The 57,087-nt window shown below is 46.3% G+C and carries 62 protein-coding genes (2 of these 62 running past the window's edge); 56 read left to right on the top strand and 6 right to left on the bottom strand.

Translation table 11 applies throughout. From position 1 onward, the window contains the following. From ACFQZR_RS17835 to ACFQZR_RS17720, 24 genes are all read left to right on the top strand, one after another. On the top strand, window positions 1-644 hold the 3' portion of the coding sequence (locus ACFQZR_RS17835; protein ID WP_379348206.1) for a CheR family methyltransferase. Its footprint begins 148 nt before the window's first position; 644 of the gene's 792 nt are visible here — the last part of the coding sequence; its start codon lies off the left edge, out of view; the stop codon is at window positions 642-644. A gap of 74 nt (window positions 645-718) precedes the next feature. After that, the gene (locus tag ACFQZR_RS17830) at window positions 719-883 is read left to right on the top strand and encodes a hypothetical protein (protein ID WP_018755320.1); all 165 of its coding nucleotides are present in this window, start codon (window positions 719-721) and stop codon (window positions 881-883) included. Window positions 884-1,060: 177 nt separating this feature from the next. Then, complete coding sequence (aroC, locus tag ACFQZR_RS17825; RefSeq protein WP_379348203.1) at window positions 1,061-2,230, top strand: chorismate synthase; 1,170 nt, start codon at window positions 1,061-1,063, stop codon at window positions 2,228-2,230. Between the two features lies 1 nt (window position 2,231). After that, entirely contained in the window at window positions 2,232-3,326 is a 1,095-nt protein-coding gene (gene aroB / locus ACFQZR_RS17820) for a 3-dehydroquinate synthase (protein WP_379348201.1), read from the top strand. Beyond that, window positions 3,327-3,698, top strand: coding sequence for a chorismate mutase (gene aroH / locus ACFQZR_RS17815; RefSeq protein ID WP_379348199.1), 372 nt, complete (start codon window positions 3,327-3,329; stop codon window positions 3,696-3,698). 394 nt (window positions 3,699-4,092) lie between these two features. Next, window positions 4,093-5,643, top strand: a complete 1,551-nt coding sequence (gene trpE / locus ACFQZR_RS17810; protein ID WP_379348197.1) for an anthranilate synthase component I — start codon at window positions 4,093-4,095, stop codon at window positions 5,641-5,643. Between the two features lie 34 nt (window positions 5,644-5,677). Further along, on the top strand, window positions 5,678-6,721 hold the full coding sequence (gene trpD / locus ACFQZR_RS17805; protein ID WP_379348195.1) for an anthranilate phosphoribosyltransferase: 1,044 nt from the start codon (window positions 5,678-5,680) through the stop codon (window positions 6,719-6,721). Beyond that, window positions 6,711-7,502 (top strand): indole-3-glycerol phosphate synthase TrpC, encoded by a 792-nt coding sequence (gene trpC, locus ACFQZR_RS17800; RefSeq protein WP_379348193.1) that lies wholly within the window; start codon window positions 6,711-6,713, stop codon window positions 7,500-7,502. The genes trpD and trpC overlap by 11 nt, the downstream gene beginning before the upstream one ends. Window positions 7,503-7,516: 14 nt before the next feature. Further along, the gene (locus ACFQZR_RS17795) at window positions 7,517-8,203 is read left to right on the top strand and encodes a phosphoribosylanthranilate isomerase (protein WP_379348191.1); all 687 of its coding nucleotides are present in this window, start codon (window positions 7,517-7,519) and stop codon (window positions 8,201-8,203) included. Then, a complete protein-coding gene (trpB, locus tag ACFQZR_RS17790) occupies window positions 8,200-9,411 on the top strand; it encodes a tryptophan synthase subunit beta (protein WP_379348189.1) in 1,212 nt (403 codons plus the stop codon). The genes ACFQZR_RS17795 and trpB overlap by 4 nt, the downstream gene beginning before the upstream one ends. Next, window positions 9,392-10,204: a tryptophan synthase subunit alpha gene (trpA, locus tag ACFQZR_RS17785; protein WP_379348187.1), complete on the top strand. Its 813-nt coding sequence runs from the start codon at window positions 9,392-9,394 to the stop codon at window positions 10,202-10,204. The genes trpB and trpA overlap by 20 nt, the downstream gene beginning before the upstream one ends. 19 nt (window positions 10,205-10,223) lie before the next feature. Then, window positions 10,224-11,321, top strand: a complete 1,098-nt coding sequence (gene hisC / locus ACFQZR_RS17780; protein WP_379348185.1) for a histidinol-phosphate transaminase — start codon at window positions 10,224-10,226, stop codon at window positions 11,319-11,321. Window positions 11,322-11,372: 51 nt separating this feature from the next. Beyond that, entirely contained in the window at window positions 11,373-12,473 is a 1,101-nt protein-coding gene (locus tag ACFQZR_RS17775) for a prephenate dehydrogenase (RefSeq protein WP_379348183.1), read from the top strand. Between the two features lie 618 nt (window positions 12,474-13,091). Next, window positions 13,092-13,685, top strand: a complete 594-nt coding sequence (locus ACFQZR_RS17770; RefSeq protein ID WP_018755332.1) for an RNA polymerase sigma factor — start codon at window positions 13,092-13,094, stop codon at window positions 13,683-13,685. Next, the gene (locus ACFQZR_RS17765; RefSeq protein ID WP_379348181.1) at window positions 13,682-14,272 is read left to right on the top strand and encodes an anti-sigma factor family protein; all 591 of its coding nucleotides are present in this window, start codon (window positions 13,682-13,684) and stop codon (window positions 14,270-14,272) included. The genes ACFQZR_RS17770 and ACFQZR_RS17765 overlap by 4 nt, the downstream gene beginning before the upstream one ends. Window positions 14,273-14,380: 108 nt before the next feature. Then, the gene (locus tag ACFQZR_RS17760) at window positions 14,381-14,968 is read left to right on the top strand and encodes a histidine phosphatase family protein (RefSeq protein WP_379348179.1); all 588 of its coding nucleotides are present in this window, start codon (window positions 14,381-14,383) and stop codon (window positions 14,966-14,968) included. A 130-nt stretch (window positions 14,969-15,098) separates the two neighbouring features. Continuing rightward, a complete protein-coding gene (locus ACFQZR_RS17755; RefSeq protein ID WP_379348177.1) occupies window positions 15,099-16,223 on the top strand; it encodes a hypothetical protein in 1,125 nt (374 codons plus the stop codon). 271 nt (window positions 16,224-16,494) lie between these two features. Beyond that, entirely contained in the window at window positions 16,495-16,674 is a 180-nt protein-coding gene (locus ACFQZR_RS17750; protein ID WP_018755336.1) for an IDEAL domain-containing protein, read from the top strand. A gap of 125 nt (window positions 16,675-16,799) precedes the next feature. Further along, on the top strand, window positions 16,800-17,225 hold the full coding sequence (locus tag ACFQZR_RS17745; RefSeq protein WP_379348174.1) for a DUF2487 family protein: 426 nt from the start codon (window positions 16,800-16,802) through the stop codon (window positions 17,223-17,225). Between the two features lie 180 nt (window positions 17,226-17,405). Continuing rightward, on the top strand, window positions 17,406-17,939 hold the full coding sequence (locus ACFQZR_RS17740) for a Rieske (2Fe-2S) protein (protein ID WP_379348172.1): 534 nt from the start codon (window positions 17,406-17,408) through the stop codon (window positions 17,937-17,939). Between the two features lie 16 nt (window positions 17,940-17,955). Then, window positions 17,956-18,627, top strand: coding sequence for a menaquinol-cytochrome c reductase cytochrome b subunit (gene qcrB / locus ACFQZR_RS17735; RefSeq protein WP_379348170.1), 672 nt, complete (start codon window positions 17,956-17,958; stop codon window positions 18,625-18,627). Between the two features lie 17 nt (window positions 18,628-18,644). Beyond that, window positions 18,645-19,526 carry a c-type cytochrome gene (locus ACFQZR_RS17730; RefSeq protein WP_379348168.1) on the top strand — a complete coding sequence of 294 codons (882 nt, stop codon included), beginning with the start codon at window positions 18,645-18,647 and terminating at the stop codon, window positions 19,524-19,526. Window positions 19,527-19,594: 68 nt separating this feature from the next. Then, window positions 19,595-20,245: a DUF1405 domain-containing protein gene (locus ACFQZR_RS17725; protein ID WP_379348166.1), complete on the top strand. Its 651-nt coding sequence runs from the start codon at window positions 19,595-19,597 to the stop codon at window positions 20,243-20,245. Window positions 20,246-20,315: 70 nt separating this feature from the next. Then, window positions 20,316-21,209: a sporulation protein YpjB gene (locus tag ACFQZR_RS17720; protein ID WP_379348164.1), complete on the top strand. Its 894-nt coding sequence runs from the start codon at window positions 20,316-20,318 to the stop codon at window positions 21,207-21,209. 87 nt (window positions 21,210-21,296) lie between these two features. Here ACFQZR_RS17720 and ACFQZR_RS17715 read toward each other — a convergent pair whose 3' ends face one another. Then, window positions 21,297-22,166, bottom strand: coding sequence for a YitT family protein (locus tag ACFQZR_RS17715; RefSeq protein ID WP_018755343.1), 870 nt, complete (start codon window positions 22,164-22,166; stop codon window positions 21,297-21,299). A 175-nt stretch (window positions 22,167-22,341) separates the two neighbouring features. On the opposite strand from ACFQZR_RS17715, the gene ACFQZR_RS17710 reads away from it, so the two are divergent. The 32 genes from ACFQZR_RS17710 (at window position 22,342) to ACFQZR_RS17555 (ending at window position 52,599) form a co-directional block, all read left to right on the top strand. Next, window positions 22,342-22,683: a nucleotide pyrophosphohydrolase gene (locus ACFQZR_RS17710; protein ID WP_379348162.1), complete on the top strand. Its 342-nt coding sequence runs from the start codon at window positions 22,342-22,344 to the stop codon at window positions 22,681-22,683. A gap of 70 nt (window positions 22,684-22,753) precedes the next feature. Next, window positions 22,754-23,302, top strand: a complete 549-nt coding sequence (locus ACFQZR_RS17705; RefSeq protein WP_379348160.1) for a tetratricopeptide repeat protein — start codon at window positions 22,754-22,756, stop codon at window positions 23,300-23,302. After that, window positions 23,286-24,089 carry a 4-hydroxy-tetrahydrodipicolinate reductase gene (gene dapB, locus ACFQZR_RS17700; protein WP_379348157.1) on the top strand — a complete coding sequence of 268 codons (804 nt, stop codon included), beginning with the start codon at window positions 23,286-23,288 and terminating at the stop codon, window positions 24,087-24,089. Before ACFQZR_RS17705 ends, dapB begins: the two co-directional genes overlap by 17 nt. 45 nt (window positions 24,090-24,134) lie before the next feature. Next, the gene (gene mgsA / locus ACFQZR_RS17695) at window positions 24,135-24,557 is read left to right on the top strand and encodes a methylglyoxal synthase (protein ID WP_379348155.1); all 423 of its coding nucleotides are present in this window, start codon (window positions 24,135-24,137) and stop codon (window positions 24,555-24,557) included. Next, on the top strand, window positions 24,554-25,252 hold the full coding sequence (gene bshB1 / locus ACFQZR_RS17690; protein ID WP_379348153.1) for a bacillithiol biosynthesis deacetylase BshB1: 699 nt from the start codon (window positions 24,554-24,556) through the stop codon (window positions 25,250-25,252). The genes mgsA and bshB1 overlap by 4 nt, the downstream gene beginning before the upstream one ends. A gap of 59 nt (window positions 25,253-25,311) precedes the next feature. Then, a complete protein-coding gene (gene bshA, locus ACFQZR_RS17685; protein WP_379348151.1) occupies window positions 25,312-26,481 on the top strand; it encodes an N-acetyl-alpha-D-glucosaminyl L-malate synthase BshA in 1,170 nt (389 codons plus the stop codon). Next, entirely contained in the window at window positions 26,482-27,822 is a 1,341-nt protein-coding gene (locus ACFQZR_RS17680; RefSeq protein ID WP_379348149.1) for a CCA tRNA nucleotidyltransferase, read from the top strand. Then, window positions 27,809-28,789 (top strand): biotin--[acetyl-CoA-carboxylase] ligase, encoded by a 981-nt coding sequence (locus tag ACFQZR_RS17675; RefSeq protein WP_379348147.1) that lies wholly within the window; start codon window positions 27,809-27,811, stop codon window positions 28,787-28,789. The genes ACFQZR_RS17680 and ACFQZR_RS17675 overlap by 14 nt, the downstream gene beginning before the upstream one ends. Before the next feature lie 265 nt (window positions 28,790-29,054). Further along, a complete protein-coding gene (gene panB, locus ACFQZR_RS17670; RefSeq protein WP_379348145.1) occupies window positions 29,055-29,936 on the top strand; it encodes a 3-methyl-2-oxobutanoate hydroxymethyltransferase in 882 nt (293 codons plus the stop codon). Next, on the top strand, window positions 29,933-30,811 hold the full coding sequence (panC, locus tag ACFQZR_RS17665; RefSeq protein ID WP_379348143.1) for a pantoate--beta-alanine ligase: 879 nt from the start codon (window positions 29,933-29,935) through the stop codon (window positions 30,809-30,811). Before panB ends, panC begins: the two co-directional genes overlap by 4 nt. Before the next feature lie 14 nt (window positions 30,812-30,825). Then, window positions 30,826-31,209 carry an aspartate 1-decarboxylase gene (gene panD, locus ACFQZR_RS17660; RefSeq protein WP_379348141.1) on the top strand — a complete coding sequence of 128 codons (384 nt, stop codon included), beginning with the start codon at window positions 30,826-30,828 and terminating at the stop codon, window positions 31,207-31,209. Between the two features lie 108 nt (window positions 31,210-31,317). Beyond that, window positions 31,318-31,947: a tetratricopeptide repeat protein gene (locus ACFQZR_RS17655; protein ID WP_379348139.1), complete on the top strand. Its 630-nt coding sequence runs from the start codon at window positions 31,318-31,320 to the stop codon at window positions 31,945-31,947. Window positions 31,948-32,196: 249 nt separating this feature from the next. Continuing rightward, window positions 32,197-35,088 (top strand): ATP-dependent DNA helicase DinG, encoded by a 2,892-nt coding sequence (gene dinG, locus ACFQZR_RS17650; protein ID WP_379348137.1) that lies wholly within the window; start codon window positions 32,197-32,199, stop codon window positions 35,086-35,088. Then, window positions 35,066-35,731: a redox-sensing transcriptional repressor Rex gene (locus ACFQZR_RS17645; protein ID WP_379348134.1), complete on the top strand. Its 666-nt coding sequence runs from the start codon at window positions 35,066-35,068 to the stop codon at window positions 35,729-35,731. Before dinG ends, ACFQZR_RS17645 begins: the two co-directional genes overlap by 23 nt. Then, window positions 35,706-37,019, top strand: a complete 1,314-nt coding sequence (locus ACFQZR_RS17640; protein WP_379348132.1) for an amidohydrolase — start codon at window positions 35,706-35,708, stop codon at window positions 37,017-37,019. The genes ACFQZR_RS17645 and ACFQZR_RS17640 overlap by 26 nt, the downstream gene beginning before the upstream one ends. Before the next feature lie 11 nt (window positions 37,020-37,030). Continuing rightward, window positions 37,031-37,525 carry a cell wall elongation regulator TseB-like domain-containing protein gene (locus ACFQZR_RS17635; protein WP_379348130.1) on the top strand — a complete coding sequence of 165 codons (495 nt, stop codon included), beginning with the start codon at window positions 37,031-37,033 and terminating at the stop codon, window positions 37,523-37,525. Between the two features lie 100 nt (window positions 37,526-37,625). Beyond that, window positions 37,626-38,027, top strand: a complete 402-nt coding sequence (locus tag ACFQZR_RS17630; RefSeq protein ID WP_379348128.1) for a cytochrome-c oxidase — start codon at window positions 37,626-37,628, stop codon at window positions 38,025-38,027. A gap of 148 nt (window positions 38,028-38,175) precedes the next feature. Further along, on the top strand, window positions 38,176-38,715 hold the full coding sequence (locus ACFQZR_RS17625; RefSeq protein WP_379348126.1) for a hypothetical protein: 540 nt from the start codon (window positions 38,176-38,178) through the stop codon (window positions 38,713-38,715). Next, window positions 38,708-40,213, top strand: a complete 1,506-nt coding sequence (locus tag ACFQZR_RS17620; protein WP_018755362.1) for an AAA family ATPase — start codon at window positions 38,708-38,710, stop codon at window positions 40,211-40,213. Before ACFQZR_RS17625 ends, ACFQZR_RS17620 begins: the two co-directional genes overlap by 8 nt. Window positions 40,214-40,318: 105 nt before the next feature. Next, window positions 40,319-41,191 (top strand): 3-hydroxyacyl-CoA dehydrogenase family protein, encoded by an 873-nt coding sequence (locus ACFQZR_RS17615; RefSeq protein ID WP_379348124.1) that lies wholly within the window; start codon window positions 40,319-40,321, stop codon window positions 41,189-41,191. After that, window positions 41,188-42,393, top strand: coding sequence for an acetate/propionate family kinase (locus ACFQZR_RS17610; RefSeq protein ID WP_379348122.1), 1,206 nt, complete (start codon window positions 41,188-41,190; stop codon window positions 42,391-42,393). Before ACFQZR_RS17615 ends, ACFQZR_RS17610 begins: the two co-directional genes overlap by 4 nt. Before the next feature lie 34 nt (window positions 42,394-42,427). Next, window positions 42,428-43,723, top strand: coding sequence for an asparagine--tRNA ligase (asnS, locus tag ACFQZR_RS17605; RefSeq protein ID WP_018755365.1), 1,296 nt, complete (start codon window positions 42,428-42,430; stop codon window positions 43,721-43,723). A gap of 42 nt (window positions 43,724-43,765) precedes the next feature. Continuing rightward, window positions 43,766-44,476: a DnaD domain protein gene (locus tag ACFQZR_RS17600; RefSeq protein ID WP_379348119.1), complete on the top strand. Its 711-nt coding sequence runs from the start codon at window positions 43,766-43,768 to the stop codon at window positions 44,474-44,476. Window positions 44,477-44,577: 101 nt separating this feature from the next. After that, window positions 44,578-45,552: a 2-hydroxyacid dehydrogenase gene (locus ACFQZR_RS17595; RefSeq protein WP_379348117.1), complete on the top strand. Its 975-nt coding sequence runs from the start codon at window positions 44,578-44,580 to the stop codon at window positions 45,550-45,552. A gap of 251 nt (window positions 45,553-45,803) precedes the next feature. After that, window positions 45,804-46,724, top strand: a complete 921-nt coding sequence (locus ACFQZR_RS17590) for a COX15/CtaA family protein (RefSeq protein WP_379348115.1) — start codon at window positions 45,804-45,806, stop codon at window positions 46,722-46,724. 187 nt (window positions 46,725-46,911) lie between these two features. Next, window positions 46,912-47,820, top strand: coding sequence for a ubiquinol oxidase subunit II (gene cyoA, locus ACFQZR_RS17585; RefSeq protein ID WP_379348113.1), 909 nt, complete (start codon window positions 46,912-46,914; stop codon window positions 47,818-47,820). Between the two features lie 39 nt (window positions 47,821-47,859). Continuing rightward, a complete protein-coding gene (locus ACFQZR_RS17580; RefSeq protein ID WP_379348111.1) occupies window positions 47,860-49,833 on the top strand; it encodes a cbb3-type cytochrome c oxidase subunit I in 1,974 nt (657 codons plus the stop codon). Next, window positions 49,833-50,459, top strand: coding sequence for a cytochrome o ubiquinol oxidase subunit III (gene cyoC / locus ACFQZR_RS17575; protein WP_379348109.1), 627 nt, complete (start codon window positions 49,833-49,835; stop codon window positions 50,457-50,459). The genes ACFQZR_RS17580 and cyoC overlap by 1 nt, the downstream gene beginning before the upstream one ends. Next, window positions 50,460-50,786 carry a cytochrome o ubiquinol oxidase subunit IV gene (cyoD, locus tag ACFQZR_RS17570; RefSeq protein WP_379348107.1) on the top strand — a complete coding sequence of 109 codons (327 nt, stop codon included), beginning with the start codon at window positions 50,460-50,462 and terminating at the stop codon, window positions 50,784-50,786. Next, window positions 50,783-51,646 (top strand): heme o synthase, encoded by an 864-nt coding sequence (gene cyoE, locus ACFQZR_RS17565; protein ID WP_379348105.1) that lies wholly within the window; start codon window positions 50,783-50,785, stop codon window positions 51,644-51,646. Before cyoD ends, cyoE begins: the two co-directional genes overlap by 4 nt. Window positions 51,647-51,669: 23 nt before the next feature. Beyond that, window positions 51,670-52,005: a c-type cytochrome gene (locus ACFQZR_RS17560; protein ID WP_379348103.1), complete on the top strand. Its 336-nt coding sequence runs from the start codon at window positions 51,670-51,672 to the stop codon at window positions 52,003-52,005. 18 nt (window positions 52,006-52,023) lie between these two features. Further along, window positions 52,024-52,599, top strand: coding sequence for an SCO family protein (locus ACFQZR_RS17555; protein WP_379348101.1), 576 nt, complete (start codon window positions 52,024-52,026; stop codon window positions 52,597-52,599). 70 nt (window positions 52,600-52,669) lie between these two features. On the opposite strand, the gene pdxR is transcribed toward ACFQZR_RS17555, so the two are convergent. The 5 genes from pdxR to proC all read right to left on the bottom strand — a co-directional run. Continuing rightward, window positions 52,670-54,106: a MocR-like pyridoxine biosynthesis transcription factor PdxR gene (gene pdxR / locus ACFQZR_RS17550; protein ID WP_379348099.1), complete on the bottom strand. Its 1,437-nt coding sequence runs from the start codon at window positions 54,104-54,106 to the stop codon at window positions 52,670-52,672. Window positions 54,107-54,337: 231 nt separating this feature from the next. Next, the gene (locus tag ACFQZR_RS17545) at window positions 54,338-54,982 is read right to left on the bottom strand and encodes a methylthioribulose 1-phosphate dehydratase (RefSeq protein WP_379348097.1); all 645 of its coding nucleotides are present in this window, start codon (window positions 54,980-54,982) and stop codon (window positions 54,338-54,340) included. After that, entirely contained in the window at window positions 54,979-55,665 is a 687-nt protein-coding gene (locus ACFQZR_RS17540) for a 2-hydroxy-3-keto-5-methylthiopentenyl-1-phosphate phosphatase (protein ID WP_379348095.1), read from the bottom strand. The genes ACFQZR_RS17545 and ACFQZR_RS17540 overlap by 4 nt, the downstream gene beginning before the upstream one ends. Next, window positions 55,662-56,879: a 2,3-diketo-5-methylthiopentyl-1-phosphate enolase gene (locus tag ACFQZR_RS17535; RefSeq protein ID WP_379348092.1), complete on the bottom strand. Its 1,218-nt coding sequence runs from the start codon at window positions 56,877-56,879 to the stop codon at window positions 55,662-55,664. The genes ACFQZR_RS17540 and ACFQZR_RS17535 overlap by 4 nt, the downstream gene beginning before the upstream one ends. A gap of 4 nt (window positions 56,880-56,883) precedes the next feature. Continuing rightward, on the bottom strand, window positions 56,884-57,087 hold the end of the coding sequence (gene proC / locus ACFQZR_RS17530) for a pyrroline-5-carboxylate reductase (RefSeq protein ID WP_379348090.1). 645 nt of this gene lie beyond the right edge of the window; the window shows 204 of its 849 coding nt (coding positions 646-849); its start codon lies off the right edge, out of view; its stop codon occupies window positions 56,884-56,886.

Raw genomic sequence — 57,087 nt, 5'->3', positions numbered from 1 at the left:
TTGTCGCTTTTTATGATGCGATGATGAAAGACAAAGTGTTGTTCTATGAGTTTTTGGATCGGATGACGATCAATGTATCGGAATTTTGGCGAAACCCTAATCGGTGGGATGTTCTGCGAACGAATATTTTGCCGACATTACATAAAACTAACCCACGGTTGAAATTATGGAGCGCGGCATGTTCCACGGGAGAAGAGCCTTATTCATTAGCGATGATCTTGGCCGAAGCGGGCTTGCTCCGATCTGTTCAGATTCATGCCACGGATATTGATGATGGCGCTTTGCAGCGTGCGAAAGATGCGTTATATCAGGAACGGTCCTTAAAGGAAGTTCCGCCGAATTATGTAGAACGTTATTTTACGAAACAAGGCGATTATTATCATGTCAAACCTGAACTTATCCAATCCATTCAATTTAAAAAACAGAATTTACTCGAGGATACCTTCGATTCACAATATGATTTGATCATTTGCCGCAACGTCATGATTTATTTTACAGAAGAAGCAAAGTCGAAGTTGTATCACAAATTCGCTAAAGCATTAAGACCGGGCGGTGTATTGTTCGTAGGAAGCACGGAACAGATCTTCACACCAGCGCAATATTCGCTTGAATCCTCAGAGACATTCTTCTATCGAAAGAAATAATTCCACACGGATGTATAATACGCGGGATTCCTGCCAATACTATGATCAAGTGCCAAATTTGGAGGGTTCGCAGAATGGACAAACGGAAAGTCATTGCTGCATATCGTCGTGGATTCCTTACGATTCAAGAATGTGCGCAAATATTAGGCGTTGAATCTGTGCAGATGAAAGGGATCATGAATGATCCGCAATTCGCGGATGTTCCGATTGCACTTAAGAAACATTCAGCTAACGGATAGCAAGGCCCTCATGGAAAATGAAATCGGATGATGAACACCTTCACTTACGCGAGTTTGCGTGGTGGAGGTGTTTTTGTATCGCTTGGTTGTCAAACGTATCCTCCTATACTATAATGAGTCAAGATATTAACGGATTTTAGCCAATTGCAGTTTTACAGTTTAAAGGGGGAAAGCAACGTGAGTTTACGTTATTTGACAGCTGGAGAAACCCACGGACCACAGCTTACAGCAATTATTGAAGGACTGCCTAGTAATTTGACGTTAGATTTCGAAGAATTGAATTTCCAATTGCATCGTCGTCAGAAAGGTTACGGCCGCGGACGCCGGATGCAAATAGAGAAAGATACAGCGAATATTGTTGGCGGCGTGCGCCACGGGAAGACAACAGGAGCCCCTGTTGCGTTGGTTGTCGAGAATAATGACTGGAAACACTGGACAAAGATCATGAACATTGAGCCGATGGAAGGTACGGACGAAGAGAAGCGTCGTGTACATCGTCCACGCCCAGGGCACGCGGATTTGAACGGTGGCTTGAAATATAATTTGAAGGATCTGCGCAATGTGCTTGAACGTTCAAGTGCTCGCGAGACGGCAGCACGTGTGGCTTGCGGTGCGATTGCTCGTCAGCTGCTAGCTGAGTTCGGCATTAAAGTAGGTGGGCAAGTGATCCGTATTGGGGAAATTGAAGCCCCTGCGAATGATTTGCCGCTCAATGAACTCATTCGTCTTACAGAAGAGTCTTCCGTTCGCGTTGTCGATCAAGAGACAGAGAAGAAGATGGAAGCTTATATTGATCAGATTAAGGCGGAAGGCGATTCCATCGGCGGGATCGTGGAATGTATCATTGAAGGCGTCCCCGTTGGACTTGGAAGCCACGTGCAATATGATCGTAAATTGGATGGACGCATTGCACAAGCGGTCATGTCTATCAACGCATTCAAGGGCTGTGAGATCGGAATTGGCTTTGAAGCAGGCAAGATTCGTGGTTCACAAGTCCATGATGAGATTCTTTATAACGAGGAACAAGGTTACCATCGTGCAACGAACCGTCTTGGTGGGTTTGAAGGTGGAATGACCAATGGCATGCCAATCGTCGTACGTGGTGTAATGAAGCCAATTCCAACGTTGTATAAGCCATTGGCTAGTGTGGATATCGATACGAAGGAACCGTTCACTGCACAAGTTGAGCGTTCGGATAGTTGTGCTGTTCCTGCCGCAAGCGTCGTGATGGAGCATGTCGTTGCGTGGGAAGTTGCGAAAGCATTCTTAGAGAAATTTGGTGGCGATTCCATCGAAGAAATTCGTGCCAACTTGAACAATTACTTAGCACAGTTGGAGAGTTACTAATATGAGAGAACTGTTAGTTGATTTAGGGGAAAGATCTTATCCGATCTACTTTGGTGAAGGATTGCTCGACCAAGCGGCGCAGTTCTTTACGAAACGTGGCATTACATCGAAGAGTCCAATCATGATCGTAACAGATTCATCCGTAGCGCCTCATTATTTGTCGGTACTCGAAGCTGCTCTTCAATCGGGTGGCTATCGTACGGTTAGCTATATTGTCCCATCAGGAGAGAAGTCGAAGTCGTTGTCTCAACTCGAAGAAATTGTGACCGTGGCGCTCGAAGCAGGGCTGGATCGCTCCTCGACCGTAGTTGCCTTAGGTGGCGGTGTTGTCGGAGATCTTGCAGGATTTGTGGCTGCGTCTTATATGCGCGGTATCAAATTCGTTCAGGTGCCAACGACAATCCTTGCGCATGACAGCAGTGTTGGCGGCAAAGTTGGTGTGAATCATGCGCTTGCGAAGAATATTATCGGTGCATTTCATCAACCGGAGATGGTGCTCTATGATTTGAATACACTTCGTACCCTTCCAGCCCGTGAAGTGGCTTCGGGACTTGCGGAGATGATCAAGCATGGTCTGATCTGGGATGCTGAGTTTGTTGCATGGATCGATGGGCATGTGCAGCATTTGCTGGCGTTAGAACCAGAATCGTTAAGCTATGGATTGTACAAAGGATGCAGTGTAAAGGCGAGCGTCGTTGCTGAGGATGAACGTGAGAACGATTTGCGCGCGATTTTAAACTTAGGGCATACGATCGGTCATGCGCTTGAAGCGGTGTCCGGTTATAACGAGTTGCTGCATGGGGAAGCCATCGCAATTGGTATGGTGGGTTCCGCGCTGATTGCGAAGTACTTAGGATTTGATGCATCGATCCATGGAGAGACGAAGCGGATTTTCACGAAGTTTGGCTTGCCAACATCGATCCCTCTGCATTTGAATGTCGAGCAGATCATGGATGCCATGATGCATGATAAGAAGTTCAAAGAAGGTTCGATGGTCTTCGTCGTACCGACTGCGATTGGACAGGTGGAGATTATGAAGGATATCTCTGCGGAACTCGTCCGTCAAGTGGTAATAGAATTGAAGGAGGAAATCTAAGTGATGGTACGCGGCATACGTGGTGCGACGACCGTAACGGCGAATGATGATCAAGAAATTCTGTCCGAGACAATCGTGCTGTTGAATGAAATTGTACGGGTGAACGAGTTCGTTCCTGAAGATATTTGCTCCGTGTTTGTGACGATGACGACGGATTTGGATGCTACTTTCCCCGCAAGAGCCATTCGGCAAATGAATGGATGGGAGCTTGTCCCTCTCATGTGCTCCATTGAAATACCCGTTAAAGGTGGATTAGAGCGCTGTATCCGACTCATGGTTCAAGTAAATACGACAAAACGTCAAGAAGAAGTGCGTCATGTCTACTTAAATGAGGCGAAGTGTCTTCGCCCGGATCTTGTAGAACAGATCTAGCCTATTTGGAACCTGGTCCGTGAGGATCAGGTTTTTTTGTTATTTCAGGATGCATCAGATTTCACCCATTCATTAAAATTCTTGGGAACGGATTGACGGTATTCCTCAGATACGTTATAGTGTACATATTATGTAAGTGTTTGTGAGCAGAGCCAGAGCAGAGCTAGTTTAGATGAGTTGAGATGAGCAGTGTCCAGTTGAGTTTAGTTATTTTTGAGATGAGTACATGGGAATAATGTATAGTTATAGTTCTTGTCGTATCATGGCATGGGCTTAGCTTGTATTCCGCATACTCCTGGGCAATCATTATCGAAGTCTAACCAACCTCTACCTTTGGTAGAGGTTTTTTTGTATATCCTGCAGCAAATACCACGAATGTGAGGAGTGAATGGATATGACCAATACGAGTTTAGAACAAGTCATGCAATATGCTGAGAAGTATAACCTCATACCTGTGGTTCGTACAATCATGGCGGATACCGAGACACCCATTCGGATCTTCCAACACTTCTATCAAGAGCCGAGAGCGTTCTTGCTGGAGAGTGTCGAAGGTGGTGTGAAATGGGCAAGGTACTCTTTTATTGGAACAGATCCTTTCCTGATGATTCGTGGTAAGAATGGTTCAATTGAAATCGAGAAGAATGGTCAAGTGGAGCGGGTGGTAGAGAAGCCCATCGAGACGTTGAAAGCGTACCTGCGTTCCTTTCGTTCCCCAGCCAATGAGCAAATGCCTCCCTTCACAGGTGGAGCGATCGGGTTCTTCGGATATGACCTGCTGCAATACTATGAGAACTTACCAGCGCATGCTGTCGATGATATGAACATGAATGATATCCAGTTTATGTTCTGCGACCAGGTCATTGCGTTCGATCATATGAAACAACAGATTCAAGTTATGGCTAACATTCATATCCCGGAATTTGCCTTAGATAACGATATTAAGACGCTCTATGAGCAAGCGGTTCGCAAAACCGAATCCATGATGGATCGCTTAAGACAGCCCATTCCACATGCTATGATGAGCAGCCAACCGATTCCAGAACAAGTTGACCTTGGCGACGTCGCATCGAATATTTCGAAAGAGCAGTATATCGCGAATGTGCACCAAGCCAAAGCGTTGATACGAGCGGGAGATATTTTTCAAGTGGTCTTATCGCAACGCTTCCATTTGGAGACAGAGGTTTCACCGTTGCAGGTCTATAGAGTGCTCCGGACGATGAATCCTTCTCCTTATATGTATTATTTGAAAATGGATGATGAGGTTATTGTAGGTGCGTCACCAGAGGCGCTCGTAAAAGTGAATGATGGGCGGATCGAGACGAAGCCGATCGCAGGCACGAGACCACGGGGAGCGACACCGGAAGAAGATGAAGCATTGGAAAGCGAACTTCTCTCAGATGAGAAAGAGCGAGCTGAGCACCTCATGCTGGTTGACCTAGGTCGGAATGATATCGGGCGTGTATCCGAGTTTGGAACGGTACGTTGCGATACCTACATGGAGATTGAACGTTATTCACATGTGATGCATATTGTCTCGAACGTATCGGGTCAGCTCAGACGAGATAAAGATTTCTTCGATGCATTACTCTCTTGTATGCCGGCGGGAACCTTATCTGGTGCACCTAAGATTCGAGCGATGGAGATCATAGCCGAGATGGAGCGGGAATCACGCGGCGCGTATGGGGGGGCAATCGGCTACCTTGGGTTTAACGGCAATATGGATACATGCATTACGATTCGGACGATGATCTTCAAGAACGGCAAGGCTTATGTGCAAGCAGGTGCCGGTATCGTCTGGGATTCTATCCCCGAAAATGAGTACCAAGAGACAGTCAACAAAGCCATGGGCTGTTTGAAAGCCATTCGGATGGCAGAAGCGATCTTCCCGAACCAACGTAAAGATGAAGTTCAATATACGAATTTGGATTATTTCGTAAGAGCATAGCCCGTAGCTGAGATAAGTTTGAGGAGGAGCAGAGATGAGTAGAGAAGATCAGGTTATTATTGATGCGATTGATAAACTGATAAGTGGTCATGATTTAACGCGTGAAGAGGCGCAGGGGATCATGAATGAGATTATGGAAGGGCGTGCGACATCAGCCCAAATCGGCAGCATCCTTACCGCTATGCGGATAAAAGGAGAGACGATTGACGAAATCGCTGGCTTCGCGGAAGTGATGCGGTCCAAATCGAACCGTGTGTTGACAGAACAGCACCAACTGCTTGATACTTGCGGTACAGGCGGCTCAGGAATTCATAAATTTAACATTTCGACGGTATCTGCAATCATCGCTTCAGCAAATGGCGTACGCGTGGCGAAACACGGCAATCGTACGGCATCCGGCCGTGTAGGCAGTGCTGATGTGCTGGAGGCGCTAGGCGTTAACATTCATTTGACGAGTGATGCTGCAGCCCAATGTCTCAATGACATTAACATTTGTTTCATGTTCGCACAGGTCTATCATCCTTCGATGAAGCATGCGGCTGGTCCGCGTCGTGAGCTGGGTGTTAGAACGATCTTCAATATGCTCGGTCCACTGACGAACCCGGCAGGTGCTGACCGTCAATTACTTGGTATCTATGATCGTTCCAAGACGGAGACGATTGGCGGAGTATTGAGTCAACTTGGACTTAAACGAGCGATGGTCGTGTCGAGCTACGATGGACTGGATGAGATTAGTATCTCAGCTCCTACGAGAATTACAGAGCTTCGTAACGGTGACTTACAGACCTATGATATTGATCCGGAGCTGCTGGGACTGCGTACTCATTCGCTAGAAGCGGTGATGGGCGGGGATGCAGAGACCAATGCCATGATCATACGGAACATCCTTCAGGGTGAGCAGGGGGCATATCGTGATATTGTGCTTGCGAATGCAGGAGCTTGCATCTATGTGTCAGGACAGACTTCGACAATGCAGGAAGGCGTGAAATTGGCTGGTGATCTGATTGATTCAGGCAGAGCCCTCGCCAAATTAGAGCAACTTATTAAGACGACAGGAGAAATCGCATATGTTTCTTGATCGGATCGTAGCAACGAAGAAGTTGGAAGTGGAACAACTAGCTGAATCATTTCAGTTAACGATTGCAGAACGGCAGATTGCATCCATGCCGACATGTTTAGGGTTTGAGAAAGCTTTGTCGACGGGACGTCATCGCGCAATGGGATTAATTGCTGAGGTGAAGAAAGCCTCTCCGTCCAAAGGATTAATTCGTCCGGATTTTCATCCGGTTGCTTTGGCAAAAGGCTATGAAGAAGCGGGAACTGATTGCATTTCGGTGCTGACCGATACGCCATATTTTCAAGGAAGCAATGCTTATTTAAGTGCCGTACGGGAAGCGGTAAATGTACCGATACTCCGGAAAGATTTTATTATCGACGAACGTCAAATTTATGAGGCACGCTTAATCGGTGCGGATGCCGTGCTCCTCATAGCTGCGATTCTTACGAAACAGCAGATCGATAGCTATCTTGAAACAGCGAAGTCCATCGGACTCGATGTGTTGGTCGAGGTACATGACCGTGCGGAACTTGAGACAGTACTTGATTTGGGGACAGCAACATTAATCGGGGTAAATAACCGGAATCTGCATACATTCGAGACGAACATTCGAACGACGGAAGAATTGATTGGACTTATGCCGCAAGGGATTACGAATGTAAGCGAGAGTGGGATCTCAAGCTCAGCCGATATGGCATATTTACAGTCTATCGGAGCCCATGCCGTATTGATCGGTGAGCATTTCATGCGTCAGAAATCAGTAGAACAAGCTATCGTTGATCTGATGGGCGAAGTACAATGAAAGGGGCTGCGCTCATGAATGTAGAACAACTCGTCCAAGTTCCCACCGTGAAAATTTGTGGACTTCAAAGCGTTGAAGTGCTAAAATCGATGATACACTTACCTATCGATCAAATCGGATTTGTATTCGCGAGAAGTAAACGACGGGTTAGCCTCGAGCAGGCCGCCCAGATGATCGCCTATATTCGTGAGCAGAATATGTCTAGCCCCTTGACGGTTGGTGTGTTCGTGAACCCCGATCTGCATGAAGTCGTGGAATTATTACGTACGGTTCCGCTGGATGTCGTGCAACTGCACGGACAAGAAAGTCCCGAGTTCTGCAAGGCATTGAAAGATAATTGCAATGTTCAAATTTATAAAGCACATTCGATGAAATTAGATCAGGAGGATGACCAAGGAGCTGAAGCATGGGATGCCTACCGAGGTGTCGTCGATGCTTTTCTCCTGGATAGTTACGATCCTGTATATATTGGTGGTTCCGGCAAGGTATTTAATTGGGAATTAATTGCTCCTTATCAAGCATGGGCGAGAGCTGCAGGTATTCAATTGATCGTTGCAGGCGGACTAGACCCGGATAATGTTCGGCGTTTAATCGTAGAACGAGCGCCAGACGGGGTAGATGTATCCAGCGGCGTAGAGACGGATGGCGTGAAAGATATCGCGAAAGTGACAGCATTTGTAGAAAGGGTGAAGTTACAATGAACCAGGTACCAGATCAGAATGGACGTTTCGGTGAATTCGGAGGGAGATTCGTTCCTGAGACATTGATGAACGCATTATTAGAATTGGAAGCAGCTTATCATCAATATACGCAAGACCCAACATTTATCGAAGAGTTAAATTATTTGCTCAAGCAGTATTCCGGCAGACAGACACCACTCTATTATGCAGAACGTTTATCTTCGCATTTAGGCGGAGCTAAAGTCTATCTGAAACGCGAAGATCTAAATCATACGGGAGCACATAAAATCAACAATACGATTGCACAGGCACTGCTCGCCAAACGCATGGGCAAGACGAAAGTAATTGCAGAGACAGGCGCAGGGCAGCATGGGGTAGCTACGGCAACGGTCGCAGCACTGCTTGGACTTGAGTGTAAAGTGTTTATGGGTGAAGAAGATACGAAACGTCAGCAATTAAATGTTTTCCGTATGAAATTACTCGGCTCAGAAGTGATTTCTGTGACATCCGGCTCGAAAACATTGAAGGATGCAGGAAATGAAGCGTTAAGATACTGGGTTAGTAACGTGCAGGATACCTTCTACATCCTCGGTTCTGTTGTAGGTCCGCATCCATATCCAATGATGGTTCGGGATTTCCAACGTGTCATTGGGGATGAAGCGAGAGCACAGATTCTGGAGGCGGAAGGACGTCTGCCGGATGCGGTAGTAGCTGCGGTTGGAGGCGGCAGTAATGCGATGGGGATTTTTTATCCGTTCGTGCAAGACGAAGCCGTTCGATTGATCGGCGTTGAAGCTGCAGGTCGAGGCGTGAACACGGAGTTTCATGCCGCAACGATGACAAAAGGATCCAAGGGTGTCTTCCAAGGTTCGATGAGTTATCTACTACAAGATGAATATGGACAAGTTATCGAAGCTCATTCCATATCAGCGGGGTTGGATTACCCAGGCGTTGGACCTGAGCATTCCTATCTCAAAGATACAGGCCGAGCTGAATATGTTCCAATTCGCGATGATGAAGCATTAGAGGCCCTGCAATTATTATGTCGGACGGAAGGCATTATTCCGGCACTAGAGTCAGCGCATGCAATCGCTCAGGTTGTTAAGGTCGCTCCGACGATGGGTAAGGATGAGATTATTGTCGTGTCTCTATCTGGACGCGGTGATAAGGATGTTGAATCCATCATGAAATACTTGGGAGGTAGCGCGGATGCAAACGAATCGCATTGATCAATCGTTCGAGAAGCTGCGGGCGGCAGGAGAAACAGCACTTATTCCTTTCTTAACGATCGGGGACCCCGATGTCCCAACTTCGATTGAAATTATTAAGCAGCTGGAGGCAGCAGGAGCACACATGGTAGAGCTAGGAGTTCCTTACTCAGACCCTCTTGCGGATGGACCGGTTATTCAACGTGCATCGTCCCGAGCATTGAAACATCGGATTACCATTCTGGATTGTATTCATGTTGCGAGGGAAGCTAGAGAGCAGGGTGTAAATTTACCCTTCATTCTGTTCACTTACTATAATCCGGTGCTTCAATTAGGTCTAGAGCGGTTCTTCGAGTTGCTTGCTGAGAACGATATCAGCGGCATCATTATTCCAGATTTACCCGTTGAAGAAGATCAACATGTCCGTGAATTGTCAGCAAGGACGAATATTCACTTAATTCCGCTTGTTGCACCGACATCGCAAGATCGAATTGAACGCATTGTTCGTAATGCTGGCGGTTTCATTTATTGTGTATCCTCACTTGGGGTCACGGGTGAGCGTTCGTCCTTCCATGAAGGGATTGAATCCTTCATTCAATCTGTGAAGGCAGCGTCGAACTTGCCTGTTGCTGTTGGCTTCGGAATTTCAAGTAATGAACAGTTCCGTATGTTCTCACAAATGTGTGATGGTGTCGTCGTAGGAAGCGCCATTGTGCGGAAAATTGAAGATGAGCTGCCAAACCTCGGTTCACCGACGACAAGGAATGCAGCGTTCTTGCATATCCAAGATTTTGTGCGACAATTAAAGGCATAAATATGAAAGGATGATTACGATGCAGCCTAAATCAAATATAGTAAATTTACCGGTGTACCAACCGGGTAAACCCATTGAAGATGTGAAGCGGGAGTTAGGCTTGGCGGAAGTGATCAAGCTGGCGTCCAACGAGAACCCATTCGGTTGCTCAGAGAAGGCGAAGCAAGCAATCGCGAATGAACTATCGCAAGTAAGCATTTATCCGGATGGGTTTGCCGTAGAATTATCCGCAGCGATAGCAGCACATTTCAATGTGAAGCCGAATCAATTGGTGTACGGTGCAGGTTCGGATGAGATCATTCTTATGATTGCCCGCGCATTTATCGTTCCGGGTGACGAGACGATTATGGCGGACCAGACGTTCCCGCAGTATAAGCATAATACGGATATTGAGGGCGCCGTATGTATTCAGGTACCGCTTATTGATGGAAAGCATGATCTCCCTGGCATGTTAGCTCAGATCACAGAGAAGACGAAGGTTGTCTGGGTCTGCAACCCGAATAACCCGACGGGTACAATTGTATCCAAGGAAGAGTTAGTCGCATTCCTGAATCAAGTGCCGAAGCATGTGTTGGTTGTACTTGACGAAGCATACTGTGAATATGTGACAGATCCGTCTTACCCAGATGGTCTTGAGCTCTTGCCGCACTATGAGAACCTCATTACATTGCGTACGTTCTCCAAAATTTATGGTCTAGCTTCCTTACGGATCGGCTATGGAATCGGACATCCTGAGGTTGTGAAGCTGATTAATCAGGTTCGTGAACCATTTAATACATCGCGTTTCGCGCAAGCTGCTGCTCTTGCTGCACTTGGTGACCAAGATTTCATTCGGCAGTGCCGTGATTCGAATGCTGCAGGAATTGCTTATCTGCAAGCAGAATTCGCTCGTCTTGGACTGTCGTCGTTCCCTGCACACGGGAATTTCGTCATGTTCGATGTACAGCGTCCTGCCATGACCGTCTTCAACGAGTTGATGCGTAAAGGGATCATTGTTCGTGCAGGTCATAAATATTATCCAACCTATATTCGCGTGACTGTAGGCAGTGAAGAACAGAATCGCAAATTCATTCAAGCACTAGAAGAAGTTTTGCAGGAAGTTGCTGTGGAAGCATAGATTTCCTAGAATCTTTAGCGTGACTATATTTCATAAAAGAAGTGAACTGACATGTCGATCAAAATTGCAATTTACGGTGTAGGACTGATCGGTGGATCTCTGGCCTTGTGTTTCAAAGGCAAGCCAGGGATCACGGTGATTGGTCACTCCAATAACCCCAAATCAGCTCAGAAATATTTAGACCGCCATGTCGTCGATATAGCGACGACGTCGTTTGAAGAGGCGGCGCTGGATGCTGATTTTATTTTCATCTGTGTCCCTGTAGGTAATCTCGAAGAGTATTTGCGGCGGTTAAGCGAGCTGCCACTCAAGCCAGGCTGCGTGATCACGGATGTCGGCAGTACCAAGGCTTCCATTGCCACATGCGCGCGGCGGACGGATTGGAGCAGCATGGGTGTCACCTTCATCGGCGGCCATCCCATGGCAGGCTCGGAACGATCCGGCGTTGAGGCGGCTTCTACCTTATTGTTCGAGAATGCGTATTATGTGCTCACACCAGAAGAAGATGTCGAAGAAGAGGCTTACCATCGCCTAGAAGAACTTCTGAAATATACGAGAGCTCAAATTGTACGGGTAGATCCGAAGCTTCATGATGATATCGTCGGTGCGATCAGTCATTTACCGCATCTTATTGCGGTTGCGCTCGTGAATCAAGTTCGACAATACAATGACACCAACCCGTTATATCAGAGTCTGGCGGCTGGTGGTTTTCGTGATATCACACGCATAGCGAACAGTGATCCGTATATTTGGCGTGATATTCTACTCAACAATAAGAATGTCTTGCTTGGCTTGTTGAAGGATTGGAACAATCAAGTGGCGTCCTTTATCGATATTCTGAACCGTGAAGATGGGGAGGGGATCATTCAGGAGTTCACGCATGCGGGAGCTTTCCGCAGTCAGCTGCCTGAACGACGCAAGGGAATGATCACTTCGCTGTATGACGTCTATGTTGATGTGCCAGATGAGCCGGGTGTGATTGGTCATATAGCGACTGAGCTCGGAAATCAACACTTGAACCTTAGCAATCTGCAGATTATCGAAAGCCGTGAAGATGTTCCGGGTGTGCTCCGTTTGTCGTTCCGCAACGAGAAGGATTGGGACCGTGCTCAGCAGGTTTTGCCTACATTAGGCTTCACAGTATACGTTTAAATTTTTGAAGAAGTATTTTTTGGTAAAAGAATGTTGACAAAATGAAAACGGATACATATAATAAAAGTACAGTATGGTTTCTCTCCACTCCTATCCAAATAATTGCACTTTGTGCAACCGCCTACAAGTTAGGCGGTCTTTTTTTTGTTCTTTTACGTAGTTGATGTGAAAATTTACGAAATCAGTGTTTTATTGGTTATATTTACTGTCTTTACTTTGTGCGATTTTTACGATAATCTGTTGACTTACCTACAGCCATTGTAGCAGGAAAGGCAATCCGCGATATTACTCAGATCATGATCGTTATCCACGTAATATAATCATCTTTTGAATTTACTTCCATTGTCGTGGCTTTTTAGGTCATATCACTTAATAGTTACTATTTTTTCATCGAATGACATACAATTCTTAAAAAATCTTTATCTTTGAAAAGGATAAGATATGATACAATAAAATTTAGGTATCTTACCCTAATATCTGGATTAAATTATCAAAAACGTAAATAAAAGTGCGGATTCCGAATAAAGTGATGAATGCACCGCAACTTTTTATACTCAGTTCGGTATAACTATGTAACGAGCTGGGATGTTCTTGGAAAGGCAAGGAGGGTCGTATTTCATGACCGATTCCCAGATTATTCGTGAAATTAAAGAGGGGAACGTCGAGCTCTATGCAGAGCTGATGAGGCGTTACCAACGCAAGATTGTTGCATTTATTTTTCATATGCTCAAAAGCGCGCAAATGGAATTGCTAGCTGAGGATTTATGTTCCGAGACGTTCTACAAGGCTTTTCGCAGCCTGCATTCGTTTCGTGAGGTGGATGCTTCTTTTTCGACATGGTTGTATACAATTGCTCGAAATACGGTACTAAGTGAATTGCGTAAGCAGAAGGCTGCGAGTATATCTCTAGATGAGAGCGGGTATGTGCCTGTTGCGTCCAGTGATATTGTTCCAGAGCAAGAGGTGCTGCGCAGTGAGAAAGTTAGCTTAGTCCGCGAGGCGATTAACAATCTTCCAGAGAAGCAGAGATCGGCCCTAATATTAAGAGAATACGATCAGATGGATTATCAAGAAATCGCTAATATTCTCGGGCAAACGGTGAGTTCCGTTAAATCCTTGTTATTTCGTGCACGAGCAAGTGTGAAGAATCAATTGGAACCCTATTTTGCTGAACCGATTTACGAGGAATATGAAGGGATGAAATCCAGATGAAGTGCGAAGAAGTCCAAGAATTGTTAGGGGAGTATTGGGATTTGCCTGAGGATGATGCTGTTCGTCTCCATGTAGACCGACATCTTGAACATTGTGTGGATTGTACTCAGCAATTCAGAATATGGGAAGAAAGCCAGACGCTGATTCAAGAATTTACGGCGCCCGTTGACACAATCTATGGAGCCGATATGGATTTAAGCAGAAATGTTATGGAGCGAATTTATACAGAGTCAGATTGGCTGATGCCTGTCTCGAGTCGAAGTTACTCGTTCTCAATGAAGCTAAGACGGAATGCGACGGCATGTATTGCTGGATTTATGGCTATATTCCTATGTAGTTTTCTATATTTAATGATTGCTGGCGGGCCATCGGATACAGACCAACTGAATCAGATTAATGCGCTCGTTGGTGGAGATATGAACATTTCAACTAATTTGAATTTGAGTCAAATTGCAGTAGCTTACGCAGGCGATCCGCCGATCCTAGAAGTTGTGCCTACATATCCGCATTATTGGATCGCTCTCTCATTGTTAGGAATTACTTTTTCCTTGCTGCTCTTGAACTGGTTAGCAAGAGTCAGAAAATAGGAATTCTTAGGACGACATATGCAAATAATCAATTTGTTTATATAGATATAGATTCAAGGTCAGTTTAACAGCTGATTATTGATAAACTGTATAAGGGAGACGGAGATCTTGTTAATTGGCTTAATACGACACGGTCAGACCGACTGGAATTTAATTGGGAAAATACAAGGCAGAACCGATATTCCGCTGAATGAGAACGGAAGAAATCAGGCGAAATTACTGGCGGATCGACTCTCACGGGATACGTATACATGGGATTATGTCATCTCCAGCGGGTTGCAGCGTGCAGAAGAGACGGCATCGATTATCGCCAAGTCATTGAATATTCCATTACTTCCTCCGGATGGACGACTAATAGAGCGTTCCTATGGACAAGTCGAAGGGACAACGCAAGAAGAACGTATCGCGCGTTGGGGAGACCAATGGCGGGACCAGGATCTTGGTCAAGAGACGAATAACGAGGTACGTGCTCGGGCGATGCAATACCTGCAGGATATGAGCGGACAGCATTCGAATTCGAACATCCTCATGGTAAGTCACGGTAGTTTTCTTGCGCAGTTATATCTCGCGCTCTTCCAAGAACGATTCCAAGAGAATATTAAGAATCTTTCCTTTACCGTACTTGAGAAGAGAGATCTTCAGTGGAGTCCAATCCTTTACAATTGCACACGACATTTAGAAGAGACGAACGTCTAGCTCATGAGGAGCTGGACGTTTTTTTACGTTCTAGGGAATAAAATTCGATAAAAACCCCATAATGGTATGTAAAAGACCTTGTTTTACACGGAACATGAACCGTAGTTAGCGACCGACCGGAGGAACCCGAATGAATTTTGCAGACATGCTTAGTTATGCTGATATTCATCAACTCACGAGAATTGCACAACACTACCAATGCGAATGCAATGAGAACTCGAAGAATGAGCTAATCCAGTCCATTCTTTCCACCGTCAGCCGTAAGGACATCTTTGAGGATCATGTAACACGGCTAAATATAGAAGACTTGCGATTTTTGAACTCTATTCTGTTTGATCATCGCGAGACATTAAGTCTAGAAGAGCTGGTCGCCTATGTTCAGCAGACGAAATTCGATCTACCTGACGCGGTACTTTCGTCGAATCCGAGGGATACCATTGTGAAATTTAAGTATTTAGGATGGCTATTTAACGGCTTCTCTCAACAGACGCGTTATTTGTTCCAAGTTCCTCTAGATCTTAAAGACCGCTTCCGCTCGGTTCTGGAACGTAAATTTCAGTCCGAGCTGCATTATACCTCTGAACCACCTGTCTATCGGGATGAGCAGATGCTGATTGTTGAAGATTTGCACCTACTGCTTAAATTCGTACATAACCATACGATCCCATTAAACGGAGAGGGCGTCATGTACCGGAGAAGTCAACAGCAATTGCTTGAGGGTCTCTCGGTAACAGAATCACTCGTCGGTAAAGGAGGATGGCGATTCGGTTACGGTCTAAGGTTTAAGGAATATCCCAATCGAATGTCATTTCTGTACGACTATGCGATTTACCAAGGGTTGCTGGAAGAGCGGGAGGAGCGCTTAATTCTGACTTCGGCCGGTCAAGATATGCTTGCACTCGGGAAGAAGGAACTGCTCACGAATATGTATCGATTCTGGCTCCGTCTCTATAAAAATGCTATTCCTAATTTGCTATCACTTGTCCATTGGATTGAGAGTTGTACTCGGGAATGGGTAACTTTACAATCCTTACAGCAAGTTATTGGACCGTTCATTAAGCCGTTCTATTATGACGATGCTGCTTCGATTATGGAACAGCGAATTCTGCGAATGATGATGCATCTGGGGTTGCTTCGATTCGGTGAGGATGAACAAAATGGCCAGATGGTCCAGATGACAACAATGGGAAGAGCTGTTGTACAAGGGGTTTACGTTCCCCATGAAGATAAAATTGTGCTGCCATCACATTTATAAGATTGTGTATCGCTTAGGCGAGAGTACATTCAAAGCAATGGGGGGCGAATGCACTAAACGGTCGTGGAAACGCTGAATATGCTTTATTAAGGGCAGTTAGTCGTGCCACCCGGTAAACGAATTTTCTGCCTATACTCTTTCTCTAGGTTCACCCGCCAAGGTCGTCCGAAAATGGCAGATGATGATTGGGCACAAGCGTCGAACAATGGAAAGATGCGGTGAGAGGAAAGGAATATAGGATCTCTTGGACGTAAGTGTGGAGGTGTATCCTATGGATAAAATGAAAGTTACTTATGAAGCGATGTTAAGTTTAACAGCTGAAATGGTGCTTGATGAGGCACTGCGCAAATATCGAACTGAACAAATTTATCTGGAGATTGACAAAGCTTTGGCAACCGGGGATCGGATCTCCTTCCGAATACTGACGGATGAGCTGAAATCCATGAATTGAAGAGTCGCGCCAGCGGCTCTTTATTTTTGTTAGAACTTCCATGCTAAAAATTTTATGAAGATCTGAATGGTCTAACTTGTCCCTGGGAAAATTATGTTTATAATGGATGGGAGAGGAGTGATACCATGAAATTTAGTGAAATAGCAAGCGATCAATGGGAAGAATTGCAGCCGTATCTTGACACCTGCCTCCTCCCTGTCACAGGATTAACCGGTAAGGAATCGCCATATGAAGCGACTTTGGCATTAGAGCAGCTAAGGGATTGGATGGACGAGGTAGAAGTTCCGTTTAAAGGACGGATGGTAACTTATCCTGCTTTCCATTATGCTGATGAGAAAGATTGTGAAAGAGTCAATGCATTTTGTCAACATCTCAAAGAAGGTGGATTTACCTACGTAGTTCTGATCTCAGCGCAATTATCTCTGACGGACGAAATGGTTAAGAATGCTGATCTGGCGCTGTCTCCAGCCACTGTAATCCCATCCGAGGAAGAGGATATTAGCCATATCATGACTCGCAAAATCCAGCAACTTTGGCACAAAAATGTCTAGACCAATTGTGACAAATTCGCAACATTTACCTATGGCTTTCCGTGAACTTCCTAGAAATGTATTGGTAAATTCTTGACGCTATACAGGTCCTAAGATATTATAATTATGTCCTAGTTAGTGTGTGATTTTATTCATTGAAACGTAAGGAAACTATGGTTGGCAAAGGGGGTTGAACACAGAATGAGTAACCATAATGAACATGAGAAGAAGGGGAACGCAAGGAAGGAGATGACACGTCGTCAATTTCTTGCGTATACACTTGGGGGTACGACGGCATTTATGGCTGGCGGTGTAGCAATTCCGATGATTCGTTTTGCCGTAAATCCGTTATTGGAAAAGAAAGAAAAAGGGTCGTTCATTAAGGTTGTCGAAGAAACCAAAATTACGAATGAACCTCAAGAATTCTCTTTCCAAAGACACCAAGTTGATGGTTGGTACGAAAGCGATGCCAAATTATCTGCTTACATATCTAAAAGTGAGGACGGTAAGATTTTTGCATTGTCCCCGATTTGTCAGCATCTAGGCTGTACGATTGGTTGGAACAATGATAAGAATTTCCCGAATGAGTACCACTGTCCTTGTCACGGGGCTCACTACACCAAAGACGGCAAGAACTTGGCTGTTGCACCTCGTCCGCTAAAAGAGTATCAGATGAAAATCGAGAACGGTTTCATCTACTTGGGCGATTTGATGGATAACACAAGAGTTAAATAAGGAGGCGTAAAATCAGATGGCTAAAGGTATCTACAACTGGATAGATGAACGTCTTGATATTACGCCGATGTGGAGAGACGTTGCAGATCACGAGGTTCCTGAACACGTTAACCCTGCGCATCACTTCTCCGCATTTGTATACTGTTTTGGCGGATTGACGTTCTTTATCACTGTAATTCAAATTTTGTCCGGTATGTTCCTGACGATGTACTATGTTCCGGACATTATTAATGCCTATGCGAGCGTTGAGTTCTTGCAGACCAAAGTTGCATTTGGTCAAATCGTTCGCGGGATGCACCACTGGGGTGCGAGTCTTGTTATCGTAATGATGTTCTTACATACGCTCCGCGTATTCTTTACAGGATCTTACAAAGCGCCTCGCGAAATGAACTGGGTAGTTGGCGTATTGATCCTTTTCGTAATGCTCGGACTTGGTTTCACAGGTTATTTGTTACCATGGGACAACAAAGCATACTTCGCAACAAAAGTAGGTATGCAAATTGCGGATTCCGTACCGGTCATTGGTCCGTACGTAAAAGAATTCCTGCAAGGGGGAACAATCGTCGGTGCACAGACGTTGTCGAGATTCTTCGCTTTGCACGTATTCTTCTTACCGGCTGGACTCCTTGCACTCTTAGGCGGACACTTCTTCATGATTCGTAAACAAGGGATCTCGGGACCACTATAAGAGAGGAGGAAGCACGCGTGGCACATGGTCATAACTCGAAAGAAAAAGTCGTCTATGTTGGAGATTCGCGTATTCGTAAAAGAAGCGAAATTGCGACTCCGCCGGACTATACATCCTATCCGGGTAAATCCGAAGCCTTCATTCCGAACTTTCTACTGAAAGAGTGGATGGTAGGTTGCGTCATGTTAGTCGGTTTCCTCGTACTTACGATTTCGGAACCGGCACCGCTTGGTTATCCAGCGGACCCGACGAATGCATCGTTTATTCCAGTACCAGACTGGTACTTCTTGTTCTTGTACCAGCTTTTGAAAATGCCATATGCATCCGGAGACTATGTCGTTCTTGGTGTTGTTGGTATTCCGGGCGTATTGTTCGGAGCACTTCTGCTTGCACCGTTCTTGGATCGCGGTAAAGAAAGACGCTTCTATAGAAGACCAATTGCTTCTTCGCTTATGTTCCTATCGCTTATTGGCGTAATCTATTTAACGGTTACTTCGTGGCAGGGCTATGAAGAAGAATTGAAGCTTACTGGAACAACGCCTGAGCATATCGTACGTGAAGAAGAGGCAAGAGATCGAGCTCTCGAAGGACTGCCTCCGAAGAGCAATGCAGCAAAAGGAACTGCTGAAGTTGCCCTCGTTGCACCGGATGATCCTGCAATGGAATCGATGAAGGTTGCGACATGCCTAGCTTGTCACGGAACCGACTTGAAGGGGCAGAATGGTCCTTCTTTGCGCGGTATCGGGGATAAGCTTTCTCAAGACGATATTCTAGGTGTCATTAAGAATGGTAAAGGCAACATGCCTGTTATGTATGACACTGCGAAGTCCAACGGGCTTTCAGATGAACAGATCACGGGTATTGCAGCTTGGCTTGCTAAGCAAAAAAAAGCACAGTAAACTTATAGTTAGACAGAACCTGATCGTATAGGCGGTCAGGTTCTCTTTGTATGGAAGGAGACGCATACGTGAAATCTTTCTTGTGGTACTGCAAGCAGATCTTATTGAATCGATTGATCTTATGGGCCTTGTTTATTTCGAATGGGGTTGGGACGATCTATGGCTACTACTGGTATAAGAATCAATTGATTGAAACGCTGAATAATAAGCCGTTATGGCAAATAGTATTCGTTCCAGATAGTCCAACGGCATCACTGTTTTTTACCATAGCTGTAGGGTTCCTGCTCTTCCCGCCAACGTCTAAGCTATGGCGAGGGATACGCAAGCTGGTTGAAGCGTTAGCCGTAGTGACTTCGGTCAAATACGGCATCTGGGCCATTACGATGATTCTTGCTGGAGCGGCACTTGGCGACCCACTTGTATGGCAACACTGGATGCTTATGGCTTCACATTTAACAATGGCTGTGGAAGCTCTGATTTATATCCCATTTTTTACTTTTGGTCTAGCTACACTGGTTATCGCTTGTTTGTGGACGCTGCTGAATGACACCATGGATTATACCTATGGCATATATCCATATCTTTCAAATCGTTTAGAGTCGTATATCACAGTCGTACGTAACTTTACATTTACCCTCACGATTGTTAGCTTTCTGATGGGATGGATGACATATTTTGCTGCTCGTCCACAACGGAGCGATCACCGTTCCAAACGCTAGCAACCTTTCTCACGGTAAGTGTTCTAAGCGCGGACAACCTCACATAGGGTAAGTATGGGAGGGGATGTCCATGTTCTCAAGATTTTTTATGGTCATTATATTATGCGGTTTGTTAGTGGGCTGTCAGCCAAGCGCTGCTTCCAAATCGGATTCGAATACAGAACTCCGACCTATTGTCGAACAAGTCGTGCCAACCAAGCAAGATCAGCAGGTGGTTTTGGAACAGTTCGCAGCAAAGGCGGAGAAGGTTTATAGGGGAGCTATATCAGGTGAAGCGATACAGGTTCGTGAGGATATCGCGCAGATTGAACTCATGCTGAAGCAGATCCCGCTAGGTCAGTTGACTTCCGTCGAAGGAATCAGAGCATTGACGAACACCATTATTGAGACGAAGCGAACCGTAAATGCGGTGAGCCTAAATCCAGATCGTTGGTTGCTCACGACGGCCAAGATGAGGCTTGCTGTAGATGCACTGGTGAACACTAAACATGGGTTGTGGACACAATATTATAAGGCTTTTATCGAGGATATGGATCAGTTAGAGGCTGCTGCCAAAGCACCGAGTAAGGAGAAGTTCGCTTCAACCTTTAGAGGATTACAGCAGCATTACGAACTCATTCGTCCAGCTGTCATTATTGTACATCCAGCGGATTTCGTCGAGAAGTTCGATTCCTATGTGTCCTTCTTGCAGACGGCAACCCAAACGGAGCCATTCCAGGGGCAACATGCAGCAGAGGCCATATCCATTGGCAAACCGTTAATCCAAGAGTTATTTATGAAACGAACGGATAAGCCGACATTTGTTCCGCCAGTTGGTACAGGTCAAGACCCTTGGATCTGGATCGTAGGCATTGGAGCGGTTGTTGTCACTGTTCTAACCTACGTGGGCTATCGCAAATATCGGTATGAGCAGGAACTTGCACGACAGAAGAAGTTACGTAAGCGCACGGATCGTAATAAATGAATTTTATGATATAGAAAAAAGCCTCTGGAATGCCACTATAAATCGTGGCTCCTGAGGCTTCTTTTTTTGGATTGCAGGACGGAGTCGTTATTCTTCTTTAAATCCTTCACCATGGACGTCATGCACATCATTAATAATAATGAAGGCGCGTGGATCTACGGACCGGATGATGCCTTGCAAGGTTCGCATTTCGGATCTGGCTATAACGCAATAAGCCATATGCTTCGCCTGCTTTGAATAGGCGCCAATCGCGGGAATTAACGTCACCCCACGCTCCATTTCCTTCGTAATAATATCGGCAATCGCAGGAGCCTCATCGCTTATTATGGTAAAGGCTTTGGCTGCATAAGCACCTTCTTGAATGAAGTCAATCAGCTTAGAAGCAATGAATACCGTCACGAAGGTGTACAGAATTTTTTCTTTCGGAACTAAGAATAAGGCGGATCCAATGATGATAACATCGAACATGAGGATGATTTGACCCATGCTCCAACCAAAATTACGATTCAGAATTCGCGCGATGATATCTACGCCGCCTGTCGTTCCTCCGAATCGGAATACGATTCCAAGGCCTGCCCCAAGCGTTACACCCGCATACAAGGCAGCTAGAATGATATCATGCTCTGCGTTGAATGGATCGATGACACCGTTTGCAATGAGCAGTTCAATTAACCAGAGGAAGAAAGATAACGATAACACGCCAAGAATCGTGTAGGCCATAGAACGTTTGCCTAATATTTTTAGCCCCACGAAGAACAGAGGGATATTAAGCAGTAATGTTGATAATGATGGCTTGACGTTAAAGGCATAGTTCAGGATAAGCGCAATCCCTGTCAGACCGCCTTCCATCAACTGATTCGGAATAATGAAATACAGGAGTCCGAAAGCATAGATTGCCGTACCGCATAGGATGGGAATGACGGTCTTGATTGTGCTGCCTAAGTTATGTAATTTCATGGGATCCCTCTCTATATTGTTCATAATATCTTTAGTATACCTTCTTTAGGTTGTTTAAAAAATGATTTGTTTTCAAAGGTGCTTTGAAGTAACATATGGATAATAGTACATGTTCATAAAGTGGTCAAAATGAGTTTTATGAATTGACAACAAATCGATAGGAGTAAAGAACTGGATGGAAGAGAAATCATTAGCTGGCATTCAGCGTGAAGTCGATCAGTATATCTCGCAGTTTAAGGAAGGGTATTTCAGCCCGCTCGCACTACTCGCACGGATGTCCGAAGAAGTCGGGGAATTGGCGCGTGAAGTGAACCATGAATTTGGCGAGAAGAAGAAAAAAGCATCCGAAGCCGATAACTCCATTGAGCTGGAGCTCGGAGATATATTATTCATTACGGTTTGTTTTGCAAATTCATTAGGTATTGATCTGACCGAGGCGCATAAAAAGGTCATGCATAAATTTAATACACGAGATGCAAACCGTTGGACCAAGATTGAGAACGCAGCAAAAGAATAAGGTGGAGGATACACCGAAACCATCCTCGCATCATATGCTTAACCAAGTGTACCGTTAGAGAGGTGAGCGTATGACTGCGGAGGAGTGTATTCATAAAGCATTTCAATCCATATTACAGAACGACTTCGAACAGGCGATCGATTGGTTCGAGATGGCGATCAAGCTTGAGCCGAATAATCCCAATCATCATTATAAACTCTCGATGACGTATATGCGCAGCAACCGGCTGTCGAATGCGCTCGAACAGGCCCGATTAGCTTTGCAATATGACCCGAGCAATGAAGGATTTCGCACGCATTTGAATTTCCTTATAGCCAAGCAGCATACACAGGAGGCAGAGAAGGTGCTCACACAGACAGTTCGTGAAACCCATTATGCCATTCTGCTGCTGCGAGAAGCCGTTCAACTGGATCCGCTCGCAATTGAGTCGTATATCATGCTCGCGATGGCTTATGCGGAGTTGAAGGATTATCACCAAGCCATTCAAGTGATCAAAGAAGCCCAGCAATTAGATCCTTATAATAGGGCGGTTGAAAATTTATTGGTACAGTATAAAGATCATTTGCATTTGGATCTGAACAATATATCGAAGGAGAGTTACTATGTCACAGACGATTAGCGTGGCGGTTGTTGGAGCAGGCGGCCGTATGGGTAGAGAAGTCGTTAAAATGGTATTAGAAGATGAGAAACTGCAGCTTGTTGCAGCCATTTCCCCGAGCAAGGTCGGGCAAGACGCAGGAACGATGGTTGGCATGCCGGCTTGTGGGGTGGAGGTCACAGGGGATCTTGAGCTTGCACTGGTGGAATCGAAACCTGATGTGATGGTAGACTTCACAACCCCGCATACGGTCCTTGCCAATACTCGCTTAGCCATTCAGCATAAGGTTCGTCCGATCATCGGTACGACCGGGTTCACCCCAGAACAAATTGCAGAGTTGGACGAGCACTGTAAGCAGCAGGGCATTGGAGGACTCATCGCCCCGAATTTCTCAATTGGAGCGATTCTCATGATGAAGTTTGCTGCACAAGCAGCAAAATATTTCCCACATCTTGAGATCATTGAGTATCATGGCGATCAGAAGCTCGATGCACCATCAGGTACAGCGGTGAAGACGGCGGAATTAATTGCGGAGGTTCGCGAGGAGCTGCGTCAGGGTAACCCGAATGAGCATGAGACGATCGAAGGGGCACGTGGCGGATATTACAATGGATTCCGCATACATAGCGTACGCCTGCCGGGGGTATTTGCTCAGCAAGAAGTCATTTTTGGCGGATTTGGCCAGACGCTCAAAATTCGTCACGATTCTTATGAGCGTGCGGGTTATATGCCGGGTGTCAATTTAGCCGTGCATAAAGTAATGGAATATACAGGACTCATATACGGTTTTGAACATTTTATTGATTGATCCAGCATGAGGCTGGAAATAGATAAGAGAGTGGAGAGATGAGACATGTTGAAGATTGCATTTATCGCACATGACCGCAAGAAAGATGAAATCGTGAATTTCGTTATTGCCTACGAGCAGGTTTTTAAAGGACATCATTTATATTCGACTGGGACGACAGGACTTCGTATTATGGAACAGACTGAACTCGATATCCATCGTTTCATGTCGGGTCCGCTTGGCGGAGACCAGCAAATTGGTGCGCTTGTTGCTCAGAATGAGATGGATCTGATTATCTTCTTGCGTGATCCATTGATGGCGCAGCCCCATGAACCGGATATTATTGCATTGCTGCGTCTATGTGATGTACAAGGCATTCCTGTTGCGACCAATATTGCAACAGCGGAGATTCTTGTGAAGGCGCTAGGCCGTGGGGATTTTGCATGGAGAGAGCTTGTCCATAAATATAAACCAGGTGTAGAAGAATGAGTATAGATTTAGATATCCTCGTGTTCGGCGCGCATCCAGATGATGCGGAGATCGGCATGGGGGGGACAATTGCGAAGCATACGAAGGCAGGGCAGCGTGTTGGAATTTGTGATCTAACCTTTGCCGAAATGTCCTCGAATGGGAATGTAGAATTAAGACAACAAGAAGCACAGACTGCGGGCCAAGTATTGCAATTGGCAGAACGAAGCATTCTAGGACTACCGGACCGAGGACTTCGTTCGGTTCCGGAGCAGATCGATCAGATCGTAGCAGAAATTCGTCGATTGCGTCCGCGAATCGTGTTCGCACCCTACTGGGAAGATCGTCACCCCGATCATGTTCAATGCGGACGGTTGGTCGAAGAGGCTGTATTTAATGCCAAGCTTCGCCGCTATATGCCTGAGGTAGCTCCATGGACGGTAGAGCAGTTTTATTTTTATTTTATTAACGATCTAGGACCTGCGACGATGATGGTGGATGTCACAGAAGTGTACGATCAGAAGATGGACTCTCTTCGTGCATACGGTTCTCAATTCGAAGCACCAAAGGCAGGGAATGATATCGTTGCTACACCATTAAATCAAGGGTATTTGGAGCGGGTAGAGGCTCGTGACCGGATGCTTGGACAGAAGCGTCTTGTCGGCTATGCAGAGGGCTTTGTGAGCAAGCCACCTTATTTGGTTAATCTTTTTTAGAGAATGACGGAATATAATTTTGTAGCTAAGACCCTTTAGTTATTAGGAGGACCGAGAGTATGGGAGAATCGTTGAAAATTGGAATAACCTGTTACCCTTCTCTAGGCGGTTCGGGTGTTGTGGCGACAGAATTAGGAAAACTATTAGCAGAAAAAGGACATCAAGTTCATTTTATTACGCACAGCATTCCGTTTCGCTTGGGAGCATTTCAGAAAAATATTTTCTATCATGAAGTCGAAGTGAACGATTATTATGTATTCAAATATCCACCTTATGATCTTTCGTTAGCTTCGAAGATGGCTCAGGTTGCTAAGATGCAGCAGCTGGATATTCTCCATGTTCATTATGCTGTGCCTCATGCGGTATGTGCTTATCTCGCGAAGCAAATGGTTGGTGATCATCCTTTGAAAGTGGTCACGACACTACATGGCACTGATATCACGGTACTTGCTCAAGATGAGTCCTTGAAAGACCTGATTCGACTTGCGATTAATCAGAGTGATGCCGTCACAGCGGTCTCCAAGGATCTGATTCGTGAGACGCATGACTTGCTTGATATCACGAAGGACATTGATCTCACGTACAACTTCGTGGACAAACGTGTATATTATCCGCGCAACTGTAACGGATTGCGTAAAGAGTTCGCCTTGCCTAACGAGAAAATCATGATGCATATCTCGAACTTCCGTCCCGTCAAACGCGTTAGCGATGTAATTGATGTGTTCGCGAAAGTTCAAAGCAAGACTCCGACACGATTGTTGCTCGTTGGCGAAGGTCCGGATTTACCGAAAGTTCAGTCTAAAATTCGTGAGCTCGGCTTAGAAGATCGCGTGACATTCCTAGGTAAACAGGACGATGTCGCACAGGTGATCTCTCTTGCAGACCTGTTGTTGCTTCCTTCGGAGAAGGAAAGCTTCGGTCTCGTTGCATTAGAAGCAATGGCGTGCGGTGTTCCAACGATTGGTTCGATCGCTGGAGGAATTCCTGAACTCGTCACGCATGGCGAGACAGGATATTTGGCAGAGATTGGCCATGTAGATGATATGGCAGATTATGCGCTGCGTCTCTTAACCGATCCGCAATTAATGGAACGATTCAGGTTAAATTGTCTCAACCGGGCTCGCAATGTCTTCTGTAATGATCTTATTACAGCTGAATATGAGAAAATCTATTATCGTGTACTGGGGCGTCCCATCCCGGAGTCCTTGATAAAGGTGGTCTGCTCGTAAATGTGGGATCAAATTCAAGCGGATGCATCTTTGATTGCGGGAGCGAAATCCGTGCTTGTGCAGTTAAATGAGGCTGGATTTGAAGCCTATCTTGTTGGGGGCTGTGTTCGAGATACCATTCTCCATAAACCCATTCATGATGTAGACATTACAACCTCTGCGTTACCAGCAGAGGTTATGTCTATTTTCGACCATACCATCCCAACAGGGCTTCAGCATGGAACGATTACGGTGGTAATCGGCGATAACTTGTTCGAGGTAACCACATTCCGCGAAGAATCTGAATACGAGCAATATCGACGACCAACGGAAGTTGCTTTTATTCAGAATCTTGATGGTGATTTGCAGCGCAGAGACTTTACGTTTAATGCCATGGCATTAGATGTCAAAGGCAAGCTTCACGATCCGTTTCAGGGGCAGAGTGATTTGATGCATCGTATTGTCAGATGCGTCGGTGAGGCAGATGCGAGATTTCAGGAGGATGCGCTTCGGATGCTTCGCGCGATCCGCTTTGCAGCCTGTTATGATTGCAAAATCGACGATCCGACATGGCATGCGTTGCAGAAGCACCGAAATAAGCTGCAATTTATTGCGATGGAGCGCGTGCGTACGGAAATGGAGAAGATCGTAGAGAAGTCGCTATTGAGCCTTGTACAAGGGATGAAGCTTCTCGTTCGAAGTGAATTATTATCTTGTACCAAGTCATCTCTATCCGAGATTGTTATAGACGATGATCTCTTCCAATCCCGGATTGAACTGGCCAGCGATACGTTATCTAGAGAATCATGGGATGGTTCAGCAGATGCTATTACCCGATGGGCTCTACTCTTCACACGCTGTGAGGTCTCACCCGGGACGGCAGGAAGTCTGATGCAGCGATTGAAATTTGCTAACCATATGGCTGCGAATATCGTCCATCTACTGCAGATGGTAGAGTGGGTCGAGTCTGCGCAGCAATTAGGTGTACAGGCGCTGGTACGTCCAATATGGACACGTGCGATCGTGGACTATGGCAAAGTAACTGCAGAAAGAATGTTAGACCTGCTTAAGGCTGATCAGCTATTTGCACTGCGCCGGTTCAAGGATAGTGAACAAGAAGGAACCTTAATCCGTGAACTTAATGTACACGGAGCAGCATGGCTAGCGGCACTTGAGATCAGTCAGTTAGCTGACCTGGCCGTGCGAGGACAAGATATTGTCAAGCATCTCAAGAAATCGCCTGGGCCATGGCTTGGGAATCTATTGAAACAAATGTTGTACCGCGTTGCAACCGGAGAGATCCCGAATACACGCAGCGCAATCCTAGACGAAGTGAATCGAGTGATCCATGAATATGAGTGAACCCTTATTACAATTGTTGTTAGCCAATACGAACTCGTACATCTCAGGTGAGGAAATTAGCCGACAGCTGCAAATTAGCCGTACGGCGGTATGGAAACAAATTAACAAACTGCGGAATCAGGGGTATGAATTCGACGCTATTCCACGTGTCGGTTATCGTCTGAAGCAGAAGCCGGACCGATTGAATACCCTTATGCTGCTCAGTCAGTTGAAATCATCGGTGATGGGTCAGCAGATCAAATTGTTGGAATCAACACCCTCAACTCAGATCATAGCTCAGCAAATGGCTGAGCAAGGAGCGCCAGAAGGAACTCTAGTCATCGCAGAAGAACAGACGTCTGGGCGAGGTCGCATGGGGCGAGCGTTCCATTCTCCATCTGGTAAAGGAATCTGGATGAGTCTGATTCTGAAACCGCAGACATCTTTACAGTTCACACCACAGTTAACGTTACTTATTGCCGTGGCATTATGCCGTGCCCTTCAAAGACTTGTTCCGATATCGATCGGCATCAAATGGCCGAATGATCTCCTCGTGGGAACGAAGAAAATTAGCGGAATTCTGCTCGAGTCAAGTGCAGAGGATGAGCGGGTCCGCTATTGTATCGCAGGCATAGGCATTAGTGTGAATATGGATCCGGAAGACTACCCTGAGCCGCTGCGAGAGGTTGCCACTTCGCTTAAGATTGAATCGGGCTCTAAGGTAGATCGTACAGCGATTATTACAGAGTTCTTGGCTGAATTCGAGACGTTATACGCGCTCTATAACGAACAAGGCTTCGCGCCCATCCGAACATTGTGGGAGGCATTATCTATCTCACTGCACCGTCCGATTACCATCAATACGCTGCAAGGCAAGGTGATAGGAATCGCAGAGCAGCTAGACGAGCTTGGCGCACTATGGATTACCGAATCGGCAACAGGCGAACGACGCAAAATTTTCTCAGGCGATGTGGAATTTCACAGATGAAAATATGCATTGAATTTGTTATACTGGTCTGTATAGAGGCAGTATCAACCCCACGTTGAACTGCACTCTAACAGATGTGTACTAGCATTCCAATTGAACTCTATATCTTAGTGGACTATGGATTCTGCTCTGAGCCGAAGGGACCGAGACAGAAGGATCAGCACCATGATTCTTTTTTGTACGGTGACCTTTTTAGTGGAAATGCTAAAAGGTTTTTTTGTTTTGCGCACAATACAAAAAAGAAGGGATGATGAACATGACAGAAATGAAACGTAAACAACGACTGACAATTCCGAAGTTCAAACAAATGAAGGTGGATAAGAACCCCATCACCATGATTACAGCGTATGATTATCCATCTGCGATTTTAGCGGAGGAAGCCGGGGTAGACATGATCCTCGTAGGAGATTCCTTGGGGAATGTGGTTCTTGGTTATGACTCAACACTTCCGGTGACGATCGATGATATGGTCTATCATACCCGTTCCGTCGTTCGTGGTGCCCAGGACACCTTTGTGGTCGCCGATATGCCGTTCATGACGTATCACGGCAGTGTAGATCAGACGCTTCGCAATGTGGCGCGGTTGATGCAGGAAGGTAGAGCGCATGCGGTTAAGATGGAGGGCGGGGCAGAGATTGCACTTGCTGTGGATGCGGTCGTCAAAGCAGGCGTACCTGTCGTCGGACATATTGGCTTAACACCACAGTCGGTTCATCAAATTGGCGGATTCCGTGTACAAGGGAAGGTCCCGGAGGATGCGAAGCGATTGCTCGAGGATGCCAAAGCATTAGAACGTGCCGGTGCATTTGCCATCGTCTTGGAGCTCGTAACGGAAGAAGTGGCGACATACATCTCGGAGCAGCTAAACATCCCAACCATTGGCATTGGGGCAGGGCGCGGATGTGATGGGCAAGTGCTCGTATTCCATGATGTGGTCACCTATGCATCACCTTATCGAAATAAGAAATTCGTCAAAACCTATGTCGATGTTGGATCGTTAATCCGGCAGGGCATTTCACAATATGTGCAAGAGGTCAAAGAAGGCAGCTTCCCAGCGCCTGAGCATGTCTTTACAGCAGAAGATACCGTTGTAGAGAGCCTCTATGGCGCACGCAAGCAGGAACGAAAGGCGGAAACCGTGCAATGATTGCAATCGAGCAAATTACAGAGCTACGCCATCAGTTAGCTCATTTACGTCAAGAGCGTTCAAATGAAGGACGTATCCCAACAGTTGGCTTTGTGCCGACGATGGGCTATTTGCATGAAGGCCATGCAAGTCTAATACAAGCAGCGAAAGAGCAGTGCGATATCGTCGTATTGAGCATTTTCGTCAATCCGATTCAATTTGGCCCGAACGAAGATCTCGATAAGTATCCTAGGGATGCGGAGCGTGATTTAGCACTCGCTAAGCGGTTAGGTGTGGACCTTGTCTTCTTGCCAACGGTGGATTCAATGTACCCGACACCTACGAAGACGAAAGTCAAAGTCGATGAAGTGACGACGCTCCTGTGCGGAGCTAGACGCCCAGGACATTTTGATGGCGTTACGACGGTCGTCTCCAAATTGTTCAATATCGTCCAGCCTGATTATGCTTTCTTCGGCATGAAGGATGCACAGCAAGTGGCTGTAATCCAGCAAATGGTCTCTGATTTGAATTTCCCAGTGACGATTGTGCCATGTCCGATCATTCGTGAAGAGGATGGCCTTGCACTTAGCTCACGTAATGTCTATTTAACGGAACAACAGCGTCAAGAAGCACTTGTCTTATCACAGTCCTTATGCCGAATTGATGCGTGGATGCAATCCAAAGAAATCTCAACCGTATCCCAATTACGGGATCGTATTATCCAGCATATTGAGACATCGCCTTTGGCTGATATCGATTATGTTGAGATCTTATCTTTCCCACAATTAACGGAGCTGGGAATTAATGCGTCGCTTCAAGCGCATAAGGGTCAAGCGATCATCGCACTCGCGGTTCGATTTGGCACAACACGCTTAATCGATAACCGAATTTTATAAGGGGTTGACGGAATATGATGAGAAATATGATGAAATCGAAGCTGCATCGGGCGACAGTAACCGAAGCGAACTTGAACTATGTTGGAAGCATTACGATTGATCGCGATTTAATGGAAGCAGCAGATTTGTGGGAGAATGAGCGTGTACAGATCGTGAACAATAACAATGGCGCACGACTAGAGACATATGTCATCCCTGGAGAGCGGGGGTCAGGCGTGATTTGTCTGAATGGCGCTGCCGCAAGACTTGTTCAACCGGGCGATCAGGTCATTATTATTTCTTATGCGATGATGTCGAATGAAGAAGCCAAGAATTATAAACCACAAGTTGTAATTCTTGGAGCGAATAATCAAATCATAAGCCAGACCAATCAGGAAATTCACGCCACGATTCTTTAATCGTTGGTTTCCAGTATGAAAAGCCCTGCCTTTACGAAAAATGAACATGTAGCTGTTAGCTGTTGTACATCATCATTATTTCACTTTCGCTAGAGGTGGGGTGCATTTATGTTTCAACATTTATTTGCGACGATGAACGAAATGTTGGATGAGATTCTTGTGCATTATCCAAAGGCTCAAGGTGGGGCTAAGCAGGACTTGCAGCAAAAATTAACCTTGCTGAAATCCATGAGTGACGGGATTGTCGAGGAATGGCTCCGGTTCGAAGAGAAGATGGGAGTGCTGCGTGAAAGTCAGCCTGATCATGCTTCGGTGACTGTTCTTCCTGAGAGCCAGAGTGAAGCTTTTCAACGTGGACAAGGATATTACAAATTATGTATGTATGATTTGTCCGCTGAAGCGTTCGAGCAAGTGATCCGGCATTTTCCCGATTCATTGGTTGGACGTATTTATTTGGCCATGGCCTACCTGCAGCTGAATGAGTTCAATGATGCTTATCGACATTTTCAATTTATTATTCCCCTTACCGAGAGCAAGAAGCTGAAGGCCATCTCTTACAATGCTCTAGGCTGTATTCAAGCGCAAAATCAGAATATCGAGAAAGCGCAAGAATATTTCCATCATGCCCATCAAGCGGATCCGACCTTTCAAGAACCGCTCACCAATTTGAAGCTATGCGAAAGCACGGAATACGAAGGCGCTTATCAGTATGGCAGCGAATTAACTTCCTTTATGTAATCTTTAGAGGTTATTCAAAAAGTCATCTTTTGATCACGAAGTATTTCATTGAAGTGAATTTCGACATCGAATCTTGCGCTCATCCTCGAATTCTCACAACCTTAGCATTTGCTTCCGAAGTAAGTTTTCTTCGAAAACTTTCAGGTGCTGAAAAGCCGACTTTTTGAACCTGCAATTTTTAGCTAATTCCAAAATTCCGGGTGATCTGTTATGCTTAAGAGATCATTGGAACGAAGGGACCTTATTACGATGAAATTCGCAGTTCTCGATTTTGAGACAACAGGAAACCAGCCCACCGATGAAATCATTCAGGTTGGGCTTGTTATTATAGATCATGATTTATCCATAGATCGAATTTTCACTTCTCTTGTGAAACCAAGCACGAATATCCCACCTTTTATTACCCAATTAACCGGGATATCAAATGATGATGTAGCTGATGCACCAACGCTGGATGATGTGATGATGGAGATGGTACCTCTCCTTGGAGATGTCGTACTGGTCGCACACCATGTCGCATTCGACTTTAACTTTCTGCAGCAGGCACTGGATCAGACGGGGTATTTACCATTCACAGGTCGAATCTTGGATACGATCGATTTCTTGCGGATTTGCTTTCCTGCATTAACGACGTATCAATTAAGCGCAGTAACATCGTGGTTCGATATTCCGCACGAACGTCCTCATCAAGCGGACAGCGATGCCTTAGCCACTGCTCATGTATTACTGAAATGTCTGGAGAAGTTGGATGATCTTCCGCTCTTAGCTATTCAACGATTAGCTGATTTGTTCGCGCAAGATGACAGCGATCTGAACTGGTTCATGCATGAACTGCTGACTGACCGAGAGATGCGTCCGGTCATTACCGATGATAGTGGTCGTTCATTTCGTCAGTTCTCGCTCCATATTGAGGATTGGACGGAGATTCCTCCGCCTCGAGAAGAACTGCTTACCAACCCGCTAGAAGGCCAGACCTTCGAACAGTTCTGTACCGATTCGATTGATCGTCTACGACAATTCCTTCCTCAATTCGAACAGCGTGAAGCGCAGAATATTATGTTCCATGAAGTGAATTCAGCGCTAGAGGATGATCATCATCTTCTGTTGGAAGCGGGTACAGGAACGGGTAAATCCTTAGGGTATTTGATCCCTTCGATTTATTACAGTGTCAAGAATGATAATAAAGTGGTCGTCAGTACACACACGATTAATCTGCAAGAACAGATTCGACAGCGAGACGTGCCGCTTCTCAAGACGATATTACCGGTTGATTTCAGAGTATCGGTATTAAAAGGTCGCAGCCATTATTTGTGCTTGCGGAAGTTTGAACATAAAATAAATACAAAAGATTTCATTACGCCAAAGGAAGATATTATTACAGCAGCACAGATGCTGGTCTGGCTTGCCGAGACAGAGCATGGCGATAATGAAGAGCTGCATTTTGGCAATAAAGGAGCCGATTTCTGGGATACGGTTGCTAGTGATACGGATTCTTGTCTGAATCGAGCTTGTCCTTGGTTCCGCAAATGCTTCTACCATCGTGCTCGCCATGAAGCAAATATCGCAGATGTGATTATTACGAACCATTCCTTATTATTTACAGATATCAAGGTGGATCATCGATTCTTACCTGCTTATGATCATCTTGTCATTGATGAGGCCCATCATCTCGAGGAAGTCGCCGGGAAACATCTCGGTCTGCATGTGAAATATTTCAGTCTTGTTCATACCTTGCTGCGCTTGCTTAAGGATAGTAAGAATGGACAATTGCCGACGCTGCGTAATCGTCTCCATGTTATTCCTGATGAGAAGGCGCAAATGGCATGTGAAATTATTGAAGATTCCTATTCGCAGCTTGTTGATGCCAAAGAGATGTGGGATAAGTTAACGGAAATTTTGTTCAGTATGATGCCGCAGCGGACAAGTGATGCGAATCAAGAACAGGGCCAATATGTATATCGACTGCAGACAGAAAAAATGCCAAATGATTGGGATGCTGCTTCGGTACTCGAAGATCAGCTGAATGCCCTCTTGAACGAAATCGTTCGTAAATCTGAGCGATTGCTGCAAGATCTGCGGGATATACAGGAGGAATATGGGATTCAAGCGGCCGTGACGGATTTATCCGGAACAGTGAAGGATTTGGCGCGTGCGCGTGATGACATCCGATACTTTATGAAAATGAAGGAGCCGAATGTCGTATTCTGGATGGAAGCGAGCAGTCATTTCCGTAGTAAATCCTTGCAATTATTCGCTGTTCCAGCGGATGTCAGCGCTCAGCTGAAGGAATATTTCTTCGATGCGAAGAAAAGTATCGTGCTCACATCAGCAACCTTATCGGTTGATAAATCTTTCCAATATATGATTGAGCAGTTAGGATTGCAGGAAGCCCAGGATCAGGGACGGCTTCAGAGCATGGTGCTCCCATCGCCCTTCCAGTATCGTAAACAGGCGCTAGTGGTGATCCCACGCGATTTCCCGATGCTCAAAGGATCGAATCCGGATGCACATTTCGTGCAGACCTTAGTGAAGTCTCTGGCTGACGCAGCCGTGGCTACGCATGGCAGAATGCTCGTCCTGTTCACATCGTACCGGATGATGAAGCAGGTGTACGATCCACTCAAGGAGCTACTAAGCCCGCATCAAATTCAGGTTATCGGACAAGGCATTGACAGCGGGAATCGGAGTAAGTTAACTCGCAGGTTCCAGGACCAATCGGCGTCCGTTCTCCTTGGTACGAGCAGCTTCTGGGAAGGTGTCGATATTCCTGGTGATGCGCTAACCTGTCTGGCGATTGTGAGGCTTCCGTTCCAGCCGCCGAATCATCCGCTCATTGAAGCGAAGTCGGAGCTGCTGCAGAAGGAGAAGAAGAATCCATTCATGAAATTGTCGGTTCCACAGGCGGTTATTCGCTTCAAGCAAGGGTTTGGACGATTGGTACGTACCGCGCAAGACCGTGGGATCGTCATTATTTATGACACACGTGTTATTGAATCTTATTATGGCAAGTATTTCTTATATTCTTTACCAGGTCCGAAGATGGAGCATATGCGGCTAGATCAAATCGTGCCTCGAATGCAAGAATGGCTGTCGGACGAGGAAGAGAGGGGAGTCATCCATGAAAACAATGAAAATATCTGAAGCAGTTGTACGCCGTCTTCCCATTTATTTGCGCTATTTGAGTGAATTGCAGCAGCGTGAAGTCCTTACGGTCTCCTCGCAGGATCTCGGATTGAAGCTGGATTTAAATCCAGCTCAAATCCGTAAAGATTTAGCGTATTTTGGCGAGTTCGGGCGTAAAGGGATTGGCTATGATGTTGCTTATTTAATTCAGAAAATCCGCCAAATTTTGAAGCTAAATCAGCAGATTAATGTCGCTCTTGTCGGGGCAGGTAATCTTGGCCAAGCATTAAGTAACTACAATACATATCTTAAGGATAATATGAAAATTGTAGCTGTCTTTGATGCACATCAGCCGAAGATCGGCAGCAAGATTAATAATATTGTTGTTCAGCCGATGGAGGATTTAGAAGAGACTGTTCGTGAGCATAATGTTCGTATCGGTATTATTACCGTTCCTGCGATGGAAGCACAAAATGTGGCAAATGCTTTTGTGAATGCGGGTGTAGAAGCAATTCTGAATTTTGCACCGGTCATCTTAAAAGTGCCTCAGCATGTGCGTGTGCACACAGCTGATTTTACAACGGATTTATTGAGCTTGGCGTACTACTTGCACAATGGGAAGGATATGGACGAAGATGAAGAAGAATCTATGGATCATTAAGAACGGCTATTTCGCCGTTATGAACGCAGATAAACCTGTAATTCACGGGGTTATGGTGATAGAAGGGGATCAAATTCGGTATGTAGGCGAGCAGCTTCCAGCGGATTTGGTGATTCCTGAAGATGTAGAGGTTATGGATGGCAAAGGGCTATTGTTCTTGCCTGGTTTAATGAATACGCATGGTCACGCAGCAATGTCCCTGTTGCGCGGTCATGGTGATGATCTTGCATTGCAAGTATGGCTCCAAGAGAAAATGTGGCCGATGGAAGGCAAATTCACCTCGAAGGATGTCTATTGGGGTACATCATTATCTGTCCTGGAAATGTTAAAAGGTGGAACGACAACCTTCCTCGATATGTACGATCACATGGATCAAGTGGCAAAAGTGACAGACGAATCAGGTATTCGCGCGGTGCTGATGCGTGGAGCAATTGGTCTATGTCCTGAGGATGTCCAGCTGGCGAAGCTTGCGGAGGCGGTTCAATTTGCGAAGGATTGGCATGGCAAGGCGGATGGAAGAATTACGACGATGATGTCCCCGCATGCGCCTTATACCTGTCCTCCTGCGTTTATTGAGAAGTTCGTACAAGCTGCGCATGATCTAGACCTGCCAATGCATACGCACATGTCGGAGACGGCAGCCGAAGTACAGCAGAATGTGAAAGAATATGGGCTTCGCCCTGTGGCGCATCTCGAGAAGTTAGGTGTATTCACACGTCCGACGCTTGTTGCGCACGCGGTACATTTGACGGATGATGAGATTGAGACGCTTGCACGTTACAACGTAAGTGTATCGCACAACCCTGGCAGCAATTTGAAGCTTGCGAGCGGTGTTGCGAGAGTACCGGATCTGTTAAAAGCAGGCGTAACGGTATCGCTTGGTACGGATGGCGCAGCGAGCAACAACAACCTCGATATGCTTGAAGAAATGCGTCTTGCTGCATTAATTCATAAAGGGGTATCGGGTGATCCGACAGCTGTGCCTGCCTTGGAAGCCTTGCGTTTAGGCACGGAATACGGCGCGAAATCGATTGGGCTGGAGAATGTGACGGGATTGCTTCGTGCAGGGATGAAAGCCGATTTCATCGCTGTTAACATTGATCAGCCGCACTATAAGCCGCATACAGATCTGATCTCCCATGTGATTTACTCGGGTGCAGCACAAGATGTATGGCATGTATGGGTAGATGGCAAGCAGGTCGTCAAGAACCGTGAATGTCTAACCCTCGACGAAGAGAAAATTATGCGTGAAGCACAAGCTTGCTTCGACGGATTGTTAGCGCGTTAAGGGAGTTACAGATGCAGAGAAGATGGATCGTTATTATCATATCTGTCATTATACTGATTTTGCTCGGACTGCATTTATATTATCGGAATGTACAGAGCGGTGAATGGATTGCAGAAGATCGGGCAACGAAAGCTGCCTTAGAGCAATCATCCTTGAAGAAGGTAACAGGGATACAGAAGTCTGTATGGGAAGATGTATATTATATCGTCAATGGACTGGATGAGCAGGATCAGAATTTAGTGGTGTGGGTCAATCAAGAGGGAACTTCCGTACATACGGAGCAACTGAAGCAAGGTTCGACGAAGGAAGCGATACAAGAGAAAGTATTAAGTCGATCGCCTGGCGCAGATATCATTACAATCGTACCTGGCATTTGGGAACAGCAGTATGTATGGCAGGTGTTCTATAAAGCGTCCAAACCGAACGAAAAAGTACACTACTACTATGATTTTTACCGTTTCTCGGATGCAGGGTATTTGACAACGTATACCTTGCCTAATCGGTAAGAAAACCTTTGGAAAAAATGTATTCTAAAATAAGGATCTCGTCGATATACTAATCCCGACCGAGTAAGGTCATATTGATCGGAAGGGGTTGGTTCGATCCATGGGTGTTCGATTTCTGAAGATTGGCGTGCTGTACTTTATCTTGTCAATGGGTTTGGGGATGTATATGTCAATGGCCAAAGATTATGTGCTTGCAGGTGTTCATGCGCACGTAAATCTAATCGGTTGGCTATCTATGGCGGTATCTGGCGTGATCTATATATTATTCCCTAGGGCGGATAACAGTGCTCTGGCGAAGTGGCATTTTTGGTTAATGAATTTAGGTGTCATCGTTATGATGGGCTCTCTAATCACCTTATTGCTTACGAAAGAAGAGACGCCGTGGGGACCGATTATTGGTGCGGGTGGTGCTCTACTTATCCTTAGCGCCATTTGTCTCCTGATCAATCTCTTTAAAAATGTGAATATCAATGAGACGCGTACATCGAGAAATTCAAAGTGACAGCGGAATTTGAAGAGCTTGCCTTCTAAGGCAGGCTCTTTTTCAATTGTTCGAGCGATGGTTGGTAGGACTTCCACACATTACATTCTTCAATCGTATATATCCTATGATATACTGTGTGATATACGAAATGAAGGAGGGCGTTACATTGAAAATACGTGTTAAACCACTTATCCTAACACTGGTCGGATCGATGGCCGTCCTTTTTGGCGGCTGGTTCTTCTATCAGAATGTAGCTGTACAAAGTCCTGTAGAGAAGGTAGCCAAAGAAGTATCGACAGTATCTGATGCGAAAGCAAACATTACGCGAAATGATGTTCAACTCGTCATTCAAGTTCAGCCTGATGCGAATTTGCGAGAAATCGTTCAACATATATATCAGTCCGGTAATAAAGTCATTGGCGATAAGAAATTGAATATTACCGTAAGTAATCCGTCGTCTCCACTGCTTGATGATTGGTGGTCTCATGCTCTGTTCGGCGTCGCACAAGCGATGGAGAATAAGCAATACTCAGAGATTCCACAAGTATTAGAAAAGACGAGTAAGTCGTTAAATCTAACACAAGTTCACACATCTGCTGAGATGGATGAACGAAATGTATATGTTACCATTACCGATGGAAAGGCAAGCAAGTATGTTATTCTTCCTCGCAAGGGTGAGCCCGTGGGGGTGTGGCCTAATGCTTAAAGGGTGGAGAGAAGTCGTTATTGGATTTGTGATCGCGTTATTTATTTTTCTCGGCATCATTGGGGTGAACATCCTGCCTTTTGTTGGTGTCGCCCTTGTGATCGGAGTTATCTATTTAGCCATGAAGAGCCGTGGGGGCAGCTTGACGGTTGGAAGACAACAACGCCGAGTAGGCGGATCGTCTAAGCCTAGTTATTTGACCTTTGAACAGATTGGCGGTCAAGAACGTGCGAAGCAGGAATTGATTGAAGCGTTGGATTTCCTCATCAACCACGAGGAGATTAAGAAGTTCGGGATCAGGCCGTTGAAAGGTATTCTATTAACGGGTCCTCCGGGAACCGGGAAGACGTTAATGGCAAAAGCAGCAGCGCATTATTCGAATGCAGTGTATGCTGCAGCTTCCGGTAGTGAGTTCGTTGAGATGTATGTCGGGGTTGGTGCAGGCCGTATCCGTGATTTATTCAAGCAAGCAAGAGATCAAGCCGTGAAAGAGAAGAAAGAAAATGCGATCATATTCATCGACGAGATCGATGTCATCGGCGGGAAGCGGGAAGGCGGCCAGCAGAAGGAATATGATCAGACGCTCAATCAGCTTCTAACCGAAATGGATGGGATTTATTCGAATTCTACCCCTCGTGTGCTCGTGATTGCTGCGACGAACCGGAAGGAAATGCTCGACAGCGCATTGCTGCGTCCAGGCCGATTTGACCGGCATATTCGTGTCGATTTGCCGGATAAAAAAGGTCGATTGCACATCCTGAACATTCATGCAGAAAATAAACCAATGGATAATTCGGTGCAGCTGGACACGATTGCCGTTCAGTCGTTTGGATTCTCCGGCGCACAGCTCGAAAGTGTCATGAATGAAGCTGCAATCTATGCGATGCGGGAGAAGCTGGAGCAGATCGAGCAGCGCCATTTGACCATGGCGATCGATAAAGTCATGCTCGGTGAGAAGACGGATCGTGAAGCGACGAATGAAGAACGCAGACGTGTCGCCATTCATGAATTGGGACACGCGATTATCGCTGAAATTGTTAGACCTGGCAGTGTGGCACAAGTGACCGTTAGTCCGCGTGGACAGGCGCTTGGATATGTTCGACATAATCCATTAAAGGATCAATATCTGCACACCAAAGAGTTTCTAGAAAGTCAGATTATGATTGCGCTAGGCGGAGCTGCAGCGGAAGAAATTTTCTACGGTGGACGAAGTACAGGATCTTCGAATGACTTCGAGCAATCGCTGCAAATTGTCGAGACGATGATGAATGCGGGATTGACCAATTTAGGGATCACCAATGTTCAGATCGTGACGCAAGAAGAGCGAATGAAAGAAAATGAACGAATCATGAATGAGCTCTTCGAACGGACGCGCAATGAACTCGAATCCCATAAAATGGTATTTGAGAAGGCTTTGGAATTCCTTATTTCGGAAGAAGTAGTCTCTGGCGACCAATTTAGAAGAATATTTTGTGACAATATACAATTACCAGCGTAAAATGTGCGCTGGTTTTTTGTCTAATTTTTTTCGACATGTTAAAATAGATGGCGGAGTTCTGAGAGATGATATATACAGAGTTGTCAGAAAGGATGGTTTTAAACCATGCAATTTAAGAAAATTGGCGTCATTGGCGGGGGAACCATGGGTCAAGGGATCGTTGAAATGTTGGCGGTTCGTGGACTTGATGTATTATTAGTGGAGCAATCGGCTGAGAAATTAGACTATGCATACAGCATGATTGAATTAAGTCTGGATAAACAACTTGAGAAATGGGGCATTACGATGTCGGAGAAGAAGTTGATTCTCTCCCGCATTCAAAAAGTATCGCATTTTGCAGAGCTTGGAACATGCGATATGGTCATCGAGACGATTTCGGAAGACTTGGAACTGAAGAAGCAAGTATTCGCAGAACTGGATGCCGTATGTCCAAGTCATATTATTTTGGCGAGCAACACCTCTACACTCAGTCTTACAGAGCTTGCGAGCTCGACGAAATATCCATCGCGTGTAATCGGTATGCACTTCATCTACCCTGTTGCGAAAGTGAATTTGGTGGAGATTATTCGCGGTCTGAAGACTTCGGATGATACATTCATCCAGACGAAGCACTTTGTTGAAGAAGTTGTGTCGAAAAAAGGCATCATGGTCTACGAATCTCCTGGATTCGTAACATCGCGTATTATTCTCACATTGATTAATGAAGCATTGCATGTCTTGCAAGAAGGCGTTGCAACAGCAGAAGATATTGATGATGCAATGCGAATCGGCTATGCTTTCCAACACGGACCGCTTGAGATGGCAGATCGCTTCGGATTGGATTCGGTATTGGCAGCGATGGAGCGTATGTTCCGTGAGTTCGGAGACCTGAAATACCGCCCATCGGTACAGCTGAAGAAGATGGTTCGTGCCGGTCATTTAGGCGTGAAATCAGGCGAGGGATTTTTCAAGTACAATAAGGATGGGGATCGAGTATGAAGGTTTTAGTTATTAATGCAGGTAGTTCTTCGGTGAAATATCAGTTGTATGATATGACAGATGAGTCTGTTCTTGCGAAAGGTCTTGTAGAACGTATCGGAATGGATTCTTCAATCCTCACGCATGAGCCGACTGACGGCCAAGAAGTGAGCGAAGTAAGCGAAATTCTCGAGCATACAACAGCGGTTCGTAAAGTCTTGGATATGCTCGTACATCCGCAGCACGGTGTGATTAAATCCATCGATGAAATTGAAGCTGTAGGGCATCGTATCGTCCATGGCGGGGAATCATTTAGCAAGTCTTCAATTGTTACGCCGGAAGCGAAGTCAGAAATCCGCCGTCTGTTCGACTTGGCGCCTCTTCACAATCCAGCACATATGTCCGGTATTGTAGCGGTAGAAAAGAATATGCCGAACGTTCCGCAAACCGTTGTGTTCGATACGGCTTTCCATCAGACCATGCCGGAAAAAGCGTATTTGTATGCCATTCCGCGCGTATTGTATAAGAAGCATAAAGTTCGCCGTTATGGCTTCCACGGAACATCTCACAATTTCGTAAGTGCGAAGGCTGCTGAATTCTTGAACCGTGATATTAAAGACATGAAGATTATTACATGCCACATTGGTAATGGCGGTAGTGTAACAGCGATTTTGAACGGTCAATCTGTCGATACGTCGATGGGGATGACACCGCTTGAAGGTTTGATGATGGGTACACGCAGCGGGGACTTGGATCCTGCGATTGTTCCTTTTGTCATGAATAAAGAAGATCTAACCGTGAATGAAGTAAACTCGATGTTGAACAAACATAGTGGATTACAAGCCATCTCTGGCGTGAGCAGCGATATGCGTGAAATTATCGACGGCATGCTGGCAGGAGAACCTAATTCGACATTGGCTTTTGACATGTACGAATATCGCATTCGTAAATACATCGGGTCATACGCTGCAGCAATGAACGGTGTAGATACCATTGTTTTCACAGCTGGTGTGGGTGAGAATGCAGTTGTATTACGTGAACGTGTCCTTGAACAATTAACATTCTTGGGCATCGAGCTCGATATAGAAGCGAACAAAGTACGTTCAAAGCAGCCTCGATTGATCTCAACTCCTAATTCGAAAGTACAAGTGCTTGTCGTACCGACGAATGAAGAATTAATCATCGCTCGCGATACACATCGCTTGGTGTTAGAATCGAAGTAATCAATATCATTTGTTGTTAAAGGGGAGAATTAGGATGGCTGCACAAACTGTCATTCGTCAAGTAAGTCAGCACGTCGGACAGCCTGTTAAAATCGGCTGTTGGGTGCACAATAAGCGTTCAAGCGGTAAAATTCAATTCCTGCAATTGCGTGACGGCACAGGGTATATTCAAGGGGTTGTCGTTCGTAGTGAAGTGCCTGAAGAGGTATGGGATGCGGCGAAAAGCTTAACGCAGGAGAGCTCTCTGTATGTAACGGGTGAGATTCGTGAAGAGCCTCGCAGTCAATCAGGCTACGAAATGACGGTAACGGGGATTGAAGTCATTCATATTACGGAGAACTACCCGATTACGCCAAAAGAGCATGGCATCGATTTCTTGATGGATCATCGCCACCTATGGCTTCGTGCGCCGAAACAGCGCGCGATTCTGGTAATTCGTTCGCAAATTATTAAAGCGATCCAAGATTTCTTCGATAATAACGGATTTACGCTCGTCGATCCGCCGATTCTTACACCTTCTTCCTGTGAAGGTACTACGAACTTGTTCCATACGAAATATTTCGACGAGGATGCGTATCTGACACAAAGCGGTCAGCTCTATATGGAAGCTGCAGCGATGGCCCTTGGTAAAGTTTACTCCTTCGGACCAACGTTCCGTGCGGAGAAATCGAAGACACGCCGTCACTTGATCGAGTTCTGGATGATCGAGCCAGAGATGGCGTTCGTAGATCATGAAGAGAACCTGCGTGTGCAGGAGTCGTTCATTGCTTATGTGGTGAAATCCGTACTGGATAACTGCCGCAGCGAGCTTGAGACGATTGGCCGCGATATTTCCAAATTGGAGAAAATCGTAGGACCATTCCCGCGCATCACGTATGATGATGCCATTAAATTCTTGAATGAACAAGGTCATGATATTCCTTGGGGTGAAGATTTCGGTGCGCCGCACGAGACAGCCATTGCGGAGAAATATGAGACGCCGGTATTCATCACGCATTACCCAACGAAGATCAAAGCATTCTATATGAAACCAGATCCGAGCAATCCGGATGTTGTACTATGTGCCGATATGATCGCACCAGAAGGTTATGGTGAGATTATTGGCGGTTCGCAGCGTATCGACGATCCTGCATTACTCGAAGAGCGCTTCACTGAGCATGAGCTTTCTACAGAAGCGTATCAATGGTACCTGGATCTTCGCAAATATGGTACGGTACCTCATTCCGGCTTCGGTCTTGGGCTTGAGCGTACAGTCGCATGGATTTGCGGATTAGATCATGTTCGGGAGACCATTCCGTTCCCACGGATGCTCTATCGTTTGTATCCATAAGCCTCAATCGATGATATGATGAGGGGATGGAGGTGAGCTGACATGAGCAATGAAGCATGGCGGGCATTTGCCAAGGGGATTACGCTGGGTATGGAAGTGGGTACGATTCACTTTCCTTACGCGCTTCTTCGATATTATCGCCGCATGAAGCTCAGTGACACGGAAATGATGCTCATTCTTCAATTAACCGGGTTCCAGCAAATGGAGCAGAATGCATTTCCGACGATTGAAGAATTGCAGGATCGCATGGGTGCTTCACCGGATACAGTCATCAAAGCCATACAGAAGCTCATGCGCGAGAAATACTTATCGATTGATGAAGAATTCGATCCGCAGACGGGGATTCAATATGAGCGTTACAACCTTTCAGGAATTTATGAGAAGCTGGGACAGCTTTTATCCGATGATGTAAAGGAAGAACGGAAGCAAGAACAGCGAAGCGGCAAATCTCAAGGAAGCGGTACAGCTTTTGCAGGAGGGGAGAGTGAAGAGAGTAATCTCTTCATTATTTTCGAACGCGAATTCGGCCGTCCGCTGTCGCCGATGGAGTGTGAGACGATCTCGGGATGGCTCGATCAAGATCAGTATCCTGAGGAACTCATCTTATTGGCACTGAAAGAAGCGGTATTCGCAGGGAAGGTTCACTTCCGTTATATCGACCGTATCTTGCTTGAATGGATGCGTAACCGCGTCCGAACGGCAGAGGATGCAAGAGCCTATGCACAGAAATTCCGCGGAGCACGAGGGAATTAAGAGACAGTCTGAGTCACATGGATCATGTGGTTCAGGCTGTTTTTTTGCATAGGGATGGATTATGATGGTAACAGGTAACCAGATCATGGAGGGGGCAGAACATGAAACCGAATATTTATGTCGCACGACCGGTTCCAAGTGAAGTAGCGCAATATTTGGAGACACATTGCGAGGTTCGTTATTGGACGGGGGAAGAATCCATTACGAAAGATCAACTCGTTCATGAAATTGGGGATGCTGAAGGCTTGTTATTGAGTGGGACGCCGGTTACGGCCGAAGTGATCGAGGCTGCACCGAACCTGCGAGCGATCTCGAATATTGCTGTAGGCTACAACAATTTGCGGCTTGATCCCATTATTGCCCGTGGAATTCTGGCGATGCATACGCCTTATGTACTCGATGAGACGGTTGCTGATCTGGCGTTTGCATTGATTCTAGCTGCTGGGCGACGTGTCACGGAGCTGCATGAATGGGTACGAGAAGGCAAATGGGAGAAGGGGCAGGAAGAAGAATTATATGGACTCGATATTCACCATACCACGCTTGGCATTATTGGGATGGGGCGGATCGGTGAAGCGATTGCTAGACGTGCCAGGTTCGGATTTGAGATGAATGTACAGTATTATAATCGGAATCGGAAGCCGGATATCGAAGAGAAGCTGGGTGTCACATATGCAGGATTGGACGAGCTGCTTGCGACCTCGGATTATGTGCTGCTTATGCTGCCGTTGACGCCGGAGACACGGGGCATGATCGGCGCGCGTGAGTTCGGTCTGATGAAGCAGACTGCTGTGTTCGTGAATGTCGCACGAGGTCCGATCGTCGACGAATCCGCCTTGTACGATGCGCTCGTGCAGCGTAAAATATTCGCAGCTGGACTCGATGTTTACGCTCAGGAGCCAATCGATCCAGCGCACCCGCTGCTCACGCTTACGAATGTCGTAACCTTGCCACATATCGGATCTGCCACAGCGGCGACACGACTTGAAATGGCAAGTCTAGCAGCCAGAAATTTAGTCCATGCGCTGCAAGGCAAGCCGGACATTGCGCTTATACCAGAATTGCGGAACGTATAAGGCAGAATAGAAATGAGATCCCCCTTGACTCTTGGTCGAGGGGGATTTTTGATATGCGCTTCGATTTTATTGCCCATTGGTTGGTGAAGAAAACGATGGAGTGGATGGTTACGATCATTCCCTGATCCGATACGATCAGGAAGCAGTAAGCAATCGCTTGTGAAAGGAAGTAGAACCAACATGAATGACAACGAGACAATGCTATTGAGGGTATTCGAGCATCGTACTGTCGACAGAAGAGGGGGAATCATATGATATCTTCCCGTTATCGATGGTTAGCTTGGTCGACATTTATTGGGATGTTCCTCGTGCTGCTAGCAGGAGCCTTGGTGACGAAGACAGGTTCTGGCCGAGGCTGTGGTGATGATTGGCCTTTGTGTAATGGGAAATTTGTACCTGCTTATACGCTAGAGTCTATGATTGAATATTCCCATCGAATGGTGACAGGAATTGTGGGGATCCTTGTCCTCATCACATTTATATATACATGGCGTTACCTGAAGCATCATACCGAAGCCTTAATCTATGCTGGCGGAACGTTGTTGTTCACCGTGATCCAGGCGATCATGGGAGCGGCAGCGGTCATTTGGCCTCAGCAGCCAGCTGTGATGGCACTGCACTTCGGGATCTCATTGCTCGCTGTTTCTAGTAGCATGCTGCTAGTCGTCTGGATAAGGCGGCAGGAACGGGCTGACAACTCAGATGTCTTCGTGACGGTGCCGAGATCGATTTATCTGATGTCTTGGGGGATATGGATCTTTTGTTATGTTGTTGTCTATCTTGGGGCGTACATTCGGCATATGGATGTGGAAGCGGGATGTATGGGCTGGCCGTTATGTAACGGGCAAGTCATCCCTTATTTGGAGGGTGCTTCAGGGATTGTCTTCCTCCACCGTATTGCTGCAGCGATTTTATTCCTGCTCATCGCCGCATTCTATGTTCTTGTTCGCCGAAGTGAATCGGCAGGACAGCATTCCGTCATGAGGAGGGCTGGGATGTATGCACTTATTTTTGTGTTGGCGCAGATTTTAAGCGGCGGACTGCTTAATGCGACGATCAACAACGAAGATGTGTATCTATTTGCAAGTCTGCTCCACAATGTGCTGGCCACGGCTTTGTTCTGCATTCTGACAGATATCGCCATTCGTTCGTGGAAACATCGTTTACGATAAATCAAGAGAGTTCTTCATATTGAATGAAGAGCTCTTTTTTTTGGAAATATTGGGCCATGATTTGTTTCAAAACCTTGAACATGGTTGGTTCAACGGCTCTTGTAGTGGTTGGTGACATTTATCACAATCCCTCTTATCGTAAGACGTGGCTATAACGTACTTATGCAAATCGAAAGGAGCCGCAAACATGAAATTACCTAAAGCACGCCGCTGGTTCGCTTCTTTAACTATGCTGCTGATCCTGCTGCTTACGGCCACCGGATGCACGGAGAAAATGATCGTTCTTAATCCGAAAGGGCCAATTGCTGAACAGCAGCGTGATTTAATGCTCACTTCATTGCTACTAACGTGCATTGTTATCGTGCCTGTACTGATTCTGTTCGCGATTATTGTATGGCGTTACCGAGATCGAAAGGGTAGAACATCGAAGTATACGCCGAACTGGGAGCATAGCACGAAGCTGGAAGTGATCTGGTGGGGGATACCGATCATTATTATTACCATTCTAGCGGTCATTACCGTGAAGTACACCTATGCGCTGGAACCATCCAAGCCGCTAGCATCCGAAGAAAAACCGCTGACCATCCAGGTGACATCACTGGACTGGAAATGGTTGTTCCAATATCCGGAGCAAGGCATTGCAACGATTAATTACATCCAGATTCCAGAAGATGTACCGATCCGATTTGAGATCACAGCCGATTCACCCATGAATTCATTCTGGATTCCGCAGCTCGGCGGTCAGATGTATGCGATGTCCGGCATGGCGATGACATTGCATTTGCAAGCGGATGAGCAGGGAGATTTTTGGGGATCAGGCGCCAACTTCACCGGGAAGGATTTCGCGAAAATGTATTTTGACGTGAAATCGACCTCAAAGGAAGCATTCAATTCGTGGGTAAGTGATGTGAAGGCGTCATCGCCTGCATTGACATTGGACGGTTATAAGAAGCTGGTTGAGCCTGCAGCATCGGATGTCAGAACGTTCTCGGCTTTCCCAGAAGGATTGTTCGAGATGACCGTGACGAAGTATGCCTCCTCGCACAACCATGGATTGTCTTGGAAGGACATTCAGAAGATTGACAAACAAGAATAACGGATTTTTGATCCGACACGTAAGGAGAGAGAGTCATCCATGTGGGAAAGAGTGAAAGCCTTTGCCTCGGAATTTTTTGTAACGGGAGACCCGTTAATATATGGGGCAGATGTTAGCATTGTCGTCACCATCTTAGGTATTGTAATTGGACTGACGTACTTCAATAAATGGGGCTGGCTATGGCGGGAATGGCTGACGACTGTCGATCATAAGAAGATTGGCATCATGTACATTTTAGCTGCCTTCATCATGTTATTCCGCGGTGGGGTCGATGCGCTTCTAATGCGCGCACAGCTGGCCGCACCAGAGATGAACCTACTGCCGCCGGACCACTATAATCAGATTTTCACGACGCACGGCGTAATCATGATTTTGTTCATGGCGATGCCATTTATGTTCGGATTGTTCAACGTCATGGTGCCGCTACAGATCGGTGCGCGCGACGTGGCCTATCCGTTCCTGAATGCGCTAAGTTTCTGGCTGTTCTTCTCAGGCGCCATGCTGTTTAACTTATCCTTCGTCATTGGTGGTTCACCAGATGCGGGTTGGCTAGCCTATCCGCCATATTCGGGCATTATGCATAACCCAGGCGTTGGACAAGACTTCTATATTTGGGGGATTCAGATCTCAGGGATCGGAAGTCTGATGACGGGGATTAACTTTATCGTCACCATTCTGAAGATGCGCGCACCGGGTATGAAATTAATGAAGATGCCGATGTTTCCTTGGTCGGTACTATCCAGCTGCATCGCGATCATATTTTCATTTCCGATTTTGACGGCAACGCTGGCACTCCTATTCCTAGACCGCTATGCAGGTGCGCATTTCTTCACCTTGGATGGCGGAGGAAACCCGATGATGTATATTAACCTGATCTGGATGTGGGGACACCCTGAGGTGTATATTATCGTATTACCTGCCTTCGGGATCTTCTCAGAGATCGTATCTACTTTTGCGAAGAAGAAGCTGTTTGGTTATAAATCCATGGTATACGCCATGATGATTATTAGTATTCTATCGTTCCTCGTCTGGGCGCACCATTTCTTTACGATGGGCTCCGGCGCGGATGTCAATGCATTCTTTGCACTGACGACCATGTTGATTGCAATCCCGACAGGGGTGAAGGTGTTCAACTGGCTCTTTACGATGTTCCGCGGGAAAATTACCTTCGAGACTCCGATGCTGTGGACGTTGGGCTTTATTCCCTGCTTTATCGTAGGGGGACTAACAGGGGTTCTACTGTCGGTAGCACCGGCTGATTTTCAGTTTCACAATAGTTATTTCCTAGTCGCGCATTTCCATCAAGTCATTATTGGCGGTGTCGTATTCGGATATTTCGCAGGATTATATTATTGGTGGCCGAAACTGTTCGGCTTCAAGCTGAATGAGCGAATTGGCAAATGGGCCTTCTGGTTCTGGAACATCGGCTTTTACCTTTGCTTCATGCCGCAGTATGCGCTCGGACTGATGGGGATGACACGTCGTGTCGTAACCTATGGTTGGGACAAAGGCTGGTGGGAAATGAACTTGGTATCCACCATTGGAGCGGGGCTCATGGGTATTGCGTTCTTGTTCCAAGTGTGGCAAATCGTATATAGCGTGAAGCATCTACGAAAAGATGAAACGGGAGATCCATGGAACGGACGGACCTTGGAATGGTCAATTCCTTCACCTGCGCCGGTGTATAACTTCGCAACCCTGCCTCACGTTACATCTCAGGATGAATGGTGGGAGGAGAAGCAGCGAAGATTGCAAGGACATCCTGCTCCTGCACCAGCGAAGATAGAACCGATTCATATGCCGAAAAACTCTGGAATCCCAATCGTGATGTCCATGTTCTGGTTCTTCACCGGATTTGGCTTCATATTTGATTGGCTCTGGTTAGCGATCCCCGGACTTGTAGGCGTAGCGGCATGTATGCTGGTTCATTCCTTTAATTATGATACGGATTACTACATCCCTGTTGAAGAAATTAAGCGAACAGAATCTGCGATAAGGGGGGTTACGAGCTAATGGCTCAATTACACGATTCCGGATTAGCCGGTCACCAGGTGTCTCATGCGGAACATCATGACCATCCGGATATGGAAGAAATGCGCACCTTCGGCTTCTGGATCTATCTGATGACCGATGTCATTATATTTGGCACATTGTTCGCTGTCTACATTGTGCTGCAAGGCAACACAAATGGCGGACCTGGTCCGAAAGACTTATTTCAAATGGGAGGTATTATCGCAAGTACCTTCATTCTATTAACGAGCAGTTATACAAGTGGTCTAGCGGTGCTCGCGATGCACAAGGGGAATAAGAAAGCCTTATTGGGCTGGCTTGGGGCAACCGTAGTACTCGGTGCGACCTTTATCATCATGGAAATCAATGAATTTACGCATCTGGTGCATGAAGGAGCGACGATCGGTACGAGTGCATTCCTATCCGCATTTTTTACCTTGGTTGGCACGCATGGACTTCACGTCCTGCTTGGATTGGTGTGGATGATTGCACTGATGATGCAGATTGCGAAGCGCGGGATTACACCGGTTACGAAACGTAAAGTCAATGTCATTAGTTTGTTCTGGCATTTCCTTGATGTGGTCTGGATTTTCGTCTTTACGATTGTTTATTTGATGGGGGTGAGCTAGATGCAGCATGACATGAGTCCTTCCCATGCGCACGAGAACCATGGCTCCTTAAAGTCGTACACCATTGGATTTGTATTCTCGATCCTGCTCACGATCATTCCGATTGCCGTGGTGATGAATGGTTGGCTCGCTGGGAAGGCGAGCGCGATCATTCTGATGGTAACGGCTGTATTGCAGCTCGTTGTTCAATTAATATTTTTCATGCATCTGCGCGAAGAGAAGAAGCCGCGGTATAACCTGCTGACGTTGATCCTAGGCTTGATTATTTTACTGGTTATCGTCATCGGCTCCATGTGGATCATGATGTACAACATGGTCGCACTATGATCAGAGATTGGATCGAGCTGACGAAGCCGCGGATTCTTCAGTTGAATCTCGTTGCTGCGTTTGGCGGGTATTGGCTAGCATCGAAGTGGACGGTGGATTGGGGTGCCCTGTTGTGGGTGCTCTTAGGCACCGTACTCACGATGGCCTCCTCGTGCGTCATGAATAATGTATGGGACTGGAAGCTGGACCAGCGGATGGATCGAACGAAGGATCGACCATTAGCAACGGGACGTTTGAATAAGTGGAGCGTACTGGTTTACGCCTTATTGCTAGGGATATTGGGTGAAATGATCTTGTTTATGAAAGTGAACGTCCTGTGCGGATGGCTTGGGATCCTTGGGATGTTCGTTTATATCGTCGTGTACACGATGTGGCTCAAGCGGACTTCAACTTGGAGCACATCCATTGGCGGCATATCGGGAGCGATGCCGCCGATCATCGGCTATTGTGCCTTTACGAATGAAATCGATGCCGGAGCCGTACTCTTATTCGCGCTGCTGTTTCTCTGGCAGCCCGCTCATTTCTGGTCGCTAGCGATTCGCAGGGTGGACGAATATCGGACGGCAGGTTTTCCGCTATTGCCTGTCCATAAAGGTGTAAGACGGACAAAGCTGCAAATGATTCCTTACGTCGTCCTACTGCTTCCCACAGTCGTATTGATTTACTCGTACGGATACGCAGGCACTGTCTTTCTCACGGTCTCTGTGGCAGCAGGAATCGTATGGACTTGGCATACATTAACAGGCGCTGCATCAACGAACACGGAGAAATGGGCCAAAACGAACTTCCTAATCTCGGTGAATTATTTGATGGTTGTATTTCTGATGATGATTGTCGATACGGCGGGGCGTCCATTTTAATGCGGAAGGTTGGAGGAATCGGAATGAAGGCAAGAATGACAATATCTCTTATTTTGTTGAATTTACTCGTTCTTCCTGCGTGCGGACAAGGTACCAATTCGCAGAGGATGGATGTTGGAACAATAGCTCCAGAAGATACGAATGCCGTAGCGTCGTACAAAAAATCATGCCTATCCTGCCACGCTGCCGACCTAAGCGGGAGGGTTGGACCGAGTTTACAGGAGATTGGCTCCAAATTGTCACAAGAGCAGCTGTACACGATCATACATGATGGCGCAAAAGGCATGCCGGCGTTCCAAAAATCGTTAAGCAACGAGGAAATTGATGCGCTTACCCAATGGCTCTCGAAAAATAAATAGCTGCAAGGGGGGATAAGGGTGAAAAAAGCAGCCTTGGGCGTGATATTTGGTTTGATGATTCTCGTTATTGCCGCATGCGGCAATGGCAAGTCCAAACAGCCGAATATGCAGGTCCAACCCTTTGAATTCATTAATCAGGACGGAAAATCGGTCGCTTTGGCTGATTTACAAGGAAAGGTTTGGGTTGCAGACTTTGTGTTTACCTATTGTTCAACGGTGTGTCCGACGATGACGGCCAACATGTCCGAATTGCAAAAGCGATTAAAGACTGAAGGCGTAGAGGCGGAACTGATTTCTTTCTCCGTTGATCCGGAGCGGGATGATCCTGCTGCACTGAAAAACTATCTTACAAAATTTAATGCTGATTTCTCGAATTGGCATGCATTAACGGGCTATGATTTTGAATCGATTAAGACATTTGTTCTTAAGTCATTTCGAGCGACCATCGCCAAAGATATGGCATCGGATCAAATCATACACGGTACATCGTTTTATTTGGTCGATCCAGCAGGTATGGTCGTTGCCAAATACGATGGGATGACCGATACGCCTTTCGACCAGATTATGAAAGACATTAAAGCGTTGCAAGAGTAACATAAACAACAATAAAAAAGGTGAATGAAGCACTTGTACTTAGCGACAAGCTCTCATTCACCTTTTTCATTTAGCCAAGAACACTGCGAAGTGCCGCAGCAAACTTGGATATTCCTTGCACAATATCTTCCGTATGTGGTCTTGCATAAGTGAACCGAACATACCCTGAATCGGATCCGTAGACGCTGCCGGGTACGAAGATGATACCTTGTCGAATGGCTTCCTCCAACAATCGATGATCATTCACTTTGGGGATGATCTTGCACCATAGATGTAAGCCCCCTTGAGGAATAGAGAAATGGACAAGGTCTGGCAGCTCCTTCTGAAGTGCTTCGATCAATAAATCCCGCTTATACATGAGATTCATCCGCAATCGTTCCAGATGGGGCTGGAATAACGGAGAATTCAAGAACTGCGCAGCGACCTTCTGAGGAACAACACTGAGTCCGTAATCCATCTGCTGCCTTGCATCGGCGAGCCGCTCAACAACCGAATGCGGAGCAACCATCCATCCCACGCGCAAGCCGGAAGCTGCGATTTTGGAGAAAGAGCCAATGTACAGTACGGAACCGACGGTGTCCATCGATTTAAGCGGCATCGGGGGCACGCCGTCATAGGCTGTCAAGCTGAACGGATCATCCTCTACGACGGGTAGTCCGAGTTCACTTGCTACATTGAGCAGTTCAATTTTCCGTTCTTGAGCCAGTCGAACACCTGTGGGATTCTGAAAGTTCGGATTTAGGAACACCATTTTAATCCGATGCTTCTTATAGAGCGCACGAACATCTTCAGGCCGGGCACCATGTTGATCTACAGGAAGTCGGAACAACCGAAGACCTGCCGATTGGAACATGGGTAACGAATAGTTATATGATGGATCTTCAATCGCAACGGCATCACCAGGGGTGAGCAGACATTGTGTGATCAAATACAAGGATTGCTGGGATCCGGATGTGATAAGGATGGAAGATTCTGCCGTCTGAATACCCCGATATCGACTTAGATAACTGACGAGTGCTTCTCGCAGGGGAATGAAGCCTTGCGGGTTGTTGTAACCGAGATATTCGGTATGATGGTTCTCAGCCATGAGCATATTGATTTCAGTCACGGGTGAAATATCTGCTCCTAATTCGCCACTAGCAAAATCAATCAGTGTGTTGTCCTGTTGAAGTGCTTCTCGGATGCGGCGTAAGAAAGGTAAATTAGGCAAAAAATTGCCGCCTTCCACATACCGATGCCAGTTCGGGGTATGCTTTGGCGTAGCTTTCCATTTATATTTACTAACCCTCGTACCGCTACCCGTACGACTCTCGATGATCCCGAGGGCACGAAGCTCTGCATAAGCAAGAATAACCGTGCTTCGGTTCACTCCCAGTTGCTCGGCTAATTTGCGTTCGGAAGGAAGCAGGCTGCCTGGCGGGAACTCCCCGTAAGATATTCTGCGTTCGATTTCATCAGCAATTTGTTGGTAGATAGGAAGGCTGCTGTAACGATCGGGCTTCCACATGATTGCTCCTCCTAGCCTTGTGTTATGTGTGATGTTTGTCACGAAATCATTCTCATCATAACATTCGGCAAGTGAAAATCGTAACTTACTTTTCATCAAAAGGATGTCGAATATATAGCAATCTCATGAACATGGATGGTGCTTCGATAGATGAATTGGAGGGTGATTAAATAGAAAATAGAAGAGGGCTGATCGCCCCCTCCTATTTGTGATGGTATGGATTTGGTCTTCTTAACGCTTAAGTAGCTCTGAGCGGTAGATGTATTCGAATAGGAATTCGAACGCTTCGAGGTGACGTTTCGCTTCGAATGCATTGGCGCCCCAGGCGTAGATGCCGTGATTACGTAAGATGATGCCAGGAATTTGTGGATCGAGCTTCTCTGTCACATGGGGGACAATGCTTGGAATATGCGCGAAATTCGGCACGATCGGTATCTCAATCTCCGCATCTTCTGTCCAGATGTTGAAGGCTTTGATCAATTCAACGCCTTTCACAGGGATGGATCCGCGTTCATGGAACAACTCCGAGACTATGTTATTGAATACCGTGTGTACGTGGAAAATCGCCCCGCAGCCTGTCATCCGATAGATTTCACAATGGATGAGTGTCTCAGCGCTTGGCTTAAGGTTAGTGGCTTCAGCAGGTTTGCCATCAGCATCCACGAATAAGAAGTCTTCCGGCGTATTCACGGATTTATCTTTGCCGCTCGCGGTAATCGCAAAATGGAAATCATCCGGTGTATGCTCACCGACACGAATGGATAAGTTGCCGCTTGTGCCAGGGAACCAATTTCTTGCTGCGAACTGGGTCTTAATCTCACGCAGCTCATGCAAGGCGCGCTGCTTCTGTTCTAATGGGATCTTTGCAAATGTCATGATGATGCTGCACCAACTTTCATCGCTTCCATATGACGGATAATGTCAAAGAAATCGTTATAAGGTACATGTGCTAACCCAAGCTGCTCACATTTCGTTGTGAGGTGAGAGCGGGAGTAGACATGTTCAACCAATTTTGCTCCAGCAAAATCGGTAATGCTATCGCCAATAATATATCGATCATACTCACTATTGGAGAAGGAACGAATAATCTTCGTCTTGCACATGCCGCAATCATTGTCGCAAACATCATCACAAGCATTAGGCCATAAAATTTCGATATGCGAGCCGGAGAAATCGCTGGTATTGCAGAAGATGCGTTCCTTTGGAATATCGAAGCGCTCCAAGATCGGATAGATGAAGAAGTCTATTCCACCGCTTGTGACATAGAATTCGATTTGCTGCTCCTTGCAGAACGTAAGAAATTCAGCGAAGCCAGGACGGATTTGAACTTGGTCGATGGCGAAGCGGGTAATTTCTTCACGTTGTGATGTGGGCAGCAATCGGAACATCTCCCCGACGCCGACGCGAACCGATTTACGCTCCGCGATGACATCGTCCACAATGGATTTCCAACCGAGTGGATCGAAATGTTGGATGATCGCAACGATATTATCATTGACTGTTATTGTACCGTCGAAATCACAGAAGACGACAGGTTGTTTGGATCCGTTCTGTATCATGATCTAACCCCCCAGATATCAATCGCAGCATGGAGTTCAGGATGGGTTACGGCATACTCCTGCAACGAAATGCCCTGCAATGTCGCATCAATCGCTTGATTGAAGGCGCGTCCGCCAGCTGCAGCTCCTTGCGGATGTCCGTGAACGCCACCACCAGCATTGACCACCACTTCACGTCCGAAATCACGCAGAATTAGGGGTACAAGTCCCGGGTGAATGCCCGCGGAGGGTACAGGCATTGTTGAACGGAGCGATAACTTATCACTTAGCAGCGCATCTCGAATGCCCATATTCTCTTCTTTTGGCATGACGACAGAGCCATACGGTGAAGGGAAGAGGGATAGATCGGCTCCGGCGATACGCATCAGCTTACCGAGTAAGAGTGGAGCGGAAATTCCGTAATGCTGAGATGGGTAGAATGCTCCAGCCAGCGCTGGATGCGCGGCGATGGGGATGTTAATCGACGAATCTGAACTTAACTCATGCAGGACGTCGAACCCATAGGACAACACATTGAATAATAGCGCATTCGCGCCTGTATCAATGGCTTTGCGCGCTTGAACCGCGAGCTTCGAAGTGGGCCCCGTTAAATTTACAGCATAGAGCAGTTTCTTGCCTGTCTGTTGTTCAGCTTGCTTCGCTGCGTCCATACAGACTTGCACGCGCCGCTCAATTGGCGTTAGAGGGTTCTCGAATAGAATCTCGTCATCTTTGATGAGATCGACACCGCCAAGCGCCTGCTGATAGAACTGCTCCCGTAAACCATCGAGATCATGGCCGATCACGGATTTGAAGATGCTCATGAGCAGAGGACGGTCATGAACGCCGAGTAGGCTGCGAATACCTTCGATTCCGAATTTCGGACCTGGGAAAACGGACAAGAAATCTTCTGAGAGATCCAAATCCATCAATTTGATCTTGCCGTCCATCGACAGCTTGCCGAATACGGTAACCAATAACGCAGGGATATCGCGACTGAAGTTGACGTCAGGATAAGCAATTTGGATATCCGCATATCGCTCGTTACTTTCTGTTGCAGGATATTCTGTCACTTGGACCACTTGCCCCAAATGACGCTCCATTTCCTTTTTCTTCGCTTCAGGCAGCTCTGTCCAGCTTCCGACTGTTAATCCGACTGCGATGGATACAGCTTTCTTATGGAAATCTGCTTTATCGTCATAGCAGCGGTAGGTAGCGATGCATGTGTGTCTCATTTCCTTATTTCCTCCCGATCAGAGCGCCCATCTCACCTGCACGATCCGCAGCGCGGTGTATTGCAGTTATTAATGCTTCGGTGAAATGGAACGACTGTAGTGTTTCAATAGCTGCCTGCGTAGTTCCTCCCGGGGAAGTCACTTTCCGTCTGAGTTCAGCTGGGTTTTCACCTGTTGATTGTACCATATGTGCAGCGCCAATCAGCGT

It is taken from the genome of Paenibacillus sp. GCM10027629, assembly GCF_042676425.1.
Lineage (GTDB): Bacteria > Bacillota > Bacilli > Paenibacillales > Paenibacillaceae > Paenibacillus_K > Paenibacillus_K terrigena.
The sequence above is the reverse complement of the archived record's forward strand: the minus strand, read 5'-3'. Positions and strand labels throughout refer to the sequence as shown.

What these genes read in the sequence shown, in the direction of transcription:
- pdxR (WP_379348099.1), bottom strand. Translation starts at nt 54,106, where the DNA reads ATGTGGAAGCCCGATCGTTACAGCAGCCTTCCTATCTACCAACAAATT.
- trpA (WP_379348187.1), top strand. Translation starts at nt 9,392, where the DNA reads ATGCAAACGAATCGCATTGATCAATCGTTCGAGAAGCTGCGGGCGGCA.
- ACFQZR_RS17620 (WP_018755362.1), top strand. Translation starts at nt 38,708, where the DNA reads ATGCTTAAAGGGTGGAGAGAAGTCGTTATTGGATTTGTGATCGCGTTA.
- ACFQZR_RS17610 (WP_379348122.1), top strand. Translation starts at nt 41,188, where the DNA reads ATGAAGGTTTTAGTTATTAATGCAGGTAGTTCTTCGGTGAAATATCAG.
- ACFQZR_RS17615 (WP_379348124.1), top strand. Translation starts at nt 40,319, where the DNA reads ATGCAATTTAAGAAAATTGGCGTCATTGGCGGGGGAACCATGGGTCAA.
- ACFQZR_RS17645 (WP_379348134.1), top strand. Translation starts at nt 35,066, where the DNA reads ATGAAAACAATGAAAATATCTGAAGCAGTTGTACGCCGTCTTCCCATT.
- ACFQZR_RS17705 (WP_379348160.1), top strand. Translation starts at nt 22,754, where the DNA reads ATGACTGCGGAGGAGTGTATTCATAAAGCATTTCAATCCATATTACAG.
- cyoD (WP_379348107.1), top strand. Translation starts at nt 50,460, where the DNA reads ATGCAGCATGACATGAGTCCTTCCCATGCGCACGAGAACCATGGCTCC.
- bshA (WP_379348151.1), top strand. Translation starts at nt 25,312, where the DNA reads ATGGGAGAATCGTTGAAAATTGGAATAACCTGTTACCCTTCTCTAGGC.
- ACFQZR_RS17635 (WP_379348130.1), top strand. Translation starts at nt 37,031, where the DNA reads ATGCAGAGAAGATGGATCGTTATTATCATATCTGTCATTATACTGATT.
- ACFQZR_RS17590 (WP_379348115.1), top strand. Translation starts at nt 45,804, where the DNA reads ATGATATCTTCCCGTTATCGATGGTTAGCTTGGTCGACATTTATTGGG.
- ACFQZR_RS17795 (WP_379348191.1), top strand. Translation starts at nt 7,517, where the DNA reads ATGAATGTAGAACAACTCGTCCAAGTTCCCACCGTGAAAATTTGTGGA.
- asnS (WP_018755365.1), top strand. Translation starts at nt 42,428, where the DNA reads ATGGCTGCACAAACTGTCATTCGTCAAGTAAGTCAGCACGTCGGACAG.
- ACFQZR_RS17675 (WP_379348147.1), top strand. Translation starts at nt 27,809, where the DNA reads ATGAATATGAGTGAACCCTTATTACAATTGTTGTTAGCCAATACGAAC.
- ACFQZR_RS17600 (WP_379348119.1), top strand. Translation starts at nt 43,766, where the DNA reads ATGAGCAATGAAGCATGGCGGGCATTTGCCAAGGGGATTACGCTGGGT.
- ACFQZR_RS17595 (WP_379348117.1), top strand. Translation starts at nt 44,578, where the DNA reads ATGAAACCGAATATTTATGTCGCACGACCGGTTCCAAGTGAAGTAGCG.
- ACFQZR_RS17710 (WP_379348162.1), top strand. Translation starts at nt 22,342, where the DNA reads ATGGAAGAGAAATCATTAGCTGGCATTCAGCGTGAAGTCGATCAGTAT.
- mgsA (WP_379348155.1), top strand. Translation starts at nt 24,135, where the DNA reads ATGTTGAAGATTGCATTTATCGCACATGACCGCAAGAAAGATGAAATC.
- ACFQZR_RS17765 (WP_379348181.1), top strand. Translation starts at nt 13,682, where the DNA reads ATGAAGTGCGAAGAAGTCCAAGAATTGTTAGGGGAGTATTGGGATTTG.
- hisC (WP_379348185.1), top strand. Translation starts at nt 10,224, where the DNA reads ATGCAGCCTAAATCAAATATAGTAAATTTACCGGTGTACCAACCGGGT.
- ACFQZR_RS17830 (WP_018755320.1), top strand. Translation starts at nt 719, where the DNA reads ATGGACAAACGGAAAGTCATTGCTGCATATCGTCGTGGATTCCTTACG.
- ACFQZR_RS17580 (WP_379348111.1), top strand. Translation starts at nt 47,860, where the DNA reads ATGTGGGAAAGAGTGAAAGCCTTTGCCTCGGAATTTTTTGTAACGGGA.
- ACFQZR_RS17535 (WP_379348092.1), bottom strand. Translation starts at nt 56,879, where the DNA reads ATGAGACACACATGCATCGCTACCTACCGCTGCTATGACGATAAAGCA.
- ACFQZR_RS17545 (WP_379348097.1), bottom strand. Translation starts at nt 54,982, where the DNA reads ATGACATTTGCAAAGATCCCATTAGAACAGAAGCAGCGCGCCTTGCAT.
- cyoC (WP_379348109.1), top strand. Translation starts at nt 49,833, where the DNA reads ATGGCTCAATTACACGATTCCGGATTAGCCGGTCACCAGGTGTCTCAT.
- panB (WP_379348145.1), top strand. Translation starts at nt 29,055, where the DNA reads ATGAAACGTAAACAACGACTGACAATTCCGAAGTTCAAACAAATGAAG.
- ACFQZR_RS17680 (WP_379348149.1), top strand. Translation starts at nt 26,482, where the DNA reads ATGTGGGATCAAATTCAAGCGGATGCATCTTTGATTGCGGGAGCGAAA.
- trpE (WP_379348197.1), top strand. Translation starts at nt 4,093, where the DNA reads ATGACCAATACGAGTTTAGAACAAGTCATGCAATATGCTGAGAAGTAT.
- ACFQZR_RS17540 (WP_379348095.1), bottom strand. Translation starts at nt 55,665, where the DNA reads ATGATACAGAACGGATCCAAACAACCTGTCGTCTTCTGTGATTTCGAC.
- ACFQZR_RS17755 (WP_379348177.1), top strand. Translation starts at nt 15,099, where the DNA reads ATGAATTTTGCAGACATGCTTAGTTATGCTGATATTCATCAACTCACG.
- ACFQZR_RS17630 (WP_379348128.1), top strand. Translation starts at nt 37,626, where the DNA reads ATGGGTGTTCGATTTCTGAAGATTGGCGTGCTGTACTTTATCTTGTCA.
- trpD (WP_379348195.1), top strand. Translation starts at nt 5,678, where the DNA reads ATGAGTAGAGAAGATCAGGTTATTATTGATGCGATTGATAAACTGATA.
- dinG (WP_379348137.1), top strand. Translation starts at nt 32,197, where the DNA reads ATGAAATTCGCAGTTCTCGATTTTGAGACAACAGGAAACCAGCCCACC.
- panD (WP_379348141.1), top strand. Translation starts at nt 30,826, where the DNA reads ATGATGAGAAATATGATGAAATCGAAGCTGCATCGGGCGACAGTAACC.
- ACFQZR_RS17770 (WP_018755332.1), top strand. Translation starts at nt 13,092, where the DNA reads ATGACCGATTCCCAGATTATTCGTGAAATTAAAGAGGGGAACGTCGAG.
- trpC (WP_379348193.1), top strand. Translation starts at nt 6,711, where the DNA reads ATGTTTCTTGATCGGATCGTAGCAACGAAGAAGTTGGAAGTGGAACAA.
- aroB (WP_379348201.1), top strand. Translation starts at nt 2,232, where the DNA reads ATGAGAGAACTGTTAGTTGATTTAGGGGAAAGATCTTATCCGATCTAC.
- ACFQZR_RS17560 (WP_379348103.1), top strand. Translation starts at nt 51,670, where the DNA reads ATGAAGGCAAGAATGACAATATCTCTTATTTTGTTGAATTTACTCGTT.
- qcrB (WP_379348170.1), top strand. Translation starts at nt 17,956, where the DNA reads ATGGCTAAAGGTATCTACAACTGGATAGATGAACGTCTTGATATTACG.
- trpB (WP_379348189.1), top strand. Translation starts at nt 8,200, where the DNA reads ATGAACCAGGTACCAGATCAGAATGGACGTTTCGGTGAATTCGGAGGG.
- ACFQZR_RS17715 (WP_018755343.1), bottom strand. Translation starts at nt 22,166, where the DNA reads ATGAAATTACATAACTTAGGCAGCACAATCAAGACCGTCATTCCCATC.
- ACFQZR_RS17740 (WP_379348172.1), top strand. Translation starts at nt 17,406, where the DNA reads ATGAGTAACCATAATGAACATGAGAAGAAGGGGAACGCAAGGAAGGAG.
- panC (WP_379348143.1), top strand. Translation starts at nt 29,933, where the DNA reads ATGATTGCAATCGAGCAAATTACAGAGCTACGCCATCAGTTAGCTCAT.
- ACFQZR_RS17745 (WP_379348174.1), top strand. Translation starts at nt 16,800, where the DNA reads ATGAAATTTAGTGAAATAGCAAGCGATCAATGGGAAGAATTGCAGCCG.
- ACFQZR_RS17775 (WP_379348183.1), top strand. Translation starts at nt 11,373, where the DNA reads ATGTCGATCAAAATTGCAATTTACGGTGTAGGACTGATCGGTGGATCT.
- ACFQZR_RS17720 (WP_379348164.1), top strand. Translation starts at nt 20,316, where the DNA reads ATGTTCTCAAGATTTTTTATGGTCATTATATTATGCGGTTTGTTAGTG.
- dapB (WP_379348157.1), top strand. Translation starts at nt 23,286, where the DNA reads ATGTCACAGACGATTAGCGTGGCGGTTGTTGGAGCAGGCGGCCGTATG.
- ACFQZR_RS17750 (WP_018755336.1), top strand. Translation starts at nt 16,495, where the DNA reads ATGGATAAAATGAAAGTTACTTATGAAGCGATGTTAAGTTTAACAGCT.
- bshB1 (WP_379348153.1), top strand. Translation starts at nt 24,554, where the DNA reads ATGAGTATAGATTTAGATATCCTCGTGTTCGGCGCGCATCCAGATGAT.
- ACFQZR_RS17655 (WP_379348139.1), top strand. Translation starts at nt 31,318, where the DNA reads ATGTTTCAACATTTATTTGCGACGATGAACGAAATGTTGGATGAGATT.
- cyoE (WP_379348105.1), top strand. Translation starts at nt 50,783, where the DNA reads ATGATCAGAGATTGGATCGAGCTGACGAAGCCGCGGATTCTTCAGTTG.
- cyoA (WP_379348113.1), top strand. Translation starts at nt 46,912, where the DNA reads ATGAAATTACCTAAAGCACGCCGCTGGTTCGCTTCTTTAACTATGCTG.
- ACFQZR_RS17640 (WP_379348132.1), top strand. Translation starts at nt 35,706, where the DNA reads ATGAAGAAGAATCTATGGATCATTAAGAACGGCTATTTCGCCGTTATG.